Annotated in this window: 56 protein-coding genes and 1 pseudogene (2 of these 57 cut by a window edge); 26 read left to right on the top strand and 31 right to left on the bottom strand. The window is 70.3% G+C overall.

The genetic code is table 11. The features are described 5' to 3' along the window. Positions 1-655: the end of an AAA family ATPase gene (locus AB0J91_RS16280; RefSeq protein WP_363869138.1), read on the top strand. 2189 nt of this gene lie to the left of the window's left edge; only the last 655 of its 2844 coding nucleotides appear in the window; the start codon falls outside the window, past its left edge; it ends in the stop codon at positions 653-655. A gap of 510 nt (positions 656-1165) precedes the next feature. Next, entirely contained in the window at positions 1166-1672 is a 507-nt protein-coding gene (locus AB0J91_RS16275; protein ID WP_363869135.1) for a sigma-70 family RNA polymerase sigma factor, read from the top strand. A gap of 97 nt (positions 1673-1769) precedes the next feature. Here the strand turns inward: AB0J91_RS16275 and AB0J91_RS16270 are convergent, their stop codons facing one another. After that, positions 1770-2765, bottom strand: a complete 996-nt coding sequence (locus tag AB0J91_RS16270) for a LacI family DNA-binding transcriptional regulator (RefSeq protein WP_363792327.1) — start codon at positions 2763-2765, stop codon at positions 1770-1772. A 167-nt stretch (positions 2766-2932) separates the two neighbouring features. Here AB0J91_RS16270 and AB0J91_RS16265 point away from each other — a divergent pair, with 167 nt between their 5' ends. From AB0J91_RS16265 to AB0J91_RS16245, 5 genes are all read left to right on the top strand, one after another. Next, complete coding sequence (locus AB0J91_RS16265; protein WP_363869132.1) at positions 2933-4312, top strand: sugar porter family MFS transporter; 1380 nt, start codon at positions 2933-2935, stop codon at positions 4310-4312. 20 nt (positions 4313-4332) lie between these two features. Then, positions 4333-4938 carry a nucleoside/nucleotide kinase family protein gene (locus tag AB0J91_RS16260; protein ID WP_363869164.1) on the top strand — a complete coding sequence of 202 codons (606 nt, stop codon included), beginning with the start codon at positions 4333-4335 and terminating at the stop codon, positions 4936-4938. Positions 4939-5121: 183 nt separating this feature from the next. Beyond that, positions 5122-5811: a type 1 glutamine amidotransferase domain-containing protein gene (locus tag AB0J91_RS16255; protein WP_363869129.1), complete on the top strand. Its 690-nt coding sequence runs from the start codon at positions 5122-5124 to the stop codon at positions 5809-5811. Positions 5812-6272: 461 nt separating this feature from the next. Continuing rightward, a complete protein-coding gene (locus AB0J91_RS16250) occupies positions 6273-7709 on the top strand; it encodes a helix-turn-helix domain-containing protein (protein ID WP_363869126.1) in 1437 nt (478 codons plus the stop codon). 299 nt (positions 7710-8008) lie between these two features. Next, complete coding sequence (locus AB0J91_RS16245) at positions 8009-9850, top strand: hypothetical protein (protein WP_363869124.1); 1842 nt, start codon at positions 8009-8011, stop codon at positions 9848-9850. Between the two features lie 126 nt (positions 9851-9976). Here the strand turns inward: AB0J91_RS16245 and AB0J91_RS16240 are convergent, their stop codons facing one another. The 4 genes from AB0J91_RS16240 to AB0J91_RS16225 all read right to left on the bottom strand — a co-directional run bounded on the left by AB0J91_RS16240 (position 9977) and on the right by AB0J91_RS16225 (position 14628). Beyond that, a complete protein-coding gene (locus AB0J91_RS16240) occupies positions 9977-10981 on the bottom strand; it encodes a LacI family DNA-binding transcriptional regulator (protein WP_363869121.1) in 1005 nt (334 codons plus the stop codon). A gap of 428 nt (positions 10982-11409) precedes the next feature. Next, complete coding sequence (locus tag AB0J91_RS16235; protein WP_363869118.1) at positions 11410-12375, bottom strand: alpha/beta hydrolase; 966 nt, start codon at positions 12373-12375, stop codon at positions 11410-11412. A gap of 16 nt (positions 12376-12391) precedes the next feature. Beyond that, positions 12392-13996, bottom strand: a complete 1605-nt coding sequence (locus AB0J91_RS16230; RefSeq protein WP_363869115.1) for an MDR family MFS transporter — start codon at positions 13994-13996, stop codon at positions 12392-12394. Further along, a complete protein-coding gene (locus AB0J91_RS16225; protein WP_363792342.1) occupies positions 13993-14628 on the bottom strand; it encodes a helix-turn-helix domain-containing protein in 636 nt (211 codons plus the stop codon). The genes AB0J91_RS16230 and AB0J91_RS16225 overlap by 4 nt, the downstream gene beginning before the upstream one ends. 65 nt (positions 14629-14693) lie before the next feature. Between AB0J91_RS16225 and AB0J91_RS16220 the strand changes: the two genes are divergently transcribed. Both AB0J91_RS16220 and AB0J91_RS16215 read left to right on the top strand, forming a co-directional pair. Then, a complete protein-coding gene (locus tag AB0J91_RS16220; protein WP_363869112.1) occupies positions 14694-15128 on the top strand; it encodes a MarR family transcriptional regulator in 435 nt (144 codons plus the stop codon). A gap of 42 nt (positions 15129-15170) precedes the next feature. Beyond that, complete coding sequence (locus AB0J91_RS16215) at positions 15171-15950, top strand: arylamine N-acetyltransferase (protein WP_363869109.1); 780 nt, start codon at positions 15171-15173, stop codon at positions 15948-15950. Here the strand turns inward: AB0J91_RS16215 and AB0J91_RS16210 are convergent. Both AB0J91_RS16210 and AB0J91_RS16205 read right to left on the bottom strand, forming a co-directional pair. Continuing rightward, the gene (locus tag AB0J91_RS16210; protein WP_363869106.1) at positions 15947-17137 is read right to left on the bottom strand and encodes a glycosyltransferase; all 1191 of its coding nucleotides are present in this window, start codon (positions 17135-17137) and stop codon (positions 15947-15949) included. The genes AB0J91_RS16215 and AB0J91_RS16210 overlap by 4 nt on opposite strands. Positions 17138-17196: 59 nt before the next feature. Continuing rightward, complete coding sequence (locus tag AB0J91_RS16205; RefSeq protein ID WP_363869103.1) at positions 17197-17973, bottom strand: adenylate/guanylate cyclase domain-containing protein; 777 nt, start codon at positions 17971-17973, stop codon at positions 17197-17199. A 314-nt stretch (positions 17974-18287) separates the two neighbouring features. Here AB0J91_RS16205 and AB0J91_RS16200 point away from each other — a divergent pair, with 314 nt between their 5' ends. Both AB0J91_RS16200 and AB0J91_RS16195 read left to right on the top strand, forming a co-directional pair. Further along, a complete protein-coding gene (locus tag AB0J91_RS16200) occupies positions 18288-18602 on the top strand; it encodes a metalloregulator ArsR/SmtB family transcription factor (RefSeq protein WP_363792352.1) in 315 nt (104 codons plus the stop codon). Continuing rightward, the gene (locus AB0J91_RS16195) at positions 18568-18957 is read left to right on the top strand and encodes a VOC family protein (RefSeq protein ID WP_363869100.1); all 390 of its coding nucleotides are present in this window, start codon (positions 18568-18570) and stop codon (positions 18955-18957) included. The genes AB0J91_RS16200 and AB0J91_RS16195 overlap by 35 nt, the downstream gene beginning before the upstream one ends. Positions 18958-19005: 48 nt before the next feature. Here the strand turns inward: AB0J91_RS16195 and AB0J91_RS16190 are convergent, their stop codons facing one another. Both AB0J91_RS16190 and AB0J91_RS16185 read right to left on the bottom strand, forming a co-directional pair. Continuing rightward, positions 19006-20154 (bottom strand): PLP-dependent transferase, encoded by a 1149-nt coding sequence (locus tag AB0J91_RS16190; RefSeq protein ID WP_363869097.1) that lies wholly within the window; start codon positions 20152-20154, stop codon positions 19006-19008. A 128-nt stretch (positions 20155-20282) separates the two neighbouring features. Then, complete coding sequence (locus tag AB0J91_RS16185; RefSeq protein WP_363869094.1) at positions 20283-20765, bottom strand: Lrp/AsnC family transcriptional regulator; 483 nt, start codon at positions 20763-20765, stop codon at positions 20283-20285. A 155-nt stretch (positions 20766-20920) separates the two neighbouring features. On the opposite strand from AB0J91_RS16185, the gene AB0J91_RS16180 reads away from it, so the two are divergent. Then, positions 20921-23353, top strand: coding sequence for a PEP/pyruvate-binding domain-containing protein (locus AB0J91_RS16180; protein ID WP_363869091.1), 2433 nt, complete (start codon positions 20921-20923; stop codon positions 23351-23353). Positions 23354-23414: 61 nt separating this feature from the next. Further along, a pseudogene (locus AB0J91_RS16175) lies at positions 23415-23867 on the top strand (N-acetyltransferase family protein); the annotation flags it as partial. Here the strand turns inward: AB0J91_RS16175 and AB0J91_RS16170 are convergent. Beyond that, on the bottom strand, positions 23868-24209 hold the full coding sequence (locus AB0J91_RS16170; RefSeq protein ID WP_363869088.1) for a bifunctional 3-phenylpropionate/cinnamic acid dioxygenase ferredoxin subunit: 342 nt from the start codon (positions 24207-24209) through the stop codon (positions 23868-23870). It lies immediately after the preceding pseudogene. A 288-nt stretch (positions 24210-24497) separates the two neighbouring features. Here AB0J91_RS16170 and AB0J91_RS16165 point away from each other — a divergent pair, with 288 nt between their 5' ends. Then, positions 24498-25619 (top strand): aromatic ring-hydroxylating dioxygenase subunit alpha, encoded by a 1122-nt coding sequence (locus AB0J91_RS16165; RefSeq protein ID WP_363869085.1) that lies wholly within the window; start codon positions 24498-24500, stop codon positions 25617-25619. A 31-nt stretch (positions 25620-25650) separates the two neighbouring features. Here AB0J91_RS16165 and AB0J91_RS16160 read toward each other — a convergent pair whose 3' ends face one another. Both AB0J91_RS16160 and AB0J91_RS16155 read right to left on the bottom strand, forming a co-directional pair. After that, the gene (locus tag AB0J91_RS16160) at positions 25651-25923 is read right to left on the bottom strand and encodes a DUF3040 domain-containing protein (RefSeq protein WP_363869082.1); all 273 of its coding nucleotides are present in this window, start codon (positions 25921-25923) and stop codon (positions 25651-25653) included. Then, complete coding sequence (locus tag AB0J91_RS16155; protein WP_363869079.1) at positions 25923-26192, bottom strand: hypothetical protein; 270 nt, start codon at positions 26190-26192, stop codon at positions 25923-25925. The genes AB0J91_RS16160 and AB0J91_RS16155 overlap by 1 nt, the downstream gene beginning before the upstream one ends. A 136-nt stretch (positions 26193-26328) precedes the next feature. Between AB0J91_RS16155 and AB0J91_RS16150 the strand changes: the two genes are divergently transcribed. The 3 genes from AB0J91_RS16150 (at position 26329) to AB0J91_RS16140 (ending at position 29007) form a co-directional block, all read left to right on the top strand. Next, entirely contained in the window at positions 26329-26757 is a 429-nt protein-coding gene (locus AB0J91_RS16150; protein ID WP_363869076.1) for an NfeD family protein, read from the top strand. 10 nt (positions 26758-26767) lie between these two features. Beyond that, entirely contained in the window at positions 26768-27967 is a 1200-nt protein-coding gene (locus AB0J91_RS16145; protein WP_363869073.1) for an SPFH domain-containing protein, read from the top strand. A gap of 215 nt (positions 27968-28182) precedes the next feature. Then, positions 28183-29007 (top strand): SAM-dependent methyltransferase, encoded by an 825-nt coding sequence (locus tag AB0J91_RS16140; RefSeq protein ID WP_363869070.1) that lies wholly within the window; start codon positions 28183-28185, stop codon positions 29005-29007. An 87-nt stretch (positions 29008-29094) separates the two neighbouring features. Here the strand turns inward: AB0J91_RS16140 and AB0J91_RS16135 are convergent, their stop codons facing one another. Together AB0J91_RS16135 and AB0J91_RS16130 are read right to left on the bottom strand one after the other, a co-directional pair. Continuing rightward, positions 29095-30531 (bottom strand): M28 family metallopeptidase, encoded by a 1437-nt coding sequence (locus AB0J91_RS16135; protein WP_363869067.1) that lies wholly within the window; start codon positions 30529-30531, stop codon positions 29095-29097. A gap of 79 nt (positions 30532-30610) precedes the next feature. Next, on the bottom strand, positions 30611-31198 hold the full coding sequence (locus AB0J91_RS16130; protein WP_363869065.1) for a TetR/AcrR family transcriptional regulator: 588 nt from the start codon (positions 31196-31198) through the stop codon (positions 30611-30613). A 186-nt stretch (positions 31199-31384) separates the two neighbouring features. Between AB0J91_RS16130 and AB0J91_RS16125 the strand changes: the two genes are divergently transcribed. Beyond that, on the top strand, positions 31385-32275 hold the full coding sequence (locus AB0J91_RS16125) for a dienelactone hydrolase family protein (RefSeq protein WP_363869062.1): 891 nt from the start codon (positions 31385-31387) through the stop codon (positions 32273-32275). A 54-nt stretch (positions 32276-32329) separates the two neighbouring features. On the opposite strand, the gene AB0J91_RS16120 is transcribed toward AB0J91_RS16125, so the two are convergent. From AB0J91_RS16120 to AB0J91_RS16100, 5 genes are all read right to left on the bottom strand, one after another. Further along, on the bottom strand, positions 32330-32884 hold the full coding sequence (locus AB0J91_RS16120; protein ID WP_363869059.1) for an ATP-binding protein: 555 nt from the start codon (positions 32882-32884) through the stop codon (positions 32330-32332). 84 nt (positions 32885-32968) lie between these two features. After that, positions 32969-34483 carry a sodium:solute symporter family protein gene (locus AB0J91_RS16115; protein ID WP_363869056.1) on the bottom strand — a complete coding sequence of 505 codons (1515 nt, stop codon included), beginning with the start codon at positions 34481-34483 and terminating at the stop codon, positions 32969-32971. Beyond that, positions 34480-34674 (bottom strand): hypothetical protein, encoded by a 195-nt coding sequence (locus tag AB0J91_RS16110; RefSeq protein ID WP_363869053.1) that lies wholly within the window; start codon positions 34672-34674, stop codon positions 34480-34482. Before AB0J91_RS16110 ends, AB0J91_RS16115 begins: the two co-directional genes overlap by 4 nt. A gap of 164 nt (positions 34675-34838) precedes the next feature. Then, a complete protein-coding gene (locus AB0J91_RS16105) occupies positions 34839-36044 on the bottom strand; it encodes a CoA transferase (protein ID WP_363869050.1) in 1206 nt (401 codons plus the stop codon). Next, on the bottom strand, positions 36041-36700 hold the full coding sequence (locus tag AB0J91_RS16100) for a GntR family transcriptional regulator (RefSeq protein ID WP_363792389.1): 660 nt from the start codon (positions 36698-36700) through the stop codon (positions 36041-36043). Before AB0J91_RS16100 ends, AB0J91_RS16105 begins: the two co-directional genes overlap by 4 nt. Positions 36701-36826: 126 nt before the next feature. Between AB0J91_RS16100 and AB0J91_RS16095 the strand changes: the two genes are divergently transcribed. Then, positions 36827-37735, top strand: coding sequence for a hydroxymethylglutaryl-CoA lyase (locus AB0J91_RS16095; RefSeq protein ID WP_363869047.1), 909 nt, complete (start codon positions 36827-36829; stop codon positions 37733-37735). A gap of 54 nt (positions 37736-37789) precedes the next feature. Here AB0J91_RS16095 and AB0J91_RS16090 read toward each other — a convergent pair whose 3' ends face one another. Beyond that, positions 37790-39004 (bottom strand): S8 family peptidase, encoded by a 1215-nt coding sequence (locus AB0J91_RS16090; RefSeq protein ID WP_363869044.1) that lies wholly within the window; start codon positions 39002-39004, stop codon positions 37790-37792. Between the two features lie 454 nt (positions 39005-39458). Between AB0J91_RS16090 and AB0J91_RS16085 the strand changes: the two genes are divergently transcribed. From AB0J91_RS16085 to AB0J91_RS16075, 3 genes are all read left to right on the top strand, one after another. Beyond that, entirely contained in the window at positions 39459-39830 is a 372-nt protein-coding gene (locus AB0J91_RS16085) for a metalloregulator ArsR/SmtB family transcription factor (RefSeq protein ID WP_363792395.1), read from the top strand. Positions 39831-40005: 175 nt separating this feature from the next. After that, positions 40006-40548, top strand: coding sequence for a thiamine pyrophosphate-binding protein (locus AB0J91_RS16080; protein ID WP_363792397.1), 543 nt, complete (start codon positions 40006-40008; stop codon positions 40546-40548). After that, the gene (locus tag AB0J91_RS16075) at positions 40548-41123 is read left to right on the top strand and encodes a thiamine pyrophosphate-dependent enzyme (protein ID WP_363869041.1); all 576 of its coding nucleotides are present in this window, start codon (positions 40548-40550) and stop codon (positions 41121-41123) included. The genes AB0J91_RS16080 and AB0J91_RS16075 overlap by 1 nt, the downstream gene beginning before the upstream one ends. Positions 41124-41135: 12 nt before the next feature. Here the strand turns inward: AB0J91_RS16075 and AB0J91_RS16070 are convergent, their stop codons facing one another. The 5 genes from AB0J91_RS16070 to AB0J91_RS16050 all read right to left on the bottom strand — a co-directional run bounded on the left by AB0J91_RS16070 (position 41136) and on the right by AB0J91_RS16050 (position 46367). Then, positions 41136-42488 (bottom strand): MFS transporter, encoded by a 1353-nt coding sequence (locus tag AB0J91_RS16070; RefSeq protein WP_363869038.1) that lies wholly within the window; start codon positions 42486-42488, stop codon positions 41136-41138. Positions 42489-42579: 91 nt separating this feature from the next. Next, a complete protein-coding gene (locus tag AB0J91_RS16065) occupies positions 42580-43488 on the bottom strand; it encodes an amidohydrolase family protein (protein ID WP_363869036.1) in 909 nt (302 codons plus the stop codon). Beyond that, positions 43478-44161, bottom strand: coding sequence for a 4-carboxy-4-hydroxy-2-oxoadipate aldolase/oxaloacetate decarboxylase (ligK, locus tag AB0J91_RS16060; protein WP_363869033.1), 684 nt, complete (start codon positions 44159-44161; stop codon positions 43478-43480). Before ligK ends, AB0J91_RS16065 begins: the two co-directional genes overlap by 11 nt. Before the next feature lie 23 nt (positions 44162-44184). Further along, positions 44185-45207 carry an amidohydrolase family protein gene (locus tag AB0J91_RS16055; RefSeq protein ID WP_363869030.1) on the bottom strand — a complete coding sequence of 341 codons (1023 nt, stop codon included), beginning with the start codon at positions 45205-45207 and terminating at the stop codon, positions 44185-44187. Continuing rightward, positions 45204-46367: a 4-oxalomesaconate tautomerase gene (locus tag AB0J91_RS16050; RefSeq protein WP_363869027.1), complete on the bottom strand. Its 1164-nt coding sequence runs from the start codon at positions 46365-46367 to the stop codon at positions 45204-45206. The genes AB0J91_RS16055 and AB0J91_RS16050 overlap by 4 nt, the downstream gene beginning before the upstream one ends. Positions 46368-46525: 158 nt before the next feature. Here AB0J91_RS16050 and AB0J91_RS16045 point away from each other — a divergent pair, with 158 nt between their 5' ends. Further along, the gene (locus tag AB0J91_RS16045) at positions 46526-47473 is read left to right on the top strand and encodes an ATP-binding protein (protein ID WP_363869024.1); all 948 of its coding nucleotides are present in this window, start codon (positions 46526-46528) and stop codon (positions 47471-47473) included. Here AB0J91_RS16045 and AB0J91_RS16040 read toward each other — a convergent pair. Genes AB0J91_RS16040 through AB0J91_RS16030 form a run of 3 tightly spaced genes read right to left on the bottom strand, consistent with a single transcriptional unit; the run spans position 47451 to position 50481 of the window. Next, positions 47451-49274, bottom strand: coding sequence for a hypothetical protein (locus AB0J91_RS16040; RefSeq protein WP_363869021.1), 1824 nt, complete (start codon positions 49272-49274; stop codon positions 47451-47453). The genes AB0J91_RS16045 and AB0J91_RS16040 overlap by 23 nt on opposite strands. 2 nt (positions 49275-49276) lie before the next feature. Beyond that, positions 49277-49942, bottom strand: coding sequence for a response regulator transcription factor (locus AB0J91_RS16035; RefSeq protein ID WP_363869018.1), 666 nt, complete (start codon positions 49940-49942; stop codon positions 49277-49279). Beyond that, a complete protein-coding gene (locus AB0J91_RS16030; RefSeq protein ID WP_363869015.1) occupies positions 49933-50481 on the bottom strand; it encodes a hypothetical protein in 549 nt (182 codons plus the stop codon). The genes AB0J91_RS16035 and AB0J91_RS16030 overlap by 10 nt, the downstream gene beginning before the upstream one ends. 147 nt (positions 50482-50628) lie before the next feature. Between AB0J91_RS16030 and AB0J91_RS16025 the strand changes: the two genes are divergently transcribed. Beyond that, positions 50629-52446, top strand: a complete 1818-nt coding sequence (locus tag AB0J91_RS16025) for an Hsp70 family protein (protein WP_363869012.1) — start codon at positions 50629-50631, stop codon at positions 52444-52446. Positions 52447-52450: 4 nt separating this feature from the next. Here AB0J91_RS16025 and AB0J91_RS16020 read toward each other — a convergent pair whose 3' ends face one another. From AB0J91_RS16020 to AB0J91_RS16010, 3 genes are all read right to left on the bottom strand, one after another. Continuing rightward, positions 52451-52987, bottom strand: coding sequence for a sigma-70 family RNA polymerase sigma factor (locus AB0J91_RS16020; protein WP_132623004.1), 537 nt, complete (start codon positions 52985-52987; stop codon positions 52451-52453). Between the two features lie 161 nt (positions 52988-53148). Then, positions 53149-53919 (bottom strand): IclR family transcriptional regulator, encoded by a 771-nt coding sequence (locus AB0J91_RS16015; RefSeq protein WP_363792422.1) that lies wholly within the window; start codon positions 53917-53919, stop codon positions 53149-53151. Beyond that, positions 53907-54386 carry a cupin domain-containing protein gene (locus AB0J91_RS16010; protein ID WP_363869008.1) on the bottom strand — a complete coding sequence of 160 codons (480 nt, stop codon included), beginning with the start codon at positions 54384-54386 and terminating at the stop codon, positions 53907-53909. Before AB0J91_RS16010 ends, AB0J91_RS16015 begins: the two co-directional genes overlap by 13 nt. 113 nt (positions 54387-54499) lie before the next feature. Here AB0J91_RS16010 and AB0J91_RS16005 point away from each other — a divergent pair, with 113 nt between their 5' ends. Both AB0J91_RS16005 and AB0J91_RS16000 read left to right on the top strand, forming a co-directional pair. Next, on the top strand, positions 54500-55579 hold the full coding sequence (locus AB0J91_RS16005; protein ID WP_363869005.1) for an LLM class flavin-dependent oxidoreductase: 1080 nt from the start codon (positions 54500-54502) through the stop codon (positions 55577-55579). A gap of 15 nt (positions 55580-55594) precedes the next feature. After that, positions 55595-55830 carry the beginning of an ABC transporter substrate-binding protein gene (locus tag AB0J91_RS16000; RefSeq protein WP_363869002.1) on the top strand. The gene runs 733 nt beyond the window's last position, so only the first 236 of its 969 coding nucleotides appear in the window; the start codon lies at positions 55595-55597; the stop codon falls past the right edge of the window.

The following is a 55830-nucleotide window of genomic DNA, read 5'->3' as shown; positions in this document are numbered from 1 at the left end:
CAAGCGGTTCGGCACCCGCTACCTGTGGCTGCCGAGCCTGGTGCGGCTGGCGATCGAGACCGGCGAGACCGAGATCGCGGGCCGCGCCACGGATGCGTGCGCCGAGGACGCCGCGGTCGGCGCGGTGCCCAACATCGTCGCCGCCTCGCAGCACTGCCGCGGTCTGCTGGAACGGGATCCGACGGCGCTGCGGGCCGCGATCGAGCTCTACAGCAAGACCAGCCAGCCGCCCAGGTACGCGCGGGCGCTGGAGGACATGGCGGTGGTGCTGGCCGAGCGCGGCGAGTCGGCGCAGGCGCGCACCGCCTACGGGCGAGCCGTGAAGATCTACCAGAAGCTCGGTGCGACCTGGGATCTGCGGCGCGCGGATGCGCGGATGCGCCCGCACGGCGTGCGGCACGCGCGGGGCCGGCGGCACCGCGCCACCAACGGCTGGGAATCGCTGACGCCGACGGAGCGGCAGATCGCCCACCTGGTGGCCGACGGGCTGCCCAACCCGGACATCGCGGCGGCGCTGTTCTCCTCCCGGCGCACGGTGGAGGTCCACGTCTCGCACATCCTGGCCAAGCTCGGGGTGCGGTCGCGCGTGGAGATCGCGGTGGAGGCGACGCGGCACGGCGGCGAGGAGACGCGCAGCGGTTCCAGGTCCGCGTGACGCCCCCACCGGTACCGCAGCGTCACGGTCTCCCCGCGGCCCTCACGCGTTAGGTCGAGCGCGCACGGCACCCGACGCGATTCCGCGGGCCGAAGAACTCACGCCATGTCACCGAATCACGGCTCCGTCATCGTTCGTTCACAGTAGCTTTATTTTTCGAACCGACTGGTTGGTCCGGCACATGGGGACGGAACCCGGCAAATCCACCACCGCCTTGCTCATCTGAGCGTCACGCGAGGACCACGTGGAAAAACTACGTGAGCTCCCGGATTTCCCCCGTTCGAGCTAACGGGCAAGCTCATCGCTGCCATCCGGAGATCCCGTTTCCGGTCGTTCTTCTCCTGATCTTTCCGGGGTTTTGTGAACGATTCACCGACGGGGCAGACAACCGAATGAAGAAGCCACATGACGCTAGTCGGAGATCCGCGATCCGCGATCGCATTCGAACGGGCCCACGCCTCCTCGACGAAAAGAGGTGATGAGCACACGATTCGGAACACTGACACGACGTTGAAGTCGCTCTACGACGACTACTACGTGAGATTGCTGTCGTACGTGAACAGAATCCTCTCCGATCCGCACCACGCCGAGGACGTCGTGCAGGAGACGATGCTCCGAGCCTGGCAGCACGCGGACTCCCTGACGCCGGAGCGCGGCTCGGTCTGGGGCTGGCTGACCAGGGTGGCGCACAACATCGCCATCGACCGCATCCGCGCCCGCCGCGCGCGCCCCACCGAGGTCGACGAATCCGCAGGCAGCGGCTCCGCCGACTACGACGCCGACCACGCCGACGCGGTGGTCAACCGGGTCGTGGTGGCCACCATGGTCAACAAGCTGGTCCCCGCGCACCGCTCGGTGCTCTACGAGGTCTACTTCGCCGACCACACCGCGACCAGGGCCGCGAGCTCGCTGGGCATTCCGCCGGGAACGGTGAAATCCCGGCTGCACCACGCGCTGCGGAACCTCAAGACCACCATGGAACCCCGTTCCCGGGATCCTTTCCGCTTCAAATCCTGAGAGCGCTCCCACCACGGGCGGAAACGTCTCGCATCGCATTGCGATGTGACGATGAGATGGCGACCGTCCCACCGAATTTCCCGGCTCCCGGAACGGTTCAAGGGCAGCCGCACGAATTCCTGTGGATGAGACTCGACTCCAATCTATGTGTTTGCGGCGAGGAATCGGGATCGGCTATTCGGCGCAACAACAACCGGGCGGCCGTTGTGCCGATCTCCGCGCTCGGTTGAGCGATCACGGTCAACCGGGGCGAGAACCAATCCGCCCACGGGAAATCGTCGAATCCCACCAGCGCCACGTCCTCGGGAACTCGCAGGCCGGCCTCGCTGATCGCCCGCATGGCGCCGATGGTCATGCTGTTGTTGGCCGCGATGACCGCCGTCGGGGCGTCCGGCCGCGCCAGCAGCCCGGCGGTGACCCGCGTCGCGCGTTCGCTCTCCGAGGCGCCCTCCACCAGCAGCTGCTCGTCGAAGGCGATCCCGTTGCGCGCCAAGCCGTCCCGGTAGCCGCGCAGCCGCTCCTCGGTCGTGGTCAGCCCGCCCAGCCCGGAGACCATCGCGATCCGGGCGTGCCCCAGCTCGGCGAGGTGGTCGACCAGCATCGCGGTGGGTTCGGCGTTGTCCGGCCCGACCTGGTCGTAGCGGTCGTCGCTGAGCCGGTCGGTCAGCACCACCGGAACCCGTTGCGCGTCCAGGTATTCCAGCGCCCGCGCCGGTTCGGCCGAGGGTGCCAGGATGACCCCGTCCACCCGGCGCTCGTGCATGCTGCGCGCCACGGTGAGCTCGTGGTCGGGGTCGTCGCGCGGGTCGGCCAGCAGCAGCGTGTAGCCCTGCCGCACCGCCTCCGACTCGATGCCCTGCAGCACCTGGCCGAAGTAGGGGTTGGAGATCGCCGACATCACCACGGCGATGGACCGCGATCCGCCGGTGGCCAGCGAGCGCGCGAGGGTGTTCGGGCTGTACCCGGTCTCGGCGATGGCGGCCTGAACGACCTGCCGGGTCTCCTCGCGCACCGTGCGGGTGCCGTTGATGACGTGCGAGACCGTCGCGGTGGACACTCCCGCGACGCGTGCCACGTCGGCCATGGTCGCCATCGACAAGCACTCCTTCGGGCTCGATCGGGTGATGGGGAGCATACCCGGCAACCGCTTGCGCAAGCGCTTAACTTCGACCTACAGTGCCGAGCACTCAAAGCGGAGGCCGCGCCGAGGCGCGCACATCGACCCGCATCGCCGCGGGTCCGGGGAGGACGAGCACACCCATGACCACATCAAGGGCCCCGGAGACGTCCGCGCCCCCTCGAGCCCGGCGCGGGGCCGTGCTCGGCGCGTCGACCATCGCCGCGCTCGGCGGTCTGCTCTTCGGCTACGACACCGGCGTGATCTCGGCGGCGCTGCTCTACATCGCCCCGGAGTTCGCGCTGTCCGACGGCATGCAGCAGTTCGTGGTCGCGTCCCTGCTGCTCGGCGCGATCGTCGGCTCGATCGGCGCCGGACCCGTGGTCGACCGCATCGGGCGCAAGGTCACCCTGATCATCCTGTCGGCGGTGTTCTCCGCGGGCGCGCTGCTGTCGGCGCTGGCACCGGAGACCTCGATCCTGGTCCTGGCGCGGATCCTGCTGGGCCTGGCCATCGGCGGTTCGTCGCTGGTGGTGCCGACCTACATCGCCGAGATCGCCCCGCCGACGCTGCGCGGCCGGCTGGTGTCGATGAACCAGCTGATGATCACCATCGGCATCTTCGCCTCCTACCTCGTCGGCTACGCCTTCGCGGGCAGCGGCGGCTGGCGCTGGATGGTCGGACTGGCAGTGGTGCCGTCGCTGGTCATGCTGATCGGCCTGTTCACGCTGGCCGAGAGCCCGCGCTGGTTGCTCTCGCGCGGCCGGACCGAGGACGCCCGCAAGGCACTGCTGCGCACGCACTCAGCGGCCGACGCCGACGCCTCGCTGGCGGAGATGTCCGAGGCGATGCGCGAGGAGAGCAAGTTCAGCTACCGGGACCTGCTGAGCCCGAAGCTGCGCCCCGCCGTGCTGCTCGGCTTCGCGGTGGCAGCCACCAACCAGCTGGTCGGCGTCAACGCGGTCATCTACTACGCGCCCACGATCCTCAAGCAGGCCGGGCTCGGCGACTCCGCCGCGATCCTGTCCTCGGTGGGCATCGGTGCCGCCAACATGATCTTCACGATGATCGCGCTGCTGTTCATCGACAAGGTGGGCCGCCGCCCGCTGCTGCTGGGCGGCACGAGCGTGGTCATCCTGGTGCTGTTCGGGCTGGGTGCGCTGTACCTGCTGCCCAGCGTGCACGGGCTGGGACTGCTGCTCACCGGCGGCTTGATGCTCTACGAGGCGGCGTTCGCGGCGAGCCTGGGCCTGGCGATCTGGCTGATCAACAGCGAGGTGTTCCCGACCGCGGTGCGCGGCAAGGCCGCCGGTGTCGGCACGGTGACGCACTGGGGCCTGGACTTCCTGATCTCCATCTCGGTGCTGACGCTGATCAACGCGCTGACCCCGACCGGCCTGTTCTGGATCTACGGCCTGCTGGGCATCCTCGGCCTGGTCTACCTGTGGCGGAACCTGCCGGAGACCAAGAACCGCACGCTGGAGGACATCGAGAGCTCGCTGCGCAAGGGGAAGCGGGCGTGATCCCCCGGCACCACGACGGCCTGCCCGGCCTGCTCGACCGCGCCCGCGCACTGGCCTCGACCGGCTCGCGCCGCGTCCTGGGCATCGTCGGCGGTCCCGGTTCCGGGAAGGGCACGCTGGCCGAGAAGCTGGTCGGCGAACTGGGTTCGGCGGCCGTGGTGGTGCCGATGGACGGTTTCCACCTGGCCGAGGCGGAGTTGCGCCGCCTCGGCCGGCGGGACCGCAAGGGCGCCCCGGACACCTTCGACGCCGCCGGCTACGTCGCTCTGCTGCGCCGGATCCGCGAGGGCGCCGGAACGGTCTACGCGCCGCGGTTCCACCGCGAGGTCGAGGAGTCCTACGCCGGCTCCATCCCGGTCGACCCCGACGTCCCGCTGGTCATCACCGAGGGCAACTACCTGCTGCTCGACCAGGCCCCCTGGTCCGGAGTCCGGCCCCTGCTCGACGAGTCCTGGTTCCTGCACCAGTCCGACGACGAGCTCGTCGCCCGCCTGGTCGAGCGCCACGTGCACCACGGCAAGACCCGCGCCGAGGCCGAGGACTGGGTCCACCGCAGCGACATGCGCAACGCCCGCCTCATCACCCCCACCAGCACCCGGGCAGACCTCCTGGTCACGGACTTCTAAACCCCGGGCCGGGGGCGGTTTTGGTCCGAACCGTCCGGACAAAGCAGATAATGATCAGGGACGGTTCAGACCAAACCCGCTAAGGGTGATCGAGGGCATCGCTTCGTCGATTGGCACGGGTGGCGAACCCGCGCATACGGTCGGAGGCGGAACCGCACACCTCTAGTTTGAGAGCGAAACCCCATGGCGAAGATCCTGTTCGTGCTCACCGGCGCGGACCACTGGACGCTCAACGACGGCACGAAGCACCCCACGGGGTTCTGGGCCGAGGAGTTCGCGGCGCCGTACGAGGCGTTCACCGAGGCGGGCCACGAGGTCGTGATCGCCTCCCCGGGCGCCGTGCAGCCCCCGGTCGACCGAGCCAGCCTGAGCGCCGACGCCAACGGCGGGCAGGAAGCCGCGGACCGCGTCGCCGCCATCCTGGACGACGCCACCGAGCTGAAGAACCCGATCGACCTGGCCACCGTGAACCCGGCCGACTACGACGCGGTGTTCTACCCGGGCGGGCACGGCCCGATGGAGGACCTCGCCGTCAACGCCGACTCCGCTCGCGTCCTCACCGAGACCCTCGGCTCCGGCAAACCCCTCGCGATCGTCTGCCACGGCCCGGCCGCGCTGCTGGCCACCGCCCAGGGCGGCGAGTCCCCGTTCCGGGGTTACGCGCTCACCGCCTTCACCAACTCCGAGGAGATCCAGGCAGGTCTGGCCGACAAGGCCCCGTGGCTGCTGCAGGACCGCCTCGACGAGCTCGGCGTCACCTTCGACGAGGGCACGCCCTGGTCCCCCAACGTCGTGGTCGACCGCAACCTCCACACGGGCCAGAACCCGGCCTCCTCGGCGCCGCTCGCCCAGCGGGTCCTCAAAGCGCTCTGACCCCAGCCGCTCTCACCCGTCCTGAAACGAGGCCGGTCCCGACACGCGTGTCGTGTCGGGACCGGCCTCGTTCGGGGGGGCTATCGGGTCGGGGGGGTAGCGCTGAGGCGAGGAGGCTTCCCTCTCCCCCTCGCCTCAGCGTGGTGTTTGCTGCTCGCGAACACCGACCCCCAGGGTGACGTGGCGCTGCGTCAACCGGTCGCCAACGGTGGGGCGTCGAGCCGACTCCCGTGCGCGAGATCCGCGCGCCGTTCGCCCGGCACTGCGGCGACGCCTCCAGCGTATGGCCGTTGATCATCCGGACTCCAGTTCGTTCTCGCACAGTCAGCGCCGGAAATCGGGATCCGATTGCTGCACCAGGAGCCCCCTCCCCCGTAGGATCGCTCCCTCGACATCGCGAAAAGGGGTGTGTCTTGGTGTTGTCCGGCGATGATCGGGAGTGCCTGGGTCGGCTTCGCGACATGCAGCGCGAAGCCGCCGAGCCCGGTGGGTTGCGCCGGTTGCTCGCCCGCTTCGCCGACGAGGTCGGCGGATGCGCGGCGCTGTTCGACGCGGCGGGCAAGCCCATCGCGAGCGCACCCGGCCACGCCCTGCCCGAGGCGGTCGTCGACATCGCGCGTCGCGTGCACGGTCGGCACCGGTCCGTCGTCGAGCGCGACGGGCACGACCAGCTCGCGGCGTTCGCCATCAGCGGCGAACCCGGCGCGCCGACGCTGGCGTTGTCCGGATCGGCGATCGACCGCTTCACCTCCGAACCGAGGCGCACCGACTCCCTCCGCGTGCTGGCCCTGGCCTGGAAGGCCCAGCACGCGCACGAGCGGTCCAGGCGGATCGAGGCCGCCAACGACCAGGTCCGCGAGGCCGTGCTGCACCTGCTGATGGACGACGGGCTCGCCACCGCGCACCGCGCGGCCGAGGCGCTCGGCGATGCGCTGCCCGATCCGATGCGGGTGTGGGTCGTCGAAGTCGGCTCCATCGACAAGGGCGAGCGCGACGCGATCGCCGACGAGCTGATCCGCATCACCGGCGGACGGGCCTGGATGATCAAGTGCCCGGTCTACAGCGGACACCTCATCCCCGCGGTCGCCCCCATGAGCCACGAGGAGGAGCAGGCCTGCCTGCGGGAGCTGGTGGCGAAGGCCAGCGCCGACATCGGCCGGATCAGCGCGGGCATCAGCACCGTGCTCCCGCTGCGGGACTTCCCCACCGGCTACCAGCAGGCGTTCCACGCGCTGGCGCACGCGCGCGGCAACGCCGAGCGCTTCGCGACCTTCCGCAGCAGCCACGACCTCGCCGCCGAACTCTCCGGCCACGGGCGGGACTGGGCGCGGCGGGTGCTGGCACCGCTGGAGGAGTTCGAGCCCGCGCGCCCGCAGGACCCGTCGCTCGACGACCTGCGCAGCACCCTGACGTCGTGGCTGGCGTTCCACCAGCAGGCCACCCGGCACCTGAAGATCCACCGCAACACCCTCAGCGCCCGGCTGCAGAAGATCGGTTCGCTGCTGGGCTGCGACCTGCACCGGCTCCCGGATCAGGCGCACCTGGACCTCGCGCTGCGGCTGCGCGGCGGCCCCGAGGCACCGCACTCGCCGCGCGACATCGACGAGCTGCTGCGCGGCGAGGAGGTCCGCCGCTGGGCGGAGGTGCTGATCGCGCCTCTGCGGGACTCACCGCGACTGGTCGAGACCGTGCGGGCCTGGCTGCTCGCCGACACCAGGACGAGCCTCGCGGCCGAGGCGCTGGGCATCTCCGCCGCAGCGGTCCGCAAGCGGCTGGTCAACGCGGAGCAGCTGCTGGAGCGGTCGCTGCTGAACTCCCCCTCGCTGAGCTACGACCTGCACTTCGCGTTCCGCGCGCTCGACCCGACAACCGGGGATGCCGCGCGGATCGGGGATTGAAAAATTCGTGACCCGAGAATTGAACCCCAGTAGGCTCGAATACGTGCCTCCGCTTCTTTCCGCCCTGCGGACGGAAATCGAAAAAGGGGAAGCGCAACCGAATCCGTGAATGCGGTACCGCGATGGCCGCTCTGCCCACGGCGGACACCTCAGCTGGGAAAACGGGAATCCATTGCCGCGCTGGCGGTTTCACGACGACCACCTTCCGGAAATGCTCTTGATCGGTCTAGGGTCCCGATCTGAGAGCGCTCTCATGCAGTGCGTTCGTCGCATTGTCCTTTTCCGGAGGTGCTTGAAACATGACTCCCGTCTCACAACGGCGTGGGCGACGCCGGTTCCCGTTCTTCGCGGGAATGGCCGCTGTCGCCGCCGTCACCGCCGTCGCGCCCAGTGCGGCGGCGATGCCCGGCGCGAACCACGCTCAACCCGCGAAGCCCGCGGCTCCGGCACCCGGCCCTCAGGCATGCGCGGGCACCGACACGCCGGACTTCGGTCCGAACGTGCGGATCTTCGACCCGTCGATGTCGCCGGAGAGCATCCAGCAGCAGCTCGACGACGACTTCAACAACCTCAAGGACACGCTGGCCGACCAGATGTCCGAGGACAGGGTCGCGCACCTGTTCAAGCCGGGTGAGTACGCCGTCAACGACAACGTCGGCTACTACACCTCGGTGGCGGGCTTGGGCAAGAACCCGGGCGACGTCACCATCAACGGCAACATCACGGTCGACGCGTTCAACGAGTCCGACCAGGGCAACGCGACCCAGAACTTCTGGCGCTCGGCGGAGAACATGACCGTCAAGCCCAACGGCGCCAACCGCTGGGGCGTGTCGCAGGCCGCGCCGATGCGCCGCATGGACATCCAGGGCGACCTGGACCTGTACCCGGAGAGCTACGGCTGGGCCAGCGGCGGCTACCTCGCCGACACCAAGGTCTCGGGCACCACCGAGTCCTCCTCGCAGCAGCAGTGGTACACCCGCGACTCGCAGCTGGGCGCCTGGGACGGCGGCGTCTGGAACATGACGTTCTCCGGCGTGCAGGGCGCACCGCCCACCGCCTTCCCGACCCCGCCGCACACCACGCTGGAGTCGACCCCGGTGTCGGCCGACGTGCCGTACCTCTACGTCGACGACGCGGGCAAGTTCCAGGTGTTCCGCCCTGACGTGCGCACCGACGCCACCGGCCCGAGCTGGGCCAACGGTGAAACCCCCGGCAAGTCGGTGCCGATGAGCCAGTTCTACGTGGCCAAGCCGACCGACACCGCAGCGGACATCAACGCCGCCGTGGCCTCGGGCTGCAACCTGTTCTTCACCCCGGGCGTGTACCACCTCGACGACACGATCAAGATCACCAACCCGGACACCATCGTGCTGGGCATCGGTTACCCGACGCTCATGCCCGACACCGGCAAGACGGCGATGGAGGTCGCCGACGTCGACGGCGTGCGCATCAAGGGCGTGCTGTTCGACGCGGGCACCCAGAACTCGCCCAGCCTGCTGACCGTCGGCGAGGAGGGCGCTTCGGCGGACCACTCGCAGAACCCGACGATCATGCAGGACGTGTTCTTCCGGCTGGGCGGCACCGTCGCGGGCAAGGCGACCAACAGCCTGATCGTCAACAGCAAGAACGCGGTCATGGACCACGTCTGGGCCTGGCGCGCCGACCACGGCAACGAGGGCTCGTTCGGCTGGGACGTCAACCCGGGCGATACGGGTGTGCTGGTCAACGGTGACGACGTGACGGCCACCGGCCTGTTCGTCGAGCACTACAACAAGTACCAGGTCATCTGGAACGGCAACAACGGCAAGACGGTCTTCTTCCAGAACGAGATGCCCTACGACGTTCCGGACCAGGCCTCGTACATGAACGACAACGGCCTGGAGGGCTGGGCCGCCTACAAGGTGGGCGACCAGGTCACCAACCACGAGGCGTGGGGCTTGGGGAGCTACTGCTTCTTCAACACCAACCCCGAGGTGAAGAACCACCACGCCTTCGAGGTTCCGGCGGTGCCGGGCGTGAAGTTCCACAGCATGGCGACGGTCTCGCTCAACGAGAAGGGATCGATCACCCACGTCATCAACGACACGGGTGATGTGACCCCACCGGAGACCACGCCGTCGAACCTGGCGAACTTCCCGTGATCTGATCATCGGCGATCGAAGTCCGGGCGGGGCCACCGCGGCCTCGCCCGGACTTTTCGCGTCGGAGCCCGGGAGCGGGGCGGTTCTGGTCCGAACCGTCCGTGGTCAACCGTCCGCCGGCGACGCTCAGGAGGACTCGCGGACGACGAGCTGCGTGGTCAGGGTGATCGCCGGTTCGACGGGCTCGCCGGCGATCAGTCGCAGCAGCTGGGCCGCGAGGTGACGGCCGATGCCGTCGATGGGCTGACTCACGGTGGTCAGCGCCGGCTCGGTGCAGCGGGCCCTGGTGATGTCGTCGAAGCCGACCAGCGCCACGTCGTCCGGCACCCGGAAACCGTTCTGGCGCAACACGTGCAGTGCTCCCTCGGCCATCAGGTCGGAAGCTGCGAAGACGGCGTCGACCCCGGATTCCTCGTCCAGCAGCCGCTTCATCGCGGCCTCGCCGGAAGCGCGGGTGAAGTCCCCGGCCGCGACGGCGGGCTCCTGCGAGCCGCCGACGGCGTCCAGGTACCCGTCGAGGCGGTCCATCCCGGCGATCATGTCCGTCGGCCCGGTGATCGTCGCGATGCGCGTGCGCCCGGAGGCGATCAGGTGCTCCACGGCCGCCCGCGCACCGCCCCGGTTGTCCACGCCGACGCTGGGCACCTCCACCGGGCCGAGGACGCGTTCGTTGCTGACCACCGGGATCCCGGACTTCGCCAACGCCTCCGACAGCGGGTCGGTGCCGTGCAGCGAGGCGAGCATGACACCGTCGACCCGCCCGGCCACGGCCGAGCGCTCGATCCGGGCGCGGCTCGCGGGGGATCCGGCCAACATCAGCGCCAGCTGCTCGTCCTCGTCGTCCAGCTCCTGGCTGACGCCCTGGATGAGCCGCGGGAAGAACTGGTCGTCGGAGAACACGCGCGTGGAGGATTCGGGCAGCACCAGCGCGATCAGACCGGTCCGCTGGGTGACGAGGCTGCGCGCGGCCTGGTTGGGCACGTAGCCGACCTCGGCGATCGCGCGTTCCACCGCTCGCCTGCTGGACGGCGCGACGGGCTGGTCGTTGATCACCCGGGACACCGTCGCGCGGGAGACGCCGGCGCGGGCCGCAACGGTCTCCAGGGTCGGGCGACGATCGCCTCTGGCCATGACCCTCCCCCTCGGTGGAGCGAACTGAGGGGGAACGGTACCCAGATCGGCCGGGGGCGGTCAGCGGAACCCGGCAACCACCGGCCGCGCGCCGAAAAGCCGCAGAACGCCCGAGAAGTGCGAACTCCGGCGTCGTCGCTGGCGAGAAGCGGACAGCCCGGAATCGGAATGTTGACTTCCGCTCGGCATCGAGAAAGTCTGCGACTCGTTCCTACGTCTCCCGCGAAGGCCCGCAGGGCTGGTGGTCGCCGTCGGCTGGTGACGACTTCCACGTTGAAGACTCGGGGCGCGTCCGCAACCTCCCGCGCGGACACGCCCCGGACCTGCTTGGAGAGTTGTTGGGGTTTCTTTGCTTGGCGGTGCCCGCAGCGGTGCAGGGTGAGTCCCACACCTGGAGCAGCGGCTTGCGCCGCACTCTTGAGCCGCTTCTAGTCGGCGACGCGAGCCGGAGCCAGCGCCGCCGACAGCTCCGAGCAGAGCTCGCCCAGCGCCTGCGTCGCGCTGCGGCAGACGTTCGGGAAGGACAGGTACCCGTGCGGCATGCCGACGTAGGTGGTGGTGCGGACCGGGACCCCGGCGGCTCGCAGCGCCTCGCCGTAGCGCAGGCCGTCGTCGCGGATCGGGTCGTGCTCGGCGACCTGGATCAGCGCTGGCGGCAGCCCCTCGTGCGTCGCCGCCTTCAGCGGTGAGGCCAGCGGGTCCGCCGGGTCGTGAGCGTCGAGGTAGGCGTCCCGCATCTTCCGGGCCTCGCGGGTGGTGATCACCGGGGCCTCGGCGTTGTCCTCCAGCGACTGGCTGCCCAGCGTCAGATCGGTGGCCGGGTAGATCAGGCCCTGGAAGGCGATCTCCGGGCCGGAGCGGTCCCGCGCGAGCAGGCACATCACGGCGGCGAGGTTGCCGCCCGCGCTGTCGCCCATGACCGCGATCCGGTCCGGGTCGGCTCCGAGCTCGGCCGCGCGCCCGGCGACGTCGACGAGCGCGGCGTAGCAGTCCTCCACGGCCACCGGGAACCGGTGGGTGGGCGCGAGCCGGTAGTCCACCGACACCACGACCGCCCCGACCTCCTTGGCGACCCGGCCGCACAACCAGTCCGCGATGTCGAGGTTCCCGCTGACCCAGCCGCCGCCGTGGATGTTGACGATCAGCGGCAGCGGTCCGGTCTCCCGCATCGGCCGGTACACCCGGATCCCGATGCGGCCGTCGGCCCCGGCGGCGGTGAGGTCGCTGGTGACGATGCCGGGAGCGCGAGAGCCCAGCAGGAAGTCGATGACCCTGTTGCGCGGCAGTGCTTTCCGCTGCCGCGCGATCAGCTGCTCGTCGGTCATGCCGGTGACGCTGGGGGCCAGGCTCAACGCCTTGCCCAGCAGCCGGACTCGCAGATCCATCTCCGCCATGCGATTCCCTCCGCGATCAGTGGGTCTGGGTGGTGGCGCGCTGCCGCGCTTCGAGCTCTTCGGCCTCGTCGCCGCCGATGGCCTCGCCGCGGGCGACCAGCCCGGCCACCTCCGACAGCGGGATCTGCTTGAGCAGCAGCGAGAGCAGGAACGCGATGGCCATGAACGGCACCAGGTACCAGAACACCGGCGCCAGCGCGTCGGCGTAGGCCGCGACGATCGCGTCCCGCACGGGTTCGGGCAGCTGCTGCAGCATGTTCGGCGACAGCGACACCGCGGACTGCTCGGCCTGCTGCGCGGACGCACCGGCACCGGCGAAGATCCCGGTGAGGTTCTCGGTCAGCCGGGTGGAGAAGATCGTGCCGAACACCGCGACGCCCAGCGCGCCGCCGACCTCGCGGAAGTAGTTGTTGGTGCTGGTCGCGGTGCCGATCATCGACGGGTCGACGGAGTTCTGCACCACCAGCACCACGACCTGCATGATCAGCCCGAGGCCGGCGCCGAAGACGAACAGGAACACGCACAGCAGCCACACCGGCGTGTCGGCCGACAGCGTCGTCATGGCGAGCATCCCGCCCGCGGTGATGAGCGTGCCCAGGATCGGGAACACCTTGTAGCGGCCGGTCTTGGTGATCAGCGCGCCGGAGGTGATGGAGGTCAGCATCAGACCGGCCATCATCGGCAGCATCGCCATGCCCGACACCGCCGCCGAGGTCCCGGTGGACATCTGCAGGAAGGTGGGCAGGAAGCCCAGCGCGGCGAACATGCCCAGTCCGAGCACGAGGCCGATGCTGGTGGCGTTGACGAAGATGGGGTTGCGGAACAGCGACAGCGGGATGACCGGGTCGCTCGCCCGGGACTCGACCAGCACGAACAGGGCCGCGGCGATGACCAGACCCGCCGCCCACAGCCAGGTTTCGGGTGCGCTCCAGCCGTGCGCGGAGTCGCCGCCGAAGTCGGTGAAGAAGATCAGGCTGGTGGTGGCCAGCGCCAGCAGCACCACGCCGGGGATGTCCAGCGGCTTGGTGGCCTTCTTGCTGGGCAGGGTCAGCGCGAAGTAGGTGATGGCGAACGCGGCGATGCCGATCGGGATGTTGATGTAGAACGCCCAGTGCCAGGACAGGTGGTCGACGAAGAACCCGCCGAGCAGCGGGCCGCCGACCGCGGCGAGGCCGAAGATGCCGCCGAGCGGTCCGAGGTACTTGCCGCGCTCGCTGGCGGGCACGATGTCGGCGATGATCGCCTGGGAGAGGATCATCAGGCCACCGCCGCCGAGGCCCTGCGCGGCGCGGAAGATCACGAAGGTCCAGAAGTCGCCGGCCACGGCGCAGCCGACCGAGGCGAGCGTGAACAGCGCGATGGCGACCAGGAACAGCTTGCGCCTGCCGAGGACGTCGCCGAACTTGCCGTAGATCGGCATGACGATGGTGGTGGCCAGCAGGTAGGCGGTGGTGATCCACGCCTGGTGCGCGACGCCGCCGAGGTCGCCGACGATGGTGGGCATCGCGGTGGACACGATGGTCTGGTCGAGGCTGGCCAGCAGCATGCCCGCGATCAGCGCGCTGAAGATGATCCAGATCCGCCGCTTGGTCAGCAGTAACTTGGGTTCGGTCTCGGTCATCGGGTCCCTCCGGTGAGCGTGGCGGCGAAAACCTCGCGAGCGGCCACCAAGCGGCGTTGCATGATCGTGTTCAGCGGCTCGGAGTTGGCTGGGTCGAGGAACTGCCCCATGCAGGCGCCTGCGAGCGCGCACACCACCTGGACGGCGGCGGAAGCCCGGAGGTCCCCTTCCGGGAGCCCTTCCCTGGCTCGCACCAGTTCGATGTCGGCGCGTTCGCGCGTCTGGACGTGCTCGAACACCCGCGACAGCAGCCGCGGTTCGCGATCCATGGCCGCGACCAGGTCCGCGACGTGTTCGGGCGTGAGCCCGACCTCGGTCCAGCGGTCGACCAGGAGCGCGGCGTAGTCGTCGAGCAGGCTCGCCGAGACCCCCGGTTCGTCCGGGTCGGCGCCCGCGGTGAACCGCTCCTCGATCTCGTGCTGGTCCCACAGCGTTGTGAACCCCAGTACCGCGTCCTCCTTGGACGCGAAGTAGTTGAAGAAGGTGCGCCTGGAGATGCCCGCCTCGTCGCAGACCTCGTCGACGGTGAAGCCGGACAGCCCGTCCTCGGCCGTGCGGCGACGCGCTGCGGCGGTCAGCCGATGTGCCGTGTGGACCCGACGCTTCAGAGCAGGAGTTGCACCATCAACCACGGAGTGCATTATTGCACTCTGCTTTTGATGGTGCAGAACTGGTGGCCTGGGGTACAACTGGCCGCATGGTGGACGCCATCGGCACCGGTCTGGGCAGCCTCGGATACCGGTTCAACATGATCGCTCGACAAGCGCGAGCGAACTTCGAGCAACGGCTCGGCGAAGCCGGGGCGAGCTTCACGACCTGGACGATCCTGGAGGCCCTCACCGTGCACGGGCCGGTGATCCAGCGGGACCTGGCCGGATCGCTGCACGTCAGCGGCCAGACGTTGGCCCGCCAGGTGGACCGGCTGGTCGAGACCGGCTGGCTGGAGCGCGGCGAGGACGAAGGCGACCGCCGCGCGGTGCGCCTGCACCTCACCGACGCCGGTCGCGCCGCCCACCGCCGCCTCCAGCGGGCGTCGCGGAAGGCCAACGAGCAGCTGGTCGCGGGCCTGTCCTCCGAGGAGATCGACCACCTCAGCGAGCTGCTCACCCGGCTCTCGCGGAACTTCGGCTGACACCGTTGACCTCCACCGCGCTGGAAGTGCGAGGCTGCGACCATGACCGACCCCTGGGACGTCGAGTCGCTCGACCTCGACGCGTACCTCGCCCGCACCGGGCAGCAGGCGGCGCCGCCGTCCGCCGAGTCGCTCGCCGCGCTGCACGAGGCGCACGTGCGCGCGATCCCCTTCGAGAACGTCGACCCGGCGCTCGGGCGCACACCGCGCCTCGACCTGGAATCGATCACCGCGAAGCTGGTGCGCAGGCAGCGCGGCGGCTACTGCTTCGAGCACTCCCTGCTGTTCGCCGCCGTGCTGGAGCGCCTCGGCTACGCCGTGTCCCGCCGGGCCGCGCGCGTCCAGCCGCACCGCAACGGCCCGCGAACCCACATGAACCTCGTCGTCACCGTCGACGGCGACGAGCACCTGGCCGACGTCGGTTTCGGCGCGGGCGTGCTGCGCCCCATGAGGCTGGCCGACGGCGAGGTGGTCGACCAGGCCGGCTGGAACCACCGGCTGGTCCGCGACGGTCGACTGTGGACGCTGGAGAAGGAGGCCTCCGAGAGCTGGGAACCGCTGCACGCCTTCGACGACCAGCCGCAGCGGCTCATCGACTACGAGGTCCACAACCACTACACCGCGACGCACCCGGACTCGCCGTTCACCGGCAGGCTCGTCGTGATGCGGCTCGACGAGGGCATCAGCCGCAAGCTCATCGGCGACACCCTCGTCGTCGAACGACCGGACGGCTCGCAGGAGATGACCCCGGTCGCCGACCGAGCGGAGGCCCTCCGCTCACTCGACGTCGTGCTCACCGACGACGAACTGACCGGCCTCTAGACCAGCTCCCCCAGGTCCGCGGCGATCTGGGAGAGGGGCGGCAGCGCCATGACTCGGCGCTGCGCGCCTCGGGCCGCGCTGCGGAACGACGGTTCCTCCAGCACGCGGGACACCGCCTCGTGCAGCAGCGGCACGGACACGTCCTCGATGTTGAACGCCAGTCCGGCGCCGATCTCGGTGATGCGGGTGGCGTTGTTGGGCTGCTCGGCGAACATCGGCAGCCCCACCATGGGCACTCCGGCGTAGAGCGATTCGCGGGTGCTGTTGAAGCCGCAGTGGGTGATGAACGCGTCGCAGGCGGGCAGCAACGTCTGCTGCTGGACGAACGAGGTCAGGTGCACGTTCTCCGCGCGCACCCCGGTCCACTCCCCCGGGTCGCGGTTGGCTCCGAGCGCGACCACACCCGTGACCGGGAGCTTGCCGAGCGCTTCGATGATCGTGTCGAGCAGCTGGGGACGTTCGCCGAGCATCATCGGCGCGTTGGACCCGAGGCTGGCCAGCACCAGCGGGCGGTCCGGGAGATCGGCGACGGCCGGGTCGAGCCGCTGGGCGTCGCCGTCGGGAATCCGGTAGTGGTGCGCGGATTCCAGCCGCGCGCCGTCCGGGTAGAAGGTCTCGGGCACTACTCCGGCCCGGAACGCGCTCATCGGCTGCCACGGGTCGTCGACGGGGTCGAGCCCGAAGTGCGCGCGACCGGCGTTGATCTCGTCGAGGACGTCGCCGAACGGCGCCATCGGGCTGATGTCGATCACGGCGTTGGGGATGCCCCACTTCTCGGCCGCGTAGTAGCCGCCGAACTCGGTCGCCTCGCGGACGATCAGGTCCGGGCGCTCCACGTGCTCCAGGAGCTTCTCGCCGAAGTGGCGTCCGAGCACGCCGATGAAGTTGCCGCCGAAGACCTCCGGAGTGACACCGAGGGTCTCGGTGCCCCGCCGCTCGGCGACGTCGGTGAGCCCCTTCGCGCCGAAGCGCTGCGGGTCCGCGGCCAGGTCGCGCATGGTGACCAGGTCCAGCAGGACCACGGGCCGGAGACCGGCCTGCTCGATGGTCTCCGCCATGGCTTCGCTGGTGGCGACGCGGACGTCGTGCCCGGCGTCGCGCAGCTGGCGGCCGACCGGCAGCAGCAGCGGAACGAGGTGCGAGTAGGCGGGCATTGCGGTCAGGACGATGCGCACGGGGAATCCCATTCGGGCTCGACGACGAACTGGACAGCATGCTGTCTAGTTGCGACGGTACACCCGACTCGTCACCGCTCGTGACGGGGAACCACCGCGTACACGGCCAGGTCCTTCGGCGTCCCCTTCGCCCGGAACCGGCGGCTGCGCGCCACGTACCGCTCGCGGGTGGCTGCCTCCAGGACCTGCTCGGTGACCAGCACTTCACCGCCGTTGGCGGCGTCGGCGACGCGCGCGGCGATGTTGACGTCCACCCCGATGTAGTCCTTGCCGACCTTGCGCGGCCAACCGCGGTGCAGGCCCACGCGCAGCGACGGGCGGTAGCCGTCGTGGTTGAGGGCGCTGACCGCCGATCCCAGCGCGGCGGCGGCCTCGATCGCCTTGTCGACGTCGGAGAAGGCCACCATCACGCCGTCGCCGAGCGATTTGACCACCACGCCGCCGTACCCGCCGACGACCTCGCGGCTGACGCCGAAGAACTCCCGCAGCAACCGCAGGACCTGGTCGTCACCGGCGCGCAACGCCCAGGTGGAGAAGCCCACGAGGTCGGTGAACATGATCGTCACGGCTCCGTCGGCGGCACGCCGGCTGGTCAGCGCCTGCCACGCCTGCACGGTCACCAGGCCCAGCTCGCGCACCGCGCTCGGCTGATCGCCCGCGACCTGCATCATCAGCCGCGCCACGCGGTCGGAGGGCTTCCCCGAGTCGGAGAAGGCGAGCTCGCCGGACCCGGGCAGCATCCGTCGGACCCCGCGCAGCGTTCCGACCACCCGCCGGCTCTGGTTGACCTGCCGCGCTCGATCCCCGGCACGACCCCAGAACCCCGCGGGCCGCGACTCACCGACCATCACACACCGTCCCTCGCACCGAGCCAGACTACCGGCAACCTACTCCGAAGTAGGTTTCAGCCGACCCCGAGGTGCAGCGCAGATCACCCGGAACCACCCCACCAAGATCGCCCCGCTGGCCGGAAACCCCGGCCCCTCCACCCAGATCCTCCCCACGCCGGTGAAGTTCCGGATTTCAGTGGAAGTCCGAACCCCGATCTCAGTGGAAATCCGTGTTCCGACTTCCACTGAAATCGTGCCCCCAGGACGCCTCCCCAGGTCACGGCAACGGGCTGAGTTGACATGCAAGTCGTGGCTTGCCTATTGTTCGCGGTGTGGATGACGCCGTGTTCAAGGCGCTGGCCGATGGCACGCGGCGCACGATCCTCGACGAGCTGACCGAGCAGAACGGGCAGACACTGTTCGAGATCTGCGCTCGGTTGGCCACCAAGCACGGGCTCGCCTCGTCACGGCAGGCGATCTCGCAGCACCTGGACGCCCTGGAAGCAGCGGGGCTGGTCAGGGCGAGCCGGGAAGGCCGTTACAAGTTCCACCACATCGACACCGCACCGCTCGAACCGATCGTCGAGCGGTGGCTGAGGAAGGGCCGGGAGCATGAGGATCAACCTGCACAGCATGATGGTCGATGACCAGGACAAGGCGCTGCGGTTCTACACCGAGGCCCTCGGTTTCGAACTCAAGCACGACATCCCGATGGGCGAGTTCCGCTGGATCACCCTCGTCTCGCCCGAGGAGCCCAACGGCACCGAACTCGTGCTCGAACCCGACCAGCACCCGGCGGCCAAGCCCTTCAAGCAGGCGCTGGTGGCCGACGGGATCCCCTTCACCTCGTTCGCGGTCGAGGACGTCCAGGCCGAGTACGACCGCCTCACCGCCCAGGGCGTGCGCTTCACCCAGCAGCCGACCGACATGGGCCCGGTCACCACAGCGGTCCTCGACGACACCTGCGGCAACCTCATCCAGATCGCCCACGAGAAGGCCTGACCGCGGCGTCCGTTCGAACTCCGAACGGACGCCCGATCGCTGAACGGCTCAGGTCGTTCCGCTGAGGGCTTGGTCGAGGTCTCGCCAGAGGTCTTCCGGGGATTCGAGGCCGACCGACAGGCGGAGCAGGGTGTCCGGGATGCCCCCTGCCGCGCGGTCCTGCGGGGCGACGATGTGGTGCGACAGCGATGCCGGGTGCTGCAGCAGCGTGTCGGTGCTGCCGAGGCTGACCGCCGGTGTGATCAGGCGGACGGCGGAAATCACCTCGTGCGGCGGAGTTTCCGCCTCGAACGACAGCATCGCCCCGCCGGTGGTGAGCTGGCCGAGCTTGTTCGGGTCCGGGTAGTGCACGGCGCTGACCTTCGGGTGCGCGAGCAGCCGCTCCGCGAGAACCGCTGCCGTGGCCGACGAGCGCTCCATGCGGACCGGCAGCGTGGCCAGGCCGCGCTGCAGGAGGTACGCGGCCGAGGGGTGCAGCACTCCGCCCGTGGCGATGCGGACCTGGCGCAGGCGCTGGGCGAAGTCCTCCGCGCAGGTCACCACACCGCCCATGGCGTCACCGTGCCCGCCGAGGAACTTCGTCGCGCTGTGCAGGACCACGGCGGCGCCGAAGTCGGTGGGCCGCTGCAGAGCCGGTGTGGCGAAGGTGTTGTCGACGAGCACCGGAACGCCGCCCGCGGCGTCCACGACGGCGCGGATGTCGATCTCCGCGAGCGTCGGGTTCGCGGGGGTCTCGACGATGACGAGCCCGGTGTCCGGCCGGACGGCGGCACCGACATCGGCCGGGTCCGCCCAGGTGAGCCGGTTCCCCAGCAACCCGGACGCGATGAGGTGGTCGCTGGTGCCGTAGAGCGGCCTCGCCGCCACCACGTGCGGCCGGCCGGCGGCCACGGTGGCGAGCAGGCACGCCGAGAGCGCCGCCATGCCCGAGGCGAAGGCGACACCGGACTCGCAGCCTTCGAGCTCGGCGATCGCTCCTTCGAACCGGGCGACCGTCGGGTTGCCGAGCCGGGCGTAGATCGGCGTGCCCGGCACCTGGGCGCCGGTGGTCATCGCCTCGAGGCGCTCGGCCTCGTCCCTGCTGTCCCGGCTGGGGTAGGTCGTCGAGAGGTCCAGCGGAACGGCGTGCAGGCCCTGATCGGTGAGGTCGTCGCGGCCTGCGTGCACGGCACGGGTCCAAAACGTCTGTTCGGTCACCACCCGAGGATCAGCGGTCCTACGGCGTCGCGATCGGATCTCCGGACGAACATCGGCCGATGGCGGTGTTGGATCGCGTCGGTCCGGCCGCGCCCGTCTGAGAGCGCGTTCACCCGGCGATCGTCCGGTCAGCCCTCGGCGCCCGGCGGCAGCAGCGGGCCACCGCGCCACTGGTGGAAGATCAGGTGGGTGTGCACCATGACCACCTCGTCCCGGGCGGTGAGCTCGTCCAGCACCAGCCGCTGCAGGTCGGCGGCGTCGACGACGGTCACGTGGATGAGGAAGTCGTCCGGGCCGGTCAGGTGGTAGAGGTGCCGCGTCTCGGGCAGGGCGAGGACGTGCTGCACGAACGGGTCCACGAGCGGACGCCGGTGCGGGTGCACCCGCACCGCCAGCATCGCCTCCAGCGGGCGACCGACCGCGCTCGGTTCGATCCGCACCGCCGATCCGCACATCACACCCGCGTCCCGGAGGCGCGCCAGCCGGTCCGAGCACGTCGAGGTCGCGATGCCCGCTCTCCCCGCAAGCTCGCGGTTGGTCATCCGGGCGTCCTCCTGCAACGCCCGCAGCAACCGCATGTCCACGACGTCCAGTTCCACCTGTGCAGCCACGGGCCGCAGCGTACGGGGCGTCAGGATTTTGACGGTTTCTTGACGGCTGATCGCCGGTCACGGACCTAGCATCTGGGCATCGGCCCTTCGGCCGTGGTGTGCCGGGAAGTCTGGTCGGCGTTGTAATGGTGTGCGCCGTTCGGACTGGAGTGATGATGGTGACCGGCAACGACGTTCAGGTGCTCGAACTCGCGCAGGTCGACGCGAGCATGCTCGGACTGGTGGGCGGCAAGGCCGCCGGGCTCGGTGAACTGGTCAAAGCCGGGTTCCGGGTGCCCGACGGGTTCTGCCTGACGACCCGGGCGCACGTGACGGGCGAGATCCCCGAGCAGGAGGTCCTCGACGCCTACCGGCGGCTCGGGGCCGACCGGGTGGCGGTGCGGTCGAGCGCGACCGCCGAGGACCTGCCCGATGCGAGCTTCGCCGGGCAGCAGGACACGTTCCTCAACGTCAGCGGCGAGCAGGAACTGCTGTCGGCGATCCGCCGCTGCTGGGACTCGCTGCACTCCGGTCGGGCCGTCGCCTACCGCGACGCCAACGAGATCGGCACCGACGTGCACATGGCCGTCGTGGTGCAGCGGATGGTCGACGCGAAGGCCGCCGGGGTGCTGTTCACCGCGAACCCGCTGACCGGGACGCGCTCGGAGATGGTCGTCGACGCCGCGCCCGGCCTGGGTGACGTGGTCGTCGACGGGTCGGTCATCGCCGACCACTACGTCCTCGACGGGACCCCGCCGCGCACCGACGGGTGCCTGGACCACGAGCAGCTCGACGCGCTGCGCGACGCGGGCGCGCGGGTGCAGGAGAGCTTCGGCTCGCCCCAGGACATCGAGTGGGCCATCGACCGGGACGGCGCGCTGTGGCTGTTGCAGTCGCGGGCCATCACGACGCTCTTCCCGCTCCCGCCCCGATCCGACGACCTGCGGGCCTACTTCGAGATGGGGCACATGCAGGGGATGCTGCGGCCCTTCACCCCAGCCGGCATGTCGGCGCTGACGCACGGCGCGAAGCTGTGGATGGACTCCGCGGGACTGTCCGGTGGCGCGTTCGGCGATGCGATGGGCATCGTTCCCGTGGGCGGCCGGCTGTTCATGGACTTCTCGGACCTGTTGCGCAACAAGCGCTTCCGCTCCCGGTTGCCGCAGATGATGGAGGTCTACGGCCCGCGCAACGTCGAGATCGTGCAGCGGCTGCTCACCGACCCGCGGTTCGCGCCGACCAGCAGCGGCATGCCCTTCCCGGTCGCGCCGCTGCTGAAGAAGGGCATCGTGGTCGTGCCGAAGGCGAAGTTCGAGCTCATCCGCACGCTGATCGCCCCCGACGCCGCGCGCGAGCGCGCCTTCCGCGCCACCGAGAAGCTCAAGCGCCAGGCCAGGGCACCGGAGTTCGCCAACTCGCAGCAGCGCCTGCGCTTCGCCGAGGAGGTGCAGCGGGACTTCATGACCGCCTCGGAGGTGATCTGGCCGCTGTTCATCGGCATCCTCCTCGGCCAGCTCCCGAAGTCGCTGCTCAAGGGCGTCGCCACGACGAGCGAGCTGGACACCGTCCTCGGCGGGCTGCCGCACAACGTCACCACCGAGATGGACCTCGCGCTGTGGCGGCTGACCACCGGTCTCGACGACGAGGCGCGGGAACTGCTGCGCAGCACGCCCCCGGCCGAGCTCACCGACCGCTACCGGGCGGGTGAACTGCCCGACCTGGGGCTGGACGACTTCCTCGCCCGCTACGGCCACCGCGCACCGGCGGAGGTCGACGTCGGGATGCCGCGCTGGTCGGAGGACCCGACGCAGATCTTCGCCACCATCGCCGGTTACCTGCGGATCACCGATCCCGAGCAGGCACCGGACCGGCGGTTCGAGAAGGCCGCGGCCCGCGCGGAAGCCATGATCGACGAGCTGTTCGAGCGCGCCCGCCGCAAGCACCCGATCCGCGCCCACCTCGCCCGCTTCCTGATGCGCCGCGCCCGCAAGCTCACCGGGCTGCGGGAGCTGGGCAAGTTCGCGTGGCTGTACTCGTTGCAGGCGATGCGCGAACAGCTGCTGCTCATCGGCGACGACCTGAGCCGTCGCGGTCTGCTGGAACGGCCCGGCGACGTGCTGTTCCTGGAACTCGACGAGATCCGCGCCGCAGTGGCCGGGTCCGATCAGAGCGCCCTCGCCACCGAGCGAAAAGCCCGCTACGACAGGGAGGTCCGCCGCCGCTCGGTTCCGATCGCGGTCCTCTCCGACGGCACTGACCTGGAGGCCACGGCACCGCCCGCACCCGCCGCCGATGGCGCGCTGGTCGGGCTGGGGGCCTCTCCCGGCAAGGTCACCGGGCCCGCTCGCGTCGTGCACGACCCGGCGACCGCGCGGATCGAGCCAGGCGAGATCCTGGTGGCCACCACCACCGACCCCGGCTGGACCCCGTTGTTCATGACCGCGGCCGGTCTGGTCACCGAGACCGGTTCGCCCATGGCGCACGGCCCGACCGTGGCCCGCGAGTACGGCATCCCGGCGGTGATCTGCGTCCGCGACGCCACCACCGACATCACCACGGGCCAGATCATCACCGTCGACGCGACCTCGGGCACCGTCACACCGCGATGAGCTTGCGAGCACGAGTGCGAAACGCCGGCCTGGACCGATGATCAGGGAACTCGCGGGCGCCGACTGGGACGCGGTGCGCCGCATCTACGCCGAGGGGATCGCGACCGGGAACGCGACGTTCGAGACCGAGGTACCTCGGCGAGAAGCACTGGACGCCTAGTGGATTCCGGGGCACCGGTGGGTCGCCGAGATCGACGGCCGGGTTGCCGGGTGGGGTGCGGCGACACCGGTGTCGGCGCGCGAGTGCTACGCCGGGGTCGCCGAGACCTCGCTCTACGTCGGGGACGGGTTCCGCGGTCTCGGAGTCGGAAAGGCGTTGCTGCACGAGCAGGTCAGCGCCGCCGACGCCGGTGGGCTGTGGACGCTGCAGACCTCGATCTTCCCGGAGAACGAGGCCAGCATCGCCTTGCACCGCGCCGCCGGGTTCCGCGTGGTCGGAACCCGGGAGCGCATCGCCCTGCACCACGGGGTCTGGCGCGACACCGTCCTGCTGGAACGCCGCCGCGCCGACTGATCAGGCCGCGCCTTCGGCCTCCAGGGGGAGCTCGACCTCGCGCGGGGTGAGCTGGACGTAGACCGTGCCGCCCTCGACGAGGACCTGGTGGGTGCGCAGCGCCCGCTTGGCCGGCGGTCCTGCGGGCGCTCCGCTGCGCAGGTCGAAGAACGCCGCGTGCAGCGGACATTCGACGAAGCAGCCTTCGAGGAATCCGGCGGACAACGACGCGTCCTGGTGGGTGCAGGTGTCGTCGACCGCGTAGAACACGCCGTCGGCGTTGAACACGGCGATCGGGACGTCGGCGACGAACCGGGTCGACTCACCCGGGGCGAGCTCGTCGGCACGGCAGACAGCGAACATCGAACCTCCTGTGTTGCGCATCAGAGAACTTGTACCGCCATGCGCAACAGCGTGAGGCTCAACTCCGAGGCTCGTCAAGACGTCGAAGGCGTCGATTTCCCGATGGATTTCCTGTTAACGCACGACATCCTCCGGCAACCCGCCGCCGCGATGACTACCTCGCGGTAACCCGCCCGGACGTCTTGACAGCGCCCGAGCCGCACCCGCATCGTGTTGTCGATCGAGCAACGCAGTGCTCATCGCGCAACAATTCACACCCTTGCGGACCGAGCCGAAAGGCGCCCCGAGATGACCGCTGCGGAGTTGCCGCACAGCCTGCTGGCCACTCTCCCCGGCCACCACTACACCGATCCGTCGATCTTCGCCCTCGAGCAGTCGCGGATCTTCGAAGCCGGTTGGTTCTGCGCGGTGCGCAGCGCCGATCTGGGCGAACCCGGCGCCTTCCAGACCGTGCAGGTCGGCCGGGAGAGCGTGCTGATCGCCCGCGACCGCAAGGGAAACCTCAACGCCTTCCTCAACGTGTGCCGGCACCGGGGCGCCCGGCTGTGCACCGAGGAGTCCGGACAGGTGCAGCGGTCGCTGCAATGCCCGTACCACGCCTGGACCTACGGCCTGGACGGCAAGCTGATCGCGGCGCCGAACCTCGGCGGCATGCCCGACGTCGACCGCGACCAGTACGGTCTCAACCGCGTCCACCTGCGTGAATGGCTCGGCTACGCCTGGGTCTGCCTGGCCGAGGAACCGCCCTCCTTCGACGACACGGTGGTCGCCGACGTCGCCCAGCGCCTCGGCGACGCGGGTGAGCTCGACGCCTACGACATCGCCGCGCTCGAACTCGGCGAGCGGATCCGCTACGACGTCAAGGCGAACTGGAAGCAGATCATCGAGAACTTCATGGAGTGCTACCACTGCGCCACGATCCACCCGGAGCTCACCGAGGTGCTCCCGGAGTTCGCCGACGGGTTCGCCGCCCAGTACTACGTCGGGCACGGAGCCGAATTCGGCGATGACGTGCGGGGTTTCACCGTCGACGGTGGAGACGGCCTGCAGCAGCTGCCGGGCGTGGCCGAGCACCAGGACCGGCGCTACTACGCGATCACCGTGCGCCCGCAGGTGTTCATCAACCTGGTCCCCGACCACGTGATCATCCACCGGATGTTCCCGCTCACCGCGGAGCGGACCCTCGTGGACTGCGACTGGCTGTACCTGCCGGACGTCATCACCTCCGGCCAGGACCTGTCGCGGTCGGTGGAGCTGTTCCACCGCGTCAACCAGCAGGACTTCGACGCCTGCGAGCGCTGCCAGCTGGCCATGGACTCCCGCTCCTACGCCTCCGGCGGCGTCCTGGTCCCCAGCGAGCACCACATCGCCGAGTTCCACGACTGGGTCCGCGAGAGGATCGCCGCGTGACGACGACCTCGCGCTCAGCAGGTGCGGCGGCTCAGGGGTGCGCGTCGTTCAGCAGGAGGTAGCGGACCGCGACACCACCGACTCCCAGGCTGATGCCGACGAAGATCAAGCCCGGACTGGCCGCGAGCAGTCCGGTCAGGAACACCAGCGCCCCGAGCCACGCGACCACGATCGCCGCCCACCGCCGACGACTGGTGGCGCGGTCCGGCGGTGGGTGCTTCACCGACTCCGCGAACCGGGGATCGTTCTCCTCGAACCACCGCTCGATCTCGTGGAGCCTCCGGCGCTCGTACCGGCTCAACATCACATCCTCCCCGGGATCGCCAGGACCCGAGACGATGCGGGACCGGATGCCACGAAGAGGCCCATGAGGAGGCGGCCCTGCCTGCCGTGCCGTTCGAGGATCGGATCCGCCCAGCGCGGCGAGACCCGCCACGGCGGGGGAAGGGCCCGCGGCGAGGCCGAGGCGCGGAAGCGGAGCTGACGGGCCTGGTCGAAGACCACCGAGCCCACCGGCAGTGCACGTCCCTCGGCCACCATGACGGCTCCACTCCCGAAGCGCCGCAGCGTCACGCCGACCAGACTTCCCGGCTCACCATCGTCACCGCGCGGGTGCGATACCCATCAAAATAGACCTACCGCTCACCCACTGTGAAGTGCCGGAGCTCGCGAAACGCCTGATCATGCCCTTCTCTGGCATATTGAAGGCGTGGTCGCGCTGTTGTGGCTCATCGCCGGCGTGGTGCTGGTCGCGGCCGAGGTCATCTCGGGTGAACTCGTGCTGCTGATGCTCGGCGTCGCCGCACTGGGAGCCGCCGGAGCCGCCGCGCTGGGCGCACCACTCGCCGTCGACGCCGCTGTGTTCGCCGCGCTGAGCCTGGGGCTGGTCCTGGTCGCGCGTCCGGCGCTGAAGCGGCGGCTGATGCGGGGCATCGAGTTCCGCACCAACACCGAAGCCCTGATCGGCAAGAAGGCATTCGTCGAATCCACCGTGAACTCCACCGGCGGCCTGGTGCTGATCGACGGGCAGAGCTGGTCGGCACGGCCGCTGGACGAGAACGAGGTCCACCGAGCGGGCGAGACGGTGACGGTCATGGACATCTCCGGAGCGACGGCCGTCGTTTCGGGCGAACTGTGAGGAGGCCGCCATGGACCCGACCGCACTGATCGTGCTGGCCGTCATCATCCTGCTTGTCGTCGTGCTCGTGGCCAAGACCGTCCTGCTGGTGCCGCAGGCGACCGCATCGGTGATCGAACGGCTCGGCCGCTACCGGACCGTCGCGCAGCCGGGCCTCAACCTGCTGGTGCCGTTCTTCGACCGGGTCCGCGCCCGCGTCGACCTGCGCGAGCAGGTCGTCTCCTTCCCCCCGCAACCGGTCATCACCCAGGACAACCTGACCGTGTCCATCGACACCGTCGTCTACTTCCAGGTGACCGACGCGCGCTCGGCGGTCTACGAGATCTCCAACTACATCACCGGCGTCGAGCAGCTCACCACGACGACGCTGCGCAACGTCGTCGGCGGCATGAGCCTGGAGGAGACGCTGACCTCGCGCGATGCGATCAACACGCAGCTGCGCGGGGTGCTGGACAAGGAGACGGGCCGGTGGGGGATCCGCGTCGCGCGCGTGGAGCTCAAGGCCATCGACCCGCCACCGTCCATCCAGGACTCGATGGAGAAGCAGATGCGCGCCGACCGGGAGAAGCGCGCGATGATCCTCAACGCCGAAGGCACCCGCGAATCGGCCATCAAGACCGCCGAAGGCCAGAAGCAGGCGGCGATCCTCGGCGCGGAAGGACAGAAGCAGGCCGCCATCCTCACGGCGGAAGCCGCCCGGCAGTCCAGCATCCTGCGCGCCCAGGGCGACCGCGCGAGCCAGTACCTCAAGTCGCAGGGGCAGGCCAAGGCCATCGAGAAGGTCTTCGCGGCGGTCAAGCGCGCCAAGCCCACACCGGAACTGCTCGCCTACCAGTACCTGCAGACGCTGCCGAAGATGGCCGAGGGCGACGCCAACAAGGTGTGGGTCGTGCCCAGCGAGTTCACCAAGTCGCTGGAGGGCTTCGCCCGGAGCCTGGGCAAGGCCGACGAGGAGGGCGTCTTCCGCTACGAACCGCCGGAGCAGACCGAGGACGCTCCCCCGGCCGAAGCCGTGGAGGACGCGGTGCAGGACTGGTTCGACACCTCCACCAACCCCGAGGTCGCCGAGGCGGTCCGCGCGGCCGAAGCCGTCGCGCGCAAGGAGGTCCCCGCCCCCGGCGAGTTCGGCACGCAGGTCCCCGCGCCGCGACCGGGCATCGCGCAACAACCGACGTCCACCGCGGAGACCACCGGGCCCGACCAGACCTGACGTCCGCTCCGCGGCGCCGCTGTGCGTAGTGTCCAGGCGCCATCCGGGCGATGTCGATCGAGGAGTGGTCCGGGCGTGGGCGAGCGGATGCAGATCGGCGAGGTCGCCGAGCGCACGGGGCTGTCGCTGCGCACGTTCTGAGAGGCGGAGGAAACGTTCGTCAAGTGAGATGTCGTGGCGTCGACACCGAGATCACGACGCGCGATCATGGCGACATGCACGACGAACGTCCCGTCACCGACATCGACACCTCCTCGCCCAGCGTCGCCCGCGGCTACGACCACTGGTTGGGCGGCAAGGACAACTTCGAGGTCGACCGGACGATCCTCAAGGCCATCGAGGAGATCGTGCCCGAGGCGAGGCCGCTCGCCCAGGAGAACCGGTACTGGCTGATCCGGGCCGCGCGGTTCCTGAGCTCGCCGCTGCACGCCGGTGTCGACCAGTTCCTGGACCTGGGCTGCGGGCTTCCGACGATGCAGAACGTGCACCAGGTCGCCCAGGCCAACAACCCGGACGCCGTCGTGGTCTACGTCGACAACGACCCGACCGTCGCCGCCTACGGGCGGGCGATGCTGGCGGAGAACGAGAACACGCACTTCTCCATCAACGACCTGCGTCACCCCGACGACATCCTCAGCGACCCGGTGATCACCGACAACCTGGACTTCGAGCGCCCGATCGCGCTGATCCACTCGGGAACCATGCACCACGTCTCCGACGAGCACCGGCCGCGCGAGGTCATGCAGCGCTACGTCGAGGCGCTCGCTCCGGGGTCGTACGTGGCGATGTCGCACTTCAGCTGGCCGCCGGAATCGGAGAGGTACCGCGAGATGGCCGCCACGATCGAGGGCACGCTGCACGAGATGGTCGCGTCCTGCTGGTGGCGCAGCAACGAGGAGGTCCTGTCCTTCCTCGACGGCCTGGACGTCCTGTCCCCCGGCCTGGTCCGCACGGTCGACTGGTGGCCCGAAGGCCCCTCGCTCACGCCGAGGTCCGAGATCACCAACCTCATCTACGGAGCGGTGGCGGCGAAGCCCTGACGTTCCCAGCGGGGCAGGGGCGGGACCACGAAGCCGCTCAGGTCCTGCCACCCGCACCGCCGAGCAATCGCAATACCCGCACAGCTCCTAGTCCCGCAGCGGTCGGGGGAAGGTCACCGGGCTGCGGTGGCCGTCGGCGTCGATGGCGCGCACGCCGAAGAAGACGTTGTCCTTCGACAGGTCGATCACCGCGGTCGTGACGTCGCCGACGTCGATGCGGTGCGTCCAGTCGGAGTCGGTCGTCTCGCGCCAGACGACCTCGTACCCGGCCAGGTCCGGCTCCGGACCGCGTTCCCAGACCAGCTCGGTGTCGTTGGTCAGGTTCGCGGTGCGCACGACCACGCCGGTGGGCGCGCCCGGCCCCTGCGCCAGCGACCAGATCGCGGCCAGGTTGACCTTGGCGACGCGGGCGATGTAGCCGAAGTCGCAGAACTCCGGCAGGTCGCCGTAGCGGACGCCGTCCTCCTCGCGCACGTCCTGGTGCTGGTGCCGGAAGTCCTCGTTCGGCTCGGTGAACCGCGCTGCGGGGTAGCCCTTTTCGAGGAACGGAATGTGGTCACCACCGCGCAGGAAGCGGTCTCGGCGGTAGATGACCCGAACGTCCATCCCCGTCGCGGTGTTGGCGGCGACGTCGGTGACGAAGCGGGAGAGCTGGCGGGAAGGCGAATCGTTCTCGCCACCGACCGAGCGCCGGATCTGGGCCTCCTCGGGGGTTTCCGAGGTGGGCACGCCTTCGGCGAACAACCGGATGGTGCGCGGATCGGAGGTGCCGTCGTCCGCGCGGCTGGCTCCGACGATGTCGTCGGTGAACATCGCGCGCACGTCCACGCCGTCGGCGGCGAAGCGCTCGGCCATGTGGTTCGCGCCGTAGAGCCCCTGCTCCTCGGCTGCCACGGCTGCCAGGACCACAGTGGACTCGATCGGCTCCTCGGCCAGCAGCCGCGCCAGTTCGAGCACGACCGCCACGCCGGAGGCGTCGTCGTCGGCACCGGGCGCATCGCTGACGGCGTCCATGACGTCGGTGGCCCGGGAGTCGTAGTGCCCGCTGATCACGTGCACCCGATCCGGGTCGGTGGTGCCGCGGATGGTGGCGACCACGTTGGTGATCCGGGTGGTGACCGGGATGCGGTTGGCGGGCTCCTGGTCGTAGGACTGCAGCTCGACGGTCATCCGCCCGCCGGAACGGGCGGCGCAGGCCTGCATCTCGGCGAACAACCAGTCGCGCGCGGCTCCGATGCCGCGCTGCGGATCGTCCTGGCTGGACAGGGTGTGCCGCGTCCCGAAGCTCACCAGCTCGCGCACCACGTCCTCGATGCGCCGTTCGTCGACCCGCGCGAGCAGCGCGCGCAGCCGCGCGTCGGGTTCCTGCGGCGAGATCGGATCACCGGGCGGCAGCGCTCCCCCTCCGGTCGGCCGCAGGTCGGCGGCCCCGGCGGCGCCGGTGAGCACGACGGCGCCGGTGATGCCGGCGGAGGCGGACAGGAAGGCGCGACGGCTGTGACCAGCACCGGATGTGAGACCCATGCACAGCTTTCTACGTGTCCGCACGAACCCGAAGAAGCGGCCGAAGAGGTCACCGGGTGCGGCCGAACGGAGCACTCCGTCAGCTGAAGTTGTTGCGGGTGCGCCGCTGGACGTCCGCGGCGAAGTCGTCGAAAGCGGCTGCGACGCGCTGCTCGTCGCCGGTGGCGAGCAGGTCGACGAACAGGCCGCGCAAGGTCGACATCAGCGAGGTCGCCACGGCCTGCGCCCGCGATTCCGGGCAGCCGTAGCGGACCAGTCCGGCGGCGATGAGGTCGTTGCGCTGCCGCATCGAGGCGGCGACGGCGGTGGCCAGCGCGGGGTCGCCGTACATGGCGTGGCCGGTGATCGCGACGAACAGCCGGACGTACCTGCGCCCGCGCTCGCTGACGGCCCGGCGCCAGATTGCCCGCAACGGATCGGGGTCGTCGCGCGGCATGTCCGGCAGCGACAGCGTTTCGGCCAGCACCCGGTCGACGATCTCGGCGACGAGCCGGTCCTTGGACGCGAAGTGGTGGACCAGCGTCGCGTGGCTGACCCCGGCGGACTGGGCGACCTTGCGCAGCGACAGGTCGTCGAGGCCCTTCTCCAGGGCGTGTTCCGTCGCGGCGGCGAGCACTTCGCCTCGGCGGTGCTGGAAGCGCAGCTTCCGTCCGTCGACCTGTTCCATGACGCCAGAGTAGCTGGTCCGAAAGATTGATTGACCAGTTGGTAGAGCTACTTTAAAGTCGATCGCGTTCCGGAACTCTTGCTCGTGCGCCGAACGTGTTTCGACGGTCGCGTGACCCGAGGAACTTCGCGAGGAAACCCATCCGGTGCGCCCGCTCGCAGGGCGCCTCCCCAAGAGGACGTGTCCATGGAATTGAAACGTTCCACCGGCCCCCTTCCCCGATTCCGCCGATTACTGGTCGTTTCCGCAGCCGTGCTCGGGCTGGTCAGCGGCAGCATCACGCTGGCCCAGGCGGCCGAACCCGCCGACGTGCACGGTCCCGACCCGACGGAGGAGAGCGTCACCGCCCCGCGCGGGCCGTTCGAGGTCGCCGAGGAATCCGTGTCGCGCTTGAGCGTCACCGGTTTCGGCGGCGGGACGATCTACTACCCGACCGACACCACCGACGGGCTGTTCTCCGCGGTGTCGATCTCCCCCGGCTACACCGGGACCCAGGACTCGATCTCGTGGCTCGGCCCGAGGCTCGCGTCGCAGGGCTTCGTGGTGTTCACGATCGACACCAACTCCACCTCCGACCAGCCCGATTCCCGCGCCCAGCAGCTGCAGGCGTCGCTGGACTACCTCACCGACGACAGCAGCGTGAAGGACCTCATCGACCCGGCCCGGCTCGGCGTGATGGGCCACTCGATGGGCGGTGGAGGTTCGCTGAAGGCCGCGCTGGACAACCCGGCGCTCAAGGCCGTGGTCCCGATGACCCCGTGGCACACCACCAAGGACTTCTCCGGAGTGGGCGCGCCGACGCTGGTCATCGGCGCGCAGAACGACACGGTCGCCCCGGTTTCCCAGCACTCCAAGCCGTTCTACGAGAGCCTGCCCGACGACCCGGGCAAGGCCTACCTGGAACTGGCCGGGGCCAGCCACTTCGCGCCGAACACGGACAACACCACGATCGCCAAGTTCAGCATCTCCTGGCTCAAGCGGTTCCTCGACGACGACACCCGCTACGACCAGTTCCTGTGCCCTCCCCCGGAGGGCGACCCGGCGATCTCGGACTACCAGTCCACCTGCCCGTACTGACCTGAGCGGACGGGTGAACGCCGCGGCGCCGGGCATCCGGCGCCGCGGTGGCGTTCATCGCGAGAGGACGGAGAGCAGCGCGTCGTAGGTCCGCTCGACGGCCCCCTCCTCGCTGCTCACGACCGTCACCGCGGGCCGGCTCCGAACGACCTCCGCGAGCTGGTCGTAGGCCTGGGCCAGGAATTCGGCCCCGCCTTCGCGCGCCACGATCTTCTTGACCTGCTCGTGCCAGTCCGAGTCACCGCCACCGCCCCGCCGGGCGAACCGCTCCACGGAGCGCCGCCGGGTGTCGAGCACCATGATCTCGACGAACGCGGCTCCGCTCTCCCGCGCCACGGCCTCGAACCGCTCGATCTCCGCCGGCCTGGCCAGGTATTGCGGGAGGACCACGTCCCGCCCGCCGCGCAGGTGCTCCTCGGCCATCCGCAGGGCCAACGGCCGAACGATCTCCCCGACCTCGGCGAACCGCTCCCGCCATCCCCCGATCAAACCGCGCAGCACGTCCACGTCGAGGTTGAGCACCCCAGCGTGCTCGTCCACGTACCGCCGGGCCAACGTCGACTTCCCGATCCCGGGAGGACCGTTGAGAAGCACCAACCGAGCAGCCATTCCCCCACCCTAAGCACCGAGGGCGTACATTTCGCGCGAAATGTACGCCCTCGGCTCATGAAGGGACGCGGCGGCGCCGCAGGATCAGGTCGCGGTTTGCCGGGTCCGTTCTGCCGGTAGGGGATCTTCGTTCGGGGCTTCCCGGACGGGGACCAGCAGGGAGCCCACGACGCAGATCGTGAGGTTGAGGCCCAGGCCGAGCAGGCCTGCCGGGATGCCGTGGAGCTTGTCGATGTCGAAGACCGTCCAGGCACCGGAGAGCAGTGCACCCGCGAGCATTCCCCAGAACAGCGGTCCCGCGGAGAGCCTGCGCCAGTAGAGGCCCAGGATGAACGCCGGGGCGATCTGGACGATGAGCTCGAACTTGAGCACGAAGATGTTGTACAGCGTGCTCGGCGGGTTCCAGGCCAGCACCAGCAGCAGGCCGATCGCGACGACACCCGCGACCTTGCCGACCAGGACCTGCTTGCGCTCGGAGGAGTTCGGCGCGATGTAGCGGCCGTAGAGGTCCCGCGAGATCACCGACGAGAAGCTCAGCAGCGCGGAGTCCGCGGTGGACACGATCGCGGCCACCACACCGCCGAAGAGCAGGATCATCAGCGCGTAGAAGAACAGGTTGATGCCCGCGACCTCGTTGGCGATCAACCCGACCAGCTGCTCGGAGTCGTCCTCCGACAGGCCCGGGAACAGCTGGATCCCGACGATGCCGACCACGAACACGACGCCGGTGGTGGCCAGCGGCATCCACGCCATGATCGCCAGCGACCGCTTGAGGGTGCGTTCGCTGCGGGCCGCGTAGATGCGTTGGATGGCGTGCGGGTAGACCGCCGCCCCGATGCCGATCATGATGATCATCGACAGCCAGTTCACCGAGTCCTCGCTGCTGGGCACGCCGAGCTTCTCGGGCTCGTTGTCGGCCAGGTACTGCGTCACCGCGCCCAGGTCACCGCCGACCAGGTACAGCGCGCCGATCAGCAGCACCGCCACGCCCACCAGCAGCGCGATGCCCTGCATGACGTCGGTGAGCGCGACCGCGCGCATACCGCCCGACCACGAGTAGACGAGCATGACGACGACGAAGGCGATCACGCCGATCTGGTACGGCACGGTGTTGCCGGTGAGCCCGGAGATGCCCTGGCCCATCGCCACCAGCTGCTCCAGCAGGTAGTTCGCCAGGCCCCACAGCATGAGCACCGTGACCAGCAGCGACACCGGTGTGGAGCGGAAGCGGTGGCGCACCCAGTCGGTGGGGGTCACGAACTTCTCGCGCTTGGCGACGGCGTAGAGCCGGGGCGCGAACAGCAGGTACGCGGCGATCACCGCGATCATGAACGGGACCGACTGCCACCAGGTGAAGCCGGAGCGGTAGGCCTCGGGCGCGTAGCCGACGATCGAGTTCCCGCTGTACTGCGAGGCGTAGAGGGTGAAGAACAGGGCGACGAAACCGAGTCCGGATCCGCCGAGGTAGTAGCCGCGAGAGGTCTTCTGCTCCCCCTCGGGCTGGCCGCGTCCGGCGAAGTAGCCGATGACCAGCATGATGATCGCGTAGGCGGCCAGCACCAGGATTCCGCTGAGACCGGCGAAGCTCAGACCGTTCACGCTCCACCTCCGGCTTCTTCTTCGGGCTCGTCGATGTTCCAGCGGCGCAGGCAGATCCAACTGGTCAGCGCGGCGAACAGGAAGGTGAACAGCAGCGAGATCACCATCCAGTAGGGGATCCCGAGCACCATCGGGTGCGTGGAACCGGGCGGCAGGTAGAACGGCACCCCGGCCAGCACGATGAAAGCCATGGCGTACCACAGCGATCGGATGCGGATGGGCTCGTACCTGGGTCGGTCCTGAGATCTTCGTTGATCCATCGTGGACTCCGAATCGGTTCTTCCGGTGCGGTTTTCGCGCGGGTGCGCTCACCCGGCCGCGCTCGAGGCGCGGCCGGTCACGCGGGATCGCTTGGTCAGATGACGTTGTCGGCGCGCCAGCGGCGCAGTTGCTCCTCGTCGGCGCCGAGGAGCCGGCCGTAGATCTCGGCGTTGTGCTCGCCGAGCTCCGGGCCGAGCGAGCGGACCTCTCCCGGGGTGTCGGACAGGCGTGGCACGACGTTCTGCATCGGGAACTCCCCCAGCTCGGGGTGCATCAGCCGGACGATGGCCTGCCGCGCCGCGAAGTGCGGATCGGCCGTCATGTCGGCCGCGGTGTACACCCGGCCGGCCGGAACCCCCGCTTCGTGCAGCTTGTCGAGCACATCGGCGGCGTCGAACCCGCGAGTCCAGGCGGCGATGAGCTCGTCGAGCTCCACCTGGTTCTCGCCCCGCGCGTCGTGGGTGCCGTAGCGCTCGCCGGTGGCCAGTTCCGGTTCGCCCATCAGCTCGCACAGCCGCGTGAACACGGTGTCCCGGTTCGCACCGATGATGATCTCGGCGCCGTCGGCGGTCGGGTAGGCGTTGCTGGGGGCGATGCGCGGCAGCACCGAACCGGTGCGTTCCCGCTGGTATCCGGCGATTTCCCACTCCGGCAGCATCGATTCCATGAGCGCCAGGACCGCCTCGTAGATCGCGGTGTCGACGACCTGGCCCCGCCCGGTGCGGTTGCGCGCGTGCAGCGCCATCACCGCGCCCAGCGCCGAGAACGTCGCCGCCAGCGAGTCTCCGACGCTCACGCCGACGCGGCTCGGCGGGCGGTCCGGCTCGCCGGTCACGTGCCGCATGCCGCCCATGGCCTCGCCGATGGCGCCGAAACCGGCGCGGGAGGCGTACGGACCGTCCTGGCCGTAGCCGGTGACGCGGACCAGCACGAGTCGCGGGTTGATCTCCTGCAGCTCGTCGTAGCTCAGACCCCAGCGCTCCAGCGTGCCCGGCCGGAAGTTCTCCACGAAGACATCGGCACCGGCCACGAGTTCGCGCAGGATCCGCTGCCCCTCGGCGATGCGCAGGTTGGCGGTCACCGACTTCTTGTTCCGGGCGATCACCGGCCAGGACAGGGACTTCCCCTCGTGCTTGACCTGTCCCCACTGGCGCATCGGATCGCCCGCGCCCGGGTCCTCGACCTTGATGACCTCGGCTCCGAAGTCGGCCAGCAGCTGGCCGCAGAACGGGCCGGCGATGAGCGTTCCCGCCTCGATGACGCGGACGTCCGACAGCGGACCGCTCCTCGTTGCCGTCACTGGGTTTCCTCCTCTTCCGGTTCCGGCCGCAGCAGCGTCGCCCGTGCGGCCAGCACGTGCGACTGCATGACGGCGTGCGCCCAGTCGCCGTCACCTGCCTCGATGGCGTCGGTCAACTCGCGGTGCTGGGTGAAGCTGCGGTTGAGCTCGACGGACGTGTAGCGGTGGAACGTGCGGCGCACCAGCGGCACCTCGATCACCCGCGACAGCAGCTCCGGCAGCAGCCGCCGCCCGCCCGCCTGGTGGATGGCCTGGTGGAACTCCATGTTCAGCCGGGTGATCTCGTCGTGGGCGCCGTCGTCGTCGAGGCGCTCCAGCTGCCGTTCCATGGCGCCGCAGAGCTCGCGCAGCCGTGCCACGTCGGCGTCGCCGCGCAGGGCGGCGTTGCGGGCGGCGTAGCTCTCCAGCACGCTGCGCAACCCGAAGATCTCCTCGAAGTCCTCCGGGCTGAGCGAGACGACCTCGGCGCCGCGGTTCGGCACCACCTGCACCAGGCCATCGGCCTGCAGCCGGCGGATGGCCTCGCGCACCGGGGTGCGGCTCAGGCCGTAGTCCTCGGCGAGCTGCTCCTCGCGCAACCGGGTCCCGGCCGGGCGCATGCCGGTGAGGATGTCCTCGCGAAGCGCCCGGTAGGCCCGTGCGGCTGCTTGTGACACGTCCCACTTCCCTTCTGAATTGTGCACAACCTAGCAATCGGGGTTGGCCCTGAACAGACCTTGCGCCAGGTTGATGGAGAACACAGGATTGCTTCTCGCGCAGATTGTGCACAAAAGGAGGCGACCGTGACCGCAACGCTGCCGTCCAGCATCGAGATCGTGGAGGTCGGGCCGCGCGACGGCCTGCAGAACGAGAGCACCCTGCTGTCCACGGCGGCGAAGGTGGAGCTCATCGAGCGGGCGATCGCAGCAGGTGCGCGCCGGATCGAGGCCGTCTCCTTCGTGCATCCCCGGCTCGTCCCGCAGATGGCCGACGCCGAGGCGGTGATGGCCGCCGTCCCGCAGCGCGACGACGTCTCCTACTCGGGCCTGGTGCTCAACCGGCGCGGTTTCGACCGCGCGCTGGGCACCGGGTTGACCGAGGTCAACGTGGTGGTCGTGGCCACCGACGAGTTCAGCGAGCGCAACCAGGGCGTCACCACCGAGGAGGGCCTGCGCACCTGGGAGGACATCGCAGCGCGCGCCCACGCGGCCGGGGTGCGCCCGGTGGCCACGATCGCCGTGGCCTTCGGTTGCCCGTTCGAGGGGCCGGTGAGCAGCGATCACGTGGTCGCGCTGGCACGACGCATCGCCGAGGCGGGCCCGTTCGAGCTCGCCCTGGCCGACACCATCGGCGCGGGCGTGCCCACCCAGGTCGGCGAGCTGGTCGGCAGGATCCGCGAGGACACCGGCGCCCGCCTGCGCTGCCACTTCCACAACACCCGGAACACCGGCTACGCCAACGCCTTCGCCGCCGCGACAGCCGGGGTGTCCACGTTGGACGCCAGCGTGGGCGGGATCGGCGGTTGCCCGTTCGCGCCCGACGCCACCGGCAACATCGCCACCGAGGACCTCGAACACCTGATGGCGGGCATGGGCGTGCGCACCGGTCTCGACCTGGAAGCGTTGTCGCGGACCGGCACCTGGATCGGCGAGCAGCTGGGCAAGGAGGTTCCCGCGCTGCTCGGCAGGGCAGGACCGTTCCCGCGGTGGTGACCCGCCCCGGCTCAGGAGCGCCGAGCGGGGGGCTCGGCGCTCCCGGGCCCGGCTCTAGAAGCCGGAGACGTCGAGGAGCGGTTCCTGGGTGCCGTCGGGGTCTTGGGACGGCCAGGTCCAGTCGGCCGTGCCCGCTCGCTGGAGGGCGTTCTTGACCTGGTCCGGAGTGGCACCGGGGTGGGTGGCCTTGTGGAGGGCGGCGCCGCCCGCCACGTGCGGAGTGGCCATCGAGGTGCCCGAGATCGTGTTGTACGTGCCGTTGGGCCAGGTGGAGTTGATGCACACGCCCGGTGCGATCAGGTCGACGTCGGCGCCGAAGTTGGAGAAGTCGGCGAAGGTGTCGTCCTCGTCGTCCCGGCAGGTCGCCGGAGCGCCGCCGCCCGGCTGCCCGTTGAAGTCGGCCAGCGCGCTGACCGTGATGACCTCGTCGTAAGCCGCGGGCACGCTGTCCTCGGCGTCGGCGGCGTCGTTGCCCGCGGCGACCGCGAAGGTGACGCCGGCCGAGACCGCGCGGCAGATGGCCTGGTGCTCGGAATCGCCGTTGCTGCGCCCGCACTGCCCGTCATCGGTGCCAGCACCGCCGAGGCTCATGTTGGCCACGTCGATCTGCCCGGCGTTGGCCGCGACGTAGTCGATGCCGCAGACGACGTCGGCCGTGGTGCCCATGCCCGCGTCGTTGAGGACCTTGACCGGCCAGATCCGCGCACCCGGGGCCACGCCGACCACGCCGTCGCCGTTGTCGAGCGCACCGATCGTGCCCGCGACGTGCGTGCCGTGGCCGTGACCGTCCTCCGGCGGGAGCACCGGCAGCGTGCAGTTCTTGCCGCCCACCACGTTGAGGTCCGGGTGGTCGCTGTCCACGCCGGTGTCGATGACCGCGACGTCGACGTCGGTGCGCTGGTCGGTGCCGTCGATCCCGGCGGTCGGGCTGGCGTCGGCGTTGGCGCGGTCGACGCCGGTGGGCAGCGACTGCGCGGTGCTGCGAACCTGGCGGACGGGCTCCACCCAAGCCACGTCCGGATCCGCCGCGATGCGGTCGCGCGACTGCTCGCTCATCCGGCCGGAGTAGCCCTTCAGGGCCGACTGGTAGAGGTGCCCCACCTTGGCGCCGTTGTCCTGGGAGTGCTTGTCCGCCTTGGACTTCGCGTCGGTGCCGTCCTTGAGCACCACGATGTAGTCGCCCTCGGGCGCGGGCGCGGCCTGCGCGGTCAGCCCCGTCGCACCCGCCAACGAGCAGGCGAGCAGGATCGCCGTGGTTCGTCTTCGCATCGAAACCCCTCCGTTGATCCGACCTCTCGCCGACCACGACGGCATCCGGCATCAACCCACGACGGCAGACCGTCCAGTCGGTACGAGCATGGGCTGAAGACCATGGCACGCGGGGAGAACCGTGTCCAGATCTCGATCACTCAAAACCGCTGCCATAGGTGCTATTTCGACACCGGACCCTCCGCTTCTTACGATTCACCAGTAATGTTCAGCCGAACAACCGGACACCCCCTCTCCGATCTGGGCGCCCGGAGGGCGGGCGGTGCCGACTTCCCGGGTCCGAACCGTCCATGATCAATGTCCGTTTTGCCTGGTCAGTTCGGACCAGAACCGCCCGCTGACGCGCCGAACCCGATGAGGTGGTGCGCGGCACCGGCCGAGGACGCGAGAAGATCAGTGGCATGACCACGAACGAGCGCCGCGCCGCGACCCGAGTCCGCGAGGAGGGCCCACGGTGAGCAGGCCCCTCTACCAAGTCAAAGCGGACTTCTTCAAGACGCTCGGACACCCCGCCCGGATCCGCGTGCTGGAGCTGCTCAGCGAAGACGAGCAGGCGGTGTCGGAGATGCTGCCCGAAGTCGGTGTCGAGGCCGCGAACCTCTCGCAGCACCTGGCCGTGCTGCGCCGAGCCGGACTCGTGGTCACGCGCAAGGAAGGAGCGACGGTCTTCTACTCGCTCACCAGCCCGCACATCGCCGAGCTGCTGACCGTCGCGCGCCGCATCCTCACCGGAGTGCTGGCCGGGCAGGCCGACCTGCTCGAAGACCTGCGGATCGCGACGTCCGAGGCCGAGTCCCGGACCAGGAGGGAATCACCTCCGGCCTGAACTGCGAGAACAACCCGCTCGGCGACCACCCGCGGACCACTGCGGCGTCCCGACGAGCTCTCCGCCGTCCGCGTCGGTTCGGTCCGCTGAATCCGCAGGCTCGGAGCCCGCTCAGCGGCTTGACGAGCCGTTAGCATGGCCGCTCCGGTGAACGCTGTCGACGAACGGTGGGACTGTGACGACATCGAGCTATGCCGAGGCCGCTGCGGCGGGCATCTGGGGATCCGGAGCCGAGCGGGTCGGCTACATCCCGTCGGTGACCGTCGCGCCGGTCGTCTCCGCGCTGGTCGAGACCGACGGGGGCGCGGACGGCGTCTCCCCGCACGTCACCCCGCTGTCGCGCGAGGAGGAGGCGATCGGGGTCATCGGGGCGCTGCCGCTGGCGGGCCGGTTCGGAGCGGTCGTCATGCAGGACAACGGTTTCGGCAACGCGCTGACCGCGCTGACCACCTTCTCGATCTCCTACCACCTGCCGCTGCTGATCTTCGCCAACACGCGCGGCGGACTCGGCGAGTACAACTCGATGATCCACTCGATCAGCCAGCACGCCCCCGCCCTGCTGCGCACCGTCGGGCTGCCGGTGTTCGAGCTGGACCGCCGCTCGTCCCCGCAGGACTGGCAGGAGGCCACCGCCGAGGCCGGCGTGCACGCGCGGATGACCTACCGGCCCGTCGTCATCCTCGCCTCGTTCTGGAACACCGACGGGAAGGTCGCCTGATGCGCCGGATCGAAGCCCTGCGGCAGCTCGTCGAGCTCACCGAGGACCGCCCGCTGGTGGTGACCTGCGCGGCGACCAGCCGCGAACTCGCCTCGGTCGCCGACCGGGACAACCACCTCTACCTGCTGGACTCGATGGGGTTGGCCGGATCGGTGGCCACCGGGCTGGCGATGGCCGTCGAGGACTCGCCGGTGGAGAAGGTCATCGCGGTCGAGGGCGACGGCTCCCTGCTGATGAACCCGAACGTCCTCCCCACCGGCGGTTTCACCGCGCCCCGCGCGCTGCTGATGGTCCTGCTGGACAACCGCTCCTACGGCTCCACCGCAGGACTGCCCACCTACACCGACCGCATCGACCTCCGCGCGATGGCCGAGGCCAGCGGGTGGACCACCGGCCTCGCCACCGATCCCGGGACGCTGCGCACCGAGTTCACCCGCCTGCTCGGCACCCCGGGCCCGGCGTTCCTGCACGTGCGCATCGAACCGGGCAACGCCTCCGACATCCCGAAGCTGCTCGCTGACCCGGTCGCCCTCACCCACCGCTTCCAGACCTGGCTCACCGCTGAGCTCGGTTGACCTCCGTGGGAGTCAGGCGGTCTGCGCTGCCGCGGCCTCCAACCGGATCTTGCGGGTGGCGGGACCGAAGACCGCCAGGGCGAGCGCGCCCACGATCCAGGTGCCCGCGATGAAGTAGAAGACGGTCATGTAGCCGTAGCCGCTGTAGAGAGCCGCGATGATCAGCGGACCGACGGCGTTGGACAGCCGGCCCACGCCGTAGGAGATCGAGGTCCCCAGCGAGCGGCCGCGGGTGTCGTAGAGCTCGGGCGAGTAGGCGTAGGCCAGGGCCGTGTAGCCGCGCTCGAACAGGTTGACCATGAAGCCGAAGACGACCACCAGCACGGGCAGGAAGGTCAACCCGTACAGCAGACCTGACCCGGCGATGACCAGGCCGAACACCACCAGGCACCACTTGCGCTCGAAGCGGTCGGTGACCTGCGCGGCCAGGAAGGACCCCAGCGGCGCGCCGACGGTGGTCAGGGCGACGAAGAAGATCGAGTCCTCGACGCTGACGCCCTCGGCGGCCAGCAGCGTCGGGGCCCACGAGGAGAAGCCGAAGAAGCCGATGGTCTGGGTGATCCACAGCACCGACAGCAGGATCGTCGGGAACAGGAACTTCTTCTGCTTGAGCATCCGCAGTCCCGGCTTGGCGACGGGCTCGGCCGCCACCGGCTCGTCGGCGGCCGGCAGCTCCCCGTGCTCGGCGGTGGCCTGGGACTCCAGATCCCGCAGGACGGCCTCGGCCTCGTCGTGGCGACCGCGGGATTCCAGCCATTGCGGCGATTCCACGAGCCTGCGCAGGAACAGCAGGAACAGCACGCCCATCGCGCCCCACAGGTAGACCAGGCGCCAGGTCTGCTCCCCCATCGGCACCACGAGCGAGGCGATGAGGTTGGTCGCCGGGGTGCCGCAGATGCCGATCATGATGACGTACGCCTGGAACTTGCCGCGCTTGGCGCGCGGGAAGAGCTCGTTGAGGTAGACGACGGCGACCACGGTCATCGCGGACAGGCCTGCGCTGGTCAGGACGCGGAACACGCCCATCGACAGCATGTCCCAGGCGAACACGGTGGCCAGCGACCACACCGAGAACCACATCGTGGTCAGCGTCAGGGTCCGCTTGCGGCCGAGCCGGTCGGCCAGTCCGCCCGCCACGACCGAGCCGATGAACATGCCCACGAACGACAACGACGTCACGTAGGCGATGTGGCTGACGTCCGACCCCCACAGCACGCGCACCTTGGGCGCGGTGATGGCGAAGGTGTTGATGTCGGCGAACTCGAAGAAGTAGGCGAACGCCAGCGCGACGATCGTGGTCTTGTGGAACGTGGAGATCGGCAACCGGTCGAGCCGGTTGGCCGAATTGGTAGCGGAGTGCGGCACTGCGGTCTCCTACTGGAAGCACTTGTGCGGTTGAACTGCGCGGCGGTGCGGCTCGCGGCTTCGCCGCTCGCACGCAGGTCCGAGAACGAGGTCACCCCTCCGGCCAGTACAGGCGCATCGGGTTGTCGACGAGCAGCGCTCGCTGCTGCTCGGCGGTGACGGCGATCCGCGGGACGTGGTCGAGCAGCAGGCCGTCGTCGGGCATGTGGTCGGTGAGGTTGGGGTGCGGCCAGTCCGTTCCCCACAGGACGCGGTCCGGGAAGGTCTCGACGACCTTCCTGGCGAACGGGACGACGTCGGCGTAGGCGTGCTGCTCGCCGTCCAGCGCGCGCGGTCCCGTCTTGGTCAGCCGTTCCGGGCAGGACACCTTGACCCACGCGCCGCTGCGGGCGACGAAGTCGAGGAACCCGGTAAACTCGGGCCCGTCGGGGTCCGCGCCGACGTCGGGCCGCCCCATGTGGTCGATCACGAGAGTGACCGGCAGCGAAAGGAAGAAGTCCCGCAGATCGGGCAGGTCCGGTGCCTCGAAGTAGAGGACGACGTGCCAGCCCAGCGGGGTGATCTTGGCGGCGATGGTCTCCAGCGCGTCGGTCGGCGCGGCGTCGACGAGCCGCTTGACGAAGTTGAAGCGCACGCCCCGGACGCCCGCCGCGTGCAGGCGTTCCAGCTCGTCGTGCGTCACGTCGGGGGTCACCGAAGCCACCCCGCGCGCTCGGCCGTCCGAGGCCCGCAGCGCGTCGACCAGGGCGCTGTTGTCGCTGCCGTGGCAGGTGGCCTGGACGATGACGTTGCGGGACAGGCCGAGGTGGTCGCGCAGCGCGAACAGCTGCTCCTTGCCCGCGTCCACCGGCGTGTACTTGCGCTCGGGCGCGAACGGGAACTCCTCGGCCGGGCCGAAGACGTGGCAGTGCGCGTCGACGGCGCCTTCGGGGGCGGTGAAGGCCGGTTCGCTCGGGTTCGGGTGCCAGGGCAACCACCCCGGCGTCACATCAGTCCACATAGGTCAGTCCCAGGTCGGCGAGCGCGGGGCGCATGCCGTAGAGGTCCAGGCCGAGCACCCCGTCCTGGAACTTCTCGCGCTTGCCCGCCTCGTTGGCCTCGCGCGCGGCCGAGGCGGCGGCGACGTCGGCGGCCTTGGCGGCGGGCACCACGACGACGCCGTCGGAGTCGGCGACGATGACGTCACCCGGGTTGACCAGCGCGTTCGCCACCACGACGGGCACGTTGACCGAGCCGAGGGTGGCCTTGACGGTGCCCTTGGCGTTGACGGCGCGGGAGAACACCGGGAAGTCCATCTCCCGCAGGTCGTCGACGTCGCGGCACCCACCGTCGATGATCAGGCCGCGAGCGCCCCGGGCGCGCATCGAGGTGGCGAGCAGCTCGCCGAAGAAGCCGTCCTCGCTCTCGGTGGTGCAGCCGGCCACGACGACGTCGCCGTCCCGCACCTGCTCGGTGGCGACGTGCAGCATCCAGTTGTCACCGGGCTGCAGGAGCGCGGTGACGGCAGTGCCGCAGAGCTTCGCCCCCTGGTAGACCGGCCGGATGTAGGGGCGCATCAAGCCGACCCGGCCCATGGCCTCGTGCACCGTGGCCACGCCGAACCGGGACAGGGCCTCGACGGCGTCGCGGTCGGCGCGCTCGACGGTGCGGTGGACGACTCCGAGTTCGTGCACGGGAAACTCCTTCGTCGGTGGGGTCAGCGGCCCTGGGCGGCCAGGCGGGCGTCCAGGCTCGGGTAGACGCGGCGGGCGTTGCCCTCTTGGATCGCGGTGAGGGATTCGGCGGACAGGCCGGCGTTCTCGACGTAGCGGCGGGTGTCGTCGAAGTGGTGACCGGTGCGCGGGTCGACGCCGCGGACGGCGCCGATCATCTCCGAGGCGAACAGCACCGAGGAGTGCGGGATCACGTCCAGCAGCAGGTCGATTCCGGGCTGGTGGTAGACGCAGGTGTCGAAGAAGACGTTGCCCAGCAACGCCTCCTCGGGCTCGGGCTTGCCCAGCGCCTGCGCCAGACCGCGAAAACGCCCCCAGTGGTAGGGAACCGCGCCGCCGCCGTGCGGGATCACCAGCCGCAGCGCGGGGAAGTCGGTGAACAGATCGCCCTGCAGCAGCTGCATGAAGGCGGTGGTGTCGGCGTTGAGGTAGTGCGCGCCGGTGGTGTGGAATGCCGGGTTGCAGCTGGTCGAGACGTGCACCATGGCGGGCACGTCCAGCTCGACGAGCTTCTCCCACAACGGATACCAGTGGCGGTCGGTCAGCGGCGGCGAGGTCCAGTGCCCGCCGGACGGGTCGGGGTTGATGTTCACCGCGACCGCGCCCAGGTCCACGACCCGCTCCAGCTCGGAGACCACGGTGGCCGGGTCGACGCCGGGCGACTGCGGCAGCATCGCGCCGAAGGCGAAGCGCCGCGGGTAGAGCTCGGCGACCCGGTGGCACAGGTCGTTGCAGATGCGCGCCCACGTCGAGGAGGTCTCGTAGTCGCCGACGTGGTGCGCCATGAAGGAGGCTCGCGGGGAGAACACGGTGACGTCGATACCGCGCTCGTCCATCTGGCGCAGCTGCTGCGTTTCCAGCGACTCGCGGATCTCGTCGTCGCTGATGACCGGCCCCGCCGGGTCGGGCCGCCGGGCCGGGTCGGCGAGTCCGGCCACCTGGGCGTCGCGCCAGCGGCCGAGCGGGTCCGGGGCGGTGGTGTAGTGACCGTGGACGTCGATGATCACGCGGAGCGCTCCTTCGCGGCGGGGGTGAGCGGGGACGACGGGACGAGCACGTCGCCGGACATCAGCAGGCGGGCGGTGCGCAGCAACGCCGAGCGCACGACGCGCTGGGGATCGGTGGGGTCGAGCCCGAGGGTCACGCTGAACTCGCCGGAGGGGTGCTCGACCGACACCGTCGGTTCGGTGCCGGTGATGCCGGTGGCGACGTCGTGCGCGACGCTGCCTTCCAGCACGCAGGCGGTGGCGGCGGTGACGGCCGCGAGCACGCCGATGGACCGGTGGGCGACCCGGGGGATGAGGCTGCGGGTGGACACGCTGCCGCCGTGCAGCGGCGGAGCCACGAGCGTCATCTTCGGGTAGTTCCTGCCGGTGACGTCGCCGAGCCCCATGGCGCGTCCGCAGACCAGGCGCAGGGCTTCCACCTTGGCCTTGAGCGCCTCGTCGGCGTCGATCTCGGCGGGCGTCTCGCAGCCGGTGACGCCGAGCCTCGCGGCTTCGACGACGACCAGCGGCTGGCCGTTGTCGATCAGCGTCACCTCGACCTGCCCGATCTCGGCGACCTCGACGGTGTCGCGGACGTTGCCGGTGGGCAGCAGGGAGCTCGCGACCGAGCCCGCGGTGTCGAGGAAGCCGATCTCGACCGGTGCCGCGCTGCCGGGAACGCCGTCGATGCGCGCCTCACCCGCGTACTCGACGTGATGTCGGCCGTCGGGTCCGGTGGGCGTGCGGACGGTGATCTCGGCGATCATGCCGGTGTTGCGGGTGAGCACGCGGGCGGTGGTCAGCTCGCCGGCGGGTTCGACCATGCCGGTCTCGACGGCGAACGGCAGCACGGCGGCCAGCATGTTCCCGCAGTTGGCGGTCACGTCCACATCGGTGCCGCCGGGCTGCACCTGCCCGAACGTCCACTCGACGTCGACGCCGGGCCGCGTGCCCGGGGCGACGATGCCGACCTTGCTGGTCAGCGGGTGCGCTCCCCCGATCCCGTCGATCTGGCGCTCGTCGGGCGAGCCGAGGGCCGCCAGCAGCACGGCGTCGCGGACCCGGGGGTCCGCGGGAAGCGCGCGCTCGTCGAAGAACGGCCCCCGCGAGGTGCCACCCCTCATGAGCAGGCACGGGATCGCGGTCTGCGACCCGCGGCGGCGCGCGGTGTCGGCTGGCATGGCAGTCCTCCATCGGGTCATCTCGTTGCCAGGAACCTAAACGATGGACACGATTGTTCACAATCTTTTCGACAAAATTAGTCGCCAGATTGCGCACCACTTCTGATCAGCCGGACCGCACCGCGACGACCTCCTCGCGCCCCGCTACCGTTCGGAAGATGCGCGCTCAGGAGAAACGAGCCGTCGAGGCCGTGACCGACCACCTCGTCCACCTCGACCTCGCCCCCGACGCGCTGTCGCTCGCGCAGGTCATCGGCACCGCGCTCGGGGCGACCGGCTGCGCGCTCACCATCGCCGGCGAGCGCCACCAGTGGGGGCGCGGAGCCGAGCGCTGGCTCAGCCGGCCGGTCGAGCACGACGGCGAGGTGCAGGCGGTGCTGGCCGTGGCCCCCGAATCGGCCGGGCCGGTGGATTCGCTGGCGACCGTCCTCGGCCCGCCGCTCACGGCGCTGCGACTGGCCGCCGAGACCGACCGGCTCCGCCGCGACGGCGACGCCGCCGCGCGCGAACTCGTCGACGACCGGTGGCGCACGACCGTCGAGATGGAGCAGGAACGGCGCGGCCTGGAACGCGACCTGCACGACGGGGCCCAGCACCACCTGGTCGCGCTGAAGATGTCGATGGCGCTGGTCGAGCACACCGGCGCCACCCCGGAACGGCTCGCCGAGCTGGAGTCCAAACTGGACGCGGCGGAGAAGGCGCTGACCGACACCGCAGCGGGGATCCTGCCGATCCCGCTGTCCACGCAAGGTCTCGCGGGCGCGCTGGCCGCCGAACTCGACGCGCACGCCGACGTCTCCCTCGACACCGCGGGATTCCACCGCCGCTACCCGCCGCTGGTGGAGTCCACCGTGTACTTCGCGTGCCTGGAAGCGGTCAACAACGGGCACAAGCACGCACCCGGAGCGACCATCACCGTCGTCGTCCGGGACACCGCACGGGGACTCGAATTCGTGGTCTCCGACGACGGGCCCGGATTCGCCATCACCGACCGCAATCCCGGACTGCCGAACCTCTCCGCCCGGATGGCCACCGTCGGCGGCACCATCGACGTCCGCTCAGCGCCCGGTCAGGGCACCACGATCACGGGCGTCGTCCCGCGCTGAGCAGTCCCTCGGCGGTGCGCACCAGCGCCTCGCACACCGACGCGTCCCGGCCGCCGGTGACGGGCCGGACGGCGTGCGCCCGCCACCGCTCCGCGGCTCGCTGCGCGGCGACGCGCACCTGCTCGTCGTTGGCCTCCGGCTCCAGGCCGAGGCGGGAGCGCGGGTCGGTGCCCTCCGCGCCGAGCAGCCGCGCGGCGTCCTCGGACACCCCGCGCAGCAGGCGCGTGTCACCGCCCAGGAGTTCGTCGAGCAGGTCCAGTTCGGTGATCTCGTGGGCTTCGGCGGCGATCCGGTCCACCGACCACCGCAGCGAGTGATCGGCGGGCAGCCCCGGCAGCAGCGCGCGCACCGAGACGATCGCGCGCCGGGCCGCGATCACCGGCGCCCAGGTGATCAGCCTGCGCGCCAGCTCGTCGGCGCTCGCGGTCTCGCTGAGCTCCACCCGGTGCCGGTCGCTGCGCAGCGCCGCCCGGAACCCGGAGGTGGGCGGCACACGGCACAGCACCGCGTCGACCGAGCCGCGCGGGCCGTCGTCGGCCAGGACCTCCTCGGCCAGCGCGCGGTCGGCGGGACCGTCGGCGAACACCACGGTCACCCCGAGCACGGACGCGCTGTCCACTTCGGACGGATCCGGTCCACCGGCGCCGGAGACCACGGCCAGGCGCGGCGGCTGCACCAGCCGTGCGGCGACGGCGTCCCAGCCCGCCCGGCCCGGCCCTGAGCCCGCCGCTTCCTGCCCCTGCTTCACCAGGTCGGTGACCAGCTGGAACAGCGCGCTGGCCTCACCCCGCGAGGAGATGGTGGTCGTCGTCCGGTCCGCCAGACGCACCGACACCACCGCGACGCCCCCGGTCACCGAGCACTCCATGGCGCCGCCGAGGACGGCGAGGCGTTCGGCGTCCTGGTGCAGCGCGGCGCGCAGATCGGCCGCCGACAGCTCACCGATCGAGGTCCGCAGTCGCGCGCAGAGCGCTTCGTCGCGCCCGAACTCCACCTCCACGGCCGGGTTCTCGCGGTTGATCCCCTCGCCGGCCAGCAGGTTCAGCACCGCCGCGACCCCGTGGTAGAAGCCCGACTCGATCTGCCAGCCGACGCGCCTGCCCAGATCGCCGGAGAACCGGACCGGGTGCGGCAACGTCGCGGCCAGCTCCTCCAGCGCCGCCCGCGGGCCCTTGTCCGGCAGCATCGCCGGGTACACGCCGCGCACGACCGTGCGGAAGTTGTCGAGCATGTCGTCCACGGCGATGCCGAGCTCGGCGATCCGCGCCATCTCGCCGCCCTCGGCGAGGTGCTCGCCGAAACCGCGCAGCCGCCGCCGGAGCTCGTCGAGGTCGCGCAGCGTCGAGGTGGTGATCGCGCGGACGAGCCGCCGCCGCTCCAGATCGCGCACGTGCGCCAGCCGCTCCCGCGCGGCGGTCACCTCACCGCGCAGCGCGCGGAAGCGCTCCTCGGCTCGGGCGTGGTCCTCGCGCAACCGGTCCACATCGGCCGTCACCGCCAGCCAACCGGCGGTGTCGCGCAACGCGGCCTGCTCCTTGGCCCCCCAGCGCCGGGCACCGGCGACCAGCAGCACTCCCCCGCCGCGCACCGGTTCCCGGGCGGACTCCTCGACGGGTCCGGTTCGGTCCTCCGCCGGGGACGCGGCGACGACGTCGAAGTGCTCGGGCCGGTCGACCGCAGGCACGCAGTAGGCGGCCTGGCCGCCGACGGCGTCGGCCAGCTGGTCGACCAGGGCACCGGCCAACCGCTCCTGAGGCGCGGACGCCACCACGTCGTGCGCGCGCCGGTTCTTCCGCTTCACCGCTAACCTTCGATCCGGCTCGACCTCAGGTACGCGAGCACGGCCAGGACCCTGCGGTGGTGCATGGCCTGGTCGCGCGGGAGTCCCAGCTTGGTGAAGATCGATGCGGTGTGCTTCTCGACGACCTTGGCGGAGACGAACAGCTCCTTGGCGATCGCGTTGTTGGCGTGGCCCTCGGCCATCAGGCGCAGCACGTCCACTTCCCGATCCGTCAGCGACGAGATGGGGCTGTCGGCCCGCCGGGCGGGCGCCTCGACCAGGCGCTTCGCCAGCGTCGGCTCGATCACGATCTCGCCGGCGCTGATGCGGTCCAGCGTGTCGGCCAGCACCTGAACGCCCGCGATGCGCTCCTTGAGCCGGTAGCCGATGCGTTCGGCGCCGATCTCCAGCACGCGCATCAGGTAGTGCGTCTCGGCGTAGTGCGACAGCAGCAGCAGGCCCGTTTCCGGGCTGCGCGCCCGGATCTTCTCGGCGGTGGTCAACCCGCCGTCGGGTTCCGGGGGCATCCTGATGTCGAGGACCGCCACGTCCACCTTCTCGGTGGCCACGATCCCCAGCAGCGAATCACCGTCGCCGACGCAGCCGACGACCTCGTGACCGGCGGCCTGCAGCAGCAGGACCAGCCCTTCCCGGAACAGCGCGCCGTCCTCGGCGATGGCTACCCGCACAGCAGCACCGCCCGCAGGTTGCGCCAGGTCGACGAACCCGGCCGTTGCTCGGTTATGCGCACGCGCACGACCCTCCTGCCTCGCACTCGCACCCGCACGGTCGTACCGGGTTCCAGACTAGCCAGGTGATCCGCGACGAGGAGACCGGTCCGCACTCGCGCCTGCGGGCCGAGCTCGTGCTCCGGCAGATCCAGCCGGATCAGCAGGTCGTAGCGCTCGGCGAGGGACAGGCACGTCGGTTCCAGGCCTTCGGCGAGCAACGGCGGGTGGATCACCCCGCCGAGCTGGCGCAGGTTCTCGATGAGCGAGATGACGGTCTCCCGCAGCGTCTCGATGCGGGTGGAGACGCGCAGGTCGGCGACCCCGGCGGAGAACAGGTCCAGTTCGACCGCCAGCGCCGACAAGCCCGCCGCGGGGCCGTCGTTGAGCGCACGTTCCAGCTCGAACCGGTACTCGGCGGCACCGCGGCCGGGCACGCGCAGCCAGCCGGGCAGCCACCTGCCGCCCCGCACGTTGTACCTGCCCACACTCCCGACCATCGTCCCAGCCTCGCGCGAGCGGCTGCCCGGCAAAAGGGTGCCAGCCCGTTGCGATGGTAGGGCTATCCCCACGGTTCCCCGGCTCACATAGGGTTGACGCGAACTGAGTTGTGATTATCTTTTGCTGACGCGAAGGGAGCACACAAGGTGCGTTACGGCGTTGGCATCGACCTCGGGACTTCGTTCACCTCCGCCGCGGTCAGCGGCGAGGGCGGTACCCGCATGGTGTCGCTGTCATCCGAGGTGGTCATCCCCTCAGTCGCGCACCCGGCTCCGGACGGTGCGCTGCTGACCGGGAACTCCGCCCTGAGCGCGGTGTCCGACCCGGCTCAGGTGGCCCGGAACTTCAAGCGCAGGCTGGGCGATCCCACACCGCTCGTGCTCGGCGGCTCCGCCTACTCGCCCGCGGCGCTGATGGCCGCGCAGCTGCGCGACGTCCTCGACATCGTGACCCGGGAGATGGGCGCAGCGCCGGAATCCGTCGCGCTGACCTACCCGGCGATCTGGGGCCCCTACCGGCAGGAGCACTTCACCGAGGTTCCCCGGCTGGCGGGCGTGGAGGACTTCCGCCTGATCACCGAGCCGGAAGCGGCCGCCACCCACTACTCCACCGAGCGCAGGCTCGAAGACGGCGAGGTCGTCGCCGTCTACGACCTCGGCGGCGGCACGTTCGACACCACGATCCTGCGAATGCGCGCCGGACGCATGGAAATCCTGGGCACTCCGGAGGGGATCGAGCACCTGGGCGGCATCGACTTCGACGAGGCGCTGCTGGCCCACATCGACCAGCGGCTCGACGGCGCGATCAGCCGACTCGACGCGACCGAGCCCCGAGCGGCTTCCGCGCTCGCCACGATCCAGGCGATGTGCGTGCGCGCCAAGGAAGAGCTCTCCACCGAGCCGGACGTGAACCTCACGATCCCGCTGCCCTCCGGCCCGCGCGGCGTGACCATCACGCGGCTGGAGTTCAACGAGATGATCCGGCCGTCGGTGCAGCTGACCACCGAGGCGCTGCACCGCACCACGACCTCGGCGGGGCTGCGCGCCGACGACCTCTCGGCGGTGCTGCTCGCGGGCGGCTCGTCCCGCGTCCCGCTGGTCGCGCAGATGCTGTCCCAGGAGTTCAACAAGCCCGTCCGGGTCACGCTGCACCCGAAGTTCACCGTCGCGCTGGGCGCCGCGCGCACCGCGACGCAGCCGCGACCCGCTCCCGCCTCCCAAGGGACCCCGGAACCCGTTGTCCCCCAGACCGTTCCGGAGGAACCCGCGCGCAAGAAGAGCTGGCTGGTGCCCGCCGTCGCGGCTCTGGCGGCCCTGGTCATCGGCGTGGGCGTGACCGTGTTCGCCACCACCGGCAACGACACCGACGCGACCAGGGGCGCGGTCGCCGAGAAACCGGCTCCGCCGGAGGGTCCGCTGCCGGTCTTCGCCGGCAAGGTGCTCGAACCCTTCGCCGGCTACCTCGGCTCCGACGTCAACTGGGGCGGCTCCTACATCTTCGACGAGGGCACCGAGCAGGGCTCGGTGATCAAGGCGGTCGCCGACCCGGCCAACGAGGGCCTGCGGGTGTCCTGGATGGAGGACAAGCCCGCCCAGGTGTACTTGCAGACCAACAGCCCTCGCGGCCCGCTGGACCTCACGGCCTACTCCGCGAACGAGGGGGCGCTGGTCTTCGACGCGATCGTGCACACCCCGCCGACCGGCGAGACCACGAAGATCGGGATGCACTGCGAGTTCCCCTGCCGTTCCGAGGTCCCGGCCAGCCACCTGCTCGCCAACCTCCAGCCGGAGCACCGCACCACGGTGAAGATCCCGCTGTCGTGCTTCGTCGGCGGCGGGCTCGACCAGCGGCGGGTCAACACGCCGTTCCTGGTGTGGTCCCAGCGCCGGATGGACATCACCTTCGCCGACGTGCGCATCGAGGCCCAGGTGCCCGACGCGACTCCCTGCGACGCGCTGAGCTGAGGCGTCACGCGGCTTCCAGCACGCGCGGCGCGAACCGGGTGCGCAGCGACCGGATCGCGTGGTGCAGGCGGCTTTTCACCGTCCCGACGGGAACGCCGAGGGCGGTGGCCGCCGACGCGGTGGTGCGGTCGGTGACGTAGACCTCGACGACCGCGCTGCGGTGCGCCGGGGAGAGGTGGTCCAGCAGCTCGTCGACGACCATCCGGCTCTCGACCTCGTCGCTGGGCGCGGACTGCACGGCCCGGTTCGCCAGCTCCTCGCTCTCGAACGCCACCTCGGTGGGTCGCGCCTTGCGGCTGCGGTGCTGGTCGACGGCGACGTTGTGGGCGACGCGCAGCAGCCAGCCGCGCACCGAGCCGTTGCCGTTGCTGAGCCGGTCGGCGTGCCGCCACGCCCGCAGCCAGGTCTCCTGCACGATGTCCTCGGCGAGGTACCTGTCCCCCGTCAAACGAGTGGCGTAGGAGAGCAGCGCGGCGCCGTGCTCGCGAATGACACCGTCCATGTCGGTGGCTACGGGCCGAATGGTGCTCTTGGTGTCCATTTCGCCATTCCTCTCTCGACGGATGATCCGGGAAGCCCTACCCGGCCGTGACTAAGAGGAATGCTTTCGCGTTTCGCGGCTGGAATCGTCGGGTCTGTCCCTCCGTTCCCCGGTGCTGTCCCGCACTTTCGGGGGAGGCTGCCCCGCGCGAGGAGGTAGGGCTAACCCCCACCCGACGTCCGGTAGAGCGACGACAGCTCTCGGGCCGTGTCGGTGACCGCGCCGACCAGATCGTCCATCCTGTCGTCGCCGAAGCGCACGGTGGGTCCCTGGACGACGACCGAGGCGATGACGTGCCCGGTCTGGTCGTGCACCGGGGCCGCCACGGCCCGCACGCCGACGAGACGTTCCTCGTTGTTCAACGCGTGACCCCGCGACCGGATACGGGCGAGTTCCTCGGCGAGCTCGGCGTGGGTGGTGATCGTGGTCGGGGTGTGGCGCGGGAACGGCTCGGGCATGGTGGCCGGCTCGGTGCCGAATGCCAGCAGGGTCTTGCCCATGGCGCAGACGTGGATCGGGTTGCGGGCGCCGGGTTCCTGGTCGTAGCGCAGCGGGTGCGTCGACGGGATCTGCACCAGCACCGCCACCTCGTCGCCGATGCGCGTGCCGAGGCTGACGGCTTCGCCGGTCCGGTCGCGCAGCGCGGTGAGGACCGGGTGCATGACGGTGGTTCCCATGCGCTCCAGCGCCAGCCTGCCGAGGATCGCGGTGGTCGGACCGAGGAAGTAGCGCTCGGTGGCCGGGTCCTGCGCGAGCATGTCGGCGGTGTGCAGGGCGCGCATGATGCGGTGCGCGGTGCTGACGGTCAGGCCGAGCTGCGTGGCCACGGCGGTGGGGGTCAGCTGCTCGGCCTTCTCGAAGCAGCGCAGGACGGCCATCGCCCGGTCCACGCTCTGGGTGCCCGAGCGCCGTTCCGCGGTCAGCTCTGACATGCGCCGTCGCTCTCGGCGTTCGGGTCGACCTCGGCCCACAGGCTCGGCAGGTTCACCACGATGCCTTCCTGGGTGCTGCGGGCGATGACCACCACGGCCTCCTCCTCGGCGGAGGGGTTCTCCTCGCGGTGCGGGACGTAGGGCGGCACGAAGATGTAGTCGCCCGGCTCGGTCTCGACCCGGACCTCCTCGGCGCCCTCGGCGAAGACGAACACGGGGTGCCCGGAGACCACGTAGATGGCGGTCTCGGCCTCGCCGTGGTGGTGGTCGCCGGAGTTGGTGGCCGGGCCCACGTGGGTGCGGCCCATCCACAGCTTCTCCGAGCCGACGGTCTTGCCCGAGATGGCCTCGAAGCGCCGCATCCCGGAGGTCTGGTTGGTGTCGGAGGTGAGTCCGCCGCCGCGCACGTGCTCCAGCTTCTGGTGCCAGTCCGCGGTGCCGCCGGGCCGGTTCTCGTTTCCTGACAAGGACTTCTCCTCGCTGTTCCTACATAGTGGTCGGCCTTGATGCCCACCCTGCCACGTTCATACCGTGTGGGACGTCAATATTGCAATGTGGGACGGCAGATCGGAGATGCCAGATGGCCGTCGAGTTCGTGGGAATGATCCGCACCGCCGACACCTCGGAGATCCGCCCGCCGAGCGGCCCGGCCGTCGACCCCGACTACGTCCGCCGGTTCGCCCAGGCCCACGAGGAAGCCGGGTTCGACCGGGTCCTGATCGGCTACCACTCGTGGGACGCCGACGGTTTCGCCGTCGCCGGCCACGCCGCAGCCCGCACCGAGCGCCTGGGCTTCCTGCTCGCGCACCGCCCGGGTTTCGTCGCTCCGACGCTGGCCGCGCGCAAGCTCGCCACCGTCGACCAGCTCACCGGCGGGCGGCTGGCGGTGCACGTCATCAGCGGCGCCAGCGACACCGAGCAGCGCCGCGACGGCGACTACTCGGACAAATCGGCCCGCTACCGGCGCACCGACGAGTACCTGGACGTCGTGCGCCGGGTCTGGGAGGCCGAGGAGCCGATCGATCACGAGGGCGAGTTCTACCGCTTCGCCGGTTCGCACTCCGAGGTCAAGCCGGTCGACGGGCGGCTGCCGATCTACTTCGGCGGGTCTTCGGCGGACGCCTACCGCGTCGGCGGGAAGCACGCCGACGTGTTCGCGCTGTGGGGAGAGCCGCTGGCCGAGACCGCGGCGCAGATCGCCGCGGTCCGCAAGTCCGCCGCCGAGCACGGCAGGAACCCCGACGACGTGGGGATTTCGGTGTCGTTCCGGCCGATCATCGGGCGCACGGACGCCGAGGCGTGGGAACGCGCGCACGGCATCCTCGACACGATCACCTCGCGCAACCCCGGTTCGCCGGGCACGATGCTGGCGTTCCCGTCGGCGGAGCGCGGTGTCGGCTCGCAGCGGCTGCTCGACGCCGCCGACAAGGGCGACCGGCACGACCGAGCACTGTGGACGGCACCGGCGAAGGCCACCGGTGCGGCCGGGAATTCCACGGCGCTGGTGGGAAGTCCGGAGACCGTCGCCCGAGCGCTGCTGGACTACGTCGACATCGGCGTCACGACGCTGCTGATCCGCGGCTACGAGCCGCTGGAGGACGTCGTCGACTGGGGCCACCACCTGCTGCCGCTGGTCCGCCAAGAGCTCGCCAACCGCTGACCTGGAAGGAACACGGTGTTCTCCCTCCCGCCGAAACGCCGGCTCATCGCCGTTCTCGCAATCCTGCTCACCGCCGTCGCGACGCTGACCGCCTGCGGCTCCTCCGACGACGAGGTCGTGCTCCGCGTCGGCGACCAGACCGGCGAGACGCAGTCCCGGCTGCGCGCGGCCGGGCTCCTGGACGACCTGCCCTACGAGATCGAGTGGTCCCAGTTCCCGGCGGCCGTCAACCTGCACGAGGCGCTGCGCGC

The sequence above is a fragment of the Saccharopolyspora sp. NPDC049357 genome (assembly GCF_040677225.1).
GTDB lineage: Bacteria > Actinomycetota > Actinomycetes > Mycobacteriales > Pseudonocardiaceae > Saccharopolyspora.
This window is presented reverse-complemented; position numbering and strand designations above follow the sequence as displayed.

What these genes read in the sequence shown, in the direction of transcription:
- AB0J91_RS16030 (WP_363869015.1), bottom strand. Translation starts at nt 50,481, where the DNA reads ATGGTCGGGAGTGTGGGCAGGTACAACGTGCGGGGCGGCAGGTGGCTG.
- AB0J91_RS16050 (WP_363869027.1), bottom strand. Translation starts at nt 46,367, where the DNA reads ATGCCAGCCGACACCGCGCGCCGCCGCGGGTCGCAGACCGCGATCCCG.
- AB0J91_RS16235 (WP_363869118.1), bottom strand. Translation starts at nt 12,375, where the DNA reads ATGGCGGAGATGGATCTGCGAGTCCGGCTGCTGGGCAAGGCGTTGAGC.
- AB0J91_RS16230 (WP_363869115.1), bottom strand. Translation starts at nt 13,996, where the DNA reads ATGACCGAGACCGAACCCAAGTTACTGCTGACCAAGCGGCGGATCTGG.
- AB0J91_RS16140 (WP_363869070.1), top strand. Translation starts at nt 28,183, where the DNA reads ATGCACGACGAACGTCCCGTCACCGACATCGACACCTCCTCGCCCAGC.
- AB0J91_RS16125 (WP_363869062.1), top strand. Translation starts at nt 31,385, where the DNA reads ATGGAATTGAAACGTTCCACCGGCCCCCTTCCCCGATTCCGCCGATTA.
- AB0J91_RS16110 (WP_363869053.1), bottom strand. Translation starts at nt 34,674, where the DNA reads ATGGCTTTCATCGTGCTGGCCGGGGTGCCGTTCTACCTGCCGCCCGGT.
- AB0J91_RS16130 (WP_363869065.1), bottom strand. Translation starts at nt 31,198, where the DNA reads ATGGAACAGGTCGACGGACGGAAGCTGCGCTTCCAGCACCGCCGAGGC.
- AB0J91_RS16075 (WP_363869041.1), top strand. Translation starts at nt 40,548, where the DNA reads ATGCGCCGGATCGAAGCCCTGCGGCAGCTCGTCGAGCTCACCGAGGAC.
- AB0J91_RS16215 (WP_363869109.1), top strand. Translation starts at nt 15,171, where the DNA reads ATGACCGACCCCTGGGACGTCGAGTCGCTCGACCTCGACGCGTACCTC.
- AB0J91_RS16015 (WP_363792422.1), bottom strand. Translation starts at nt 53,919, where the DNA reads ATGTCAGAGCTGACCGCGGAACGGCGCTCGGGCACCCAGAGCGTGGAC.
- AB0J91_RS16120 (WP_363869059.1), bottom strand. Translation starts at nt 32,884, where the DNA reads ATGGCTGCTCGGTTGGTGCTTCTCAACGGTCCTCCCGGGATCGGGAAG.
- AB0J91_RS16205 (WP_363869103.1), bottom strand. Translation starts at nt 17,973, where the DNA reads ATGGTCGGTGAGTCGCGGCCCGCGGGGTTCTGGGGTCGTGCCGGGGAT.
- AB0J91_RS16270 (WP_363792327.1), bottom strand. Translation starts at nt 2,765, where the DNA reads ATGGCGACCATGGCCGACGTGGCACGCGTCGCGGGAGTGTCCACCGCG.
- AB0J91_RS16255 (WP_363869129.1), top strand. Translation starts at nt 5,122, where the DNA reads ATGGCGAAGATCCTGTTCGTGCTCACCGGCGCGGACCACTGGACGCTC.
- AB0J91_RS16195 (WP_363869100.1), top strand. Translation starts at nt 18,568, where the DNA reads ATGAGGATCAACCTGCACAGCATGATGGTCGATGACCAGGACAAGGCG.
- AB0J91_RS16265 (WP_363869132.1), top strand. Translation starts at nt 2,933, where the DNA reads ATGACCACATCAAGGGCCCCGGAGACGTCCGCGCCCCCTCGAGCCCGG.
- AB0J91_RS16240 (WP_363869121.1), bottom strand. Translation starts at nt 10,981, where the DNA reads ATGGCCAGAGGCGATCGTCGCCCGACCCTGGAGACCGTTGCGGCCCGC.
- AB0J91_RS16250 (WP_363869126.1), top strand. Translation starts at nt 6,273, where the DNA reads ATGCAGCGCGAAGCCGCCGAGCCCGGTGGGTTGCGCCGGTTGCTCGCC.
- AB0J91_RS16005 (WP_363869005.1), top strand. Translation starts at nt 54,500, where the DNA reads ATGGCCGTCGAGTTCGTGGGAATGATCCGCACCGCCGACACCTCGGAG.
- AB0J91_RS16020 (WP_132623004.1), bottom strand. Translation starts at nt 52,987, where the DNA reads ATGGACACCAAGAGCACCATTCGGCCCGTAGCCACCGACATGGACGGT.
- AB0J91_RS16145 (WP_363869073.1), top strand. Translation starts at nt 26,768, where the DNA reads ATGGACCCGACCGCACTGATCGTGCTGGCCGTCATCATCCTGCTTGTC.
- AB0J91_RS16065 (WP_363869036.1), bottom strand. Translation starts at nt 43,488, where the DNA reads ATGTGGACTGATGTGACGCCGGGGTGGTTGCCCTGGCACCCGAACCCG.
- AB0J91_RS16160 (WP_363869082.1), bottom strand. Translation starts at nt 25,923, where the DNA reads ATGTTGAGCCGGTACGAGCGCCGGAGGCTCCACGAGATCGAGCGGTGG.
- AB0J91_RS16165 (WP_363869085.1), top strand. Translation starts at nt 24,498, where the DNA reads ATGACCGCTGCGGAGTTGCCGCACAGCCTGCTGGCCACTCTCCCCGGC.
- AB0J91_RS16045 (WP_363869024.1), top strand. Translation starts at nt 46,526, where the DNA reads ATGCGCGCTCAGGAGAAACGAGCCGTCGAGGCCGTGACCGACCACCTC.
- AB0J91_RS16170 (WP_363869088.1), bottom strand. Translation starts at nt 24,209, where the DNA reads ATGTTCGCTGTCTGCCGTGCCGACGAGCTCGCCCCGGGTGAGTCGACC.
- AB0J91_RS16180 (WP_363869091.1), top strand. Translation starts at nt 20,921, where the DNA reads ATGGTGACCGGCAACGACGTTCAGGTGCTCGAACTCGCGCAGGTCGAC.
- AB0J91_RS16210 (WP_363869106.1), bottom strand. Translation starts at nt 17,137, where the DNA reads ATGGGATTCCCCGTGCGCATCGTCCTGACCGCAATGCCCGCCTACTCG.
- AB0J91_RS16090 (WP_363869044.1), bottom strand. Translation starts at nt 39,004, where the DNA reads ATGCGAAGACGAACCACGGCGATCCTGCTCGCCTGCTCGTTGGCGGGT.
- AB0J91_RS16220 (WP_363869112.1), top strand. Translation starts at nt 14,694, where the DNA reads ATGGTGGACGCCATCGGCACCGGTCTGGGCAGCCTCGGATACCGGTTC.
- AB0J91_RS16135 (WP_363869067.1), bottom strand. Translation starts at nt 30,531, where the DNA reads ATGGGTCTCACATCCGGTGCTGGTCACAGCCGTCGCGCCTTCCTGTCC.
- AB0J91_RS16245 (WP_363869124.1), top strand. Translation starts at nt 8,009, where the DNA reads ATGACTCCCGTCTCACAACGGCGTGGGCGACGCCGGTTCCCGTTCTTC.